The sequence below is a fragment of the Stieleria sedimenti genome, assembly GCF_025060895.1.
Lineage (GTDB): Bacteria > Planctomycetota > Planctomycetia > Pirellulales > Pirellulaceae > Stieleria > Stieleria sedimenti.
The window spans coordinates 1-42,743 of record NZ_JANZKV010000285.1 but is presented as its reverse complement, the minus strand read 5'-3'; the positions used below and the strand labels follow the sequence as shown (position 1 = coordinate 42,743).

Sequence of the window (42,743 nt, the reverse complement as noted above, 5' to 3'; positions counted from 1 at the left end):
GGGTGAGATACTAGGGCCGGTGGAGTGTCTGCCGGTGGCGTCAGCCACCGGTGCAGGGGTGTCAAAACGCAGAGGCCTGAAGGGCCGGCACAATCGGGCACGCAACCCTGGGGCATGAAACCCGGGTCATTGTGTCGGCCCGCTGGGCCTTGGACATTCCCCGGAATCATCTCCGGTGGCTGACACTCTGCCGGCCGTCCGGGCCTCGAAAATCTCGACTCTCCCCTCGTTCGACCCGATATGCATCAAGTTAAGAAGTCACCCTCCCGTGTGCGGGAGGGTGGAGCGTAGCGAGGGGAGGGCTTCCGACATTGATGCTCCATCGTTGTGAGCAACTTTGGCTTCGCAACAACCCTCCCCGCGTCGTCGTCAACTCCTCCGCGACCCTCGCCGAGGGAGGGTGACTTCGGTTGTGGATATCGATCTCGGCTGGCGGGCGTCTTGCTAGCAGTCACGCGGGCTTTCTGGGGGCGTTTTGGTTTCGCCGGTTGGTCGATTGGGCTTGGAGGGGTAAATTGCGGGTATGGAAGCCACCGCTAAAACATTGCCGACGATTCGCCAACTGCCCCCCAATTTGATCAACCAAATCGCCGCCGGGGAGGTGATCGAGCGTCCCGCGTCGGTGGTCAAGGAATTGCTGGAAAACAGCGTCGACGCCGGGGCGACTCGGATCGAGGTTTCGATCGTCGGAGGCGGGACCGAGATGATCCGCATCAGCGACAATGGTTGCGGGATGACGGCCGATCAATTGCCGCTGGCGTTGGCCAGTCACGCGACCAGTAAGTTGCCGACCGATGAGGACTTGTTCCACGTTTCCACGCTCGGTTTCCGTGGCGAAGCGTTGGCGTCGATCGGCAGCGTGTCACAACTGACCATCCGCAGCCGCACCGACAGCGACGACGCGGGAAACGAAATCCAGGTTCGCGGCGGCGTGATCGAGCCGCCACAGCCGTGTGGTTGCCCGGTCGGAACGGTGATGGAAGTCCGCAACCTGTTCTTCAATACGCCGGTCCGGCATCGATTTCTGAAAACCGCGCAGACCGAGAAAGGACACATCGTCGAAGCCTTCACGCGGATCGCGCTGGCCAATTCGCACATCCACTTTGTGCTCAACAACAACGACAAACCGCTGTACGATTTGCCCGTGACCGAGCGGTGGAGCGAGCGGATCGCGGCGTTCTTCGGCGGCGAAATCGCCGACGCGTTGATCCCGATCAACAGCGACGATTCCCAAATCCATGTCCAGGGTTATGTCTGTGATCCGTCGGTCAGCCGCGGCAATTCGCGGATGCAATATCTGTTCCTCAACAGCCGACACATCCGCGACCGTTCGCTGCAGCACGCCTTGGGCGAAGCCTATCGCGGGCTGTTAATGGTTGGCCGGCACCCGGTTTGTTTCTTGCGGATGTCGATGCCGCCGGAATTGATCGACGTCAACGTGCACCCGACCAAGTTGGAAGTCCGCTTCACCGATGGCGGCCGAGTTTACAGCCGATTGCTGCAGACGCTCAGGCACCACTTCTTGACCACCGACATGACACAGCGGGTCGGCCCCGCGCCGGTTGCCCCAGACGCGGACCTGACGCCGGCGCCGCGCAGTGAACTGGGCATGCCGGTTCGAGCGGAACAGGCGCATCGGCAATCGGTGATCGAATGGGCGCGGACGGGAAACAGCCCTGCCGAAGTGTTCGTCTCGCCGGCCCGCGGTGACGATTCCGGCGGTGGCGGCTCCGCGATGGCCCCCGCCCCAGACGCCGCGACTCGCTCGATCCCCTCGTTCGGTTCGGTCCCCGGTTTTCAGCCGTTCCCCGGCGGCGGCTCACCACCGATGCCCCACGAGGCGGCCCCGAAGCCGACGACCGACTCGGCGAGCGACGAAAACGTGGCCCCCTGGGACGGCCCGCCAGCCGCCTCGCCGGACGATTCCGTCATCGATCACCCCGCCGTTTGCCATCTCGGATTTCAAGTCCACAACCGTTACCTGGTCACGCAAGACGAAAAAGGCATGGTGGTGATCGACCAGCACGCCCTGCACGAACGCGTGTTGTACGAGCGGGTCAAAACCAAAGTCTTGGAGAGCGGTCAATCACTCGAGTCGCAAGGATTGCTGGTCCCCGAGCCGGTCTCGATGACGCCAGCCGAACGAACGGCGGTGTTGGACCACCAGGACACGTTGGCGCAGATCGGGATGGAAATCGCAGAGTTCGGCGGGGATACGATTGTGATTCGATCGTACCCGGCGATGCTCAAGAACAAGCCGCCGGCGGACATGCTGCGGACGCTGATGGAATCGGTGCTCGGGGGCGGCGAAAAACCGGAACCGATCGAATTGCTCAACCATTTGCTGTCGACGATTGCGTGCAAGGCGGCCGTGAAAGCCGGCGACCCGCTGCGGCCCGAAGAAATCCGCGCCCTGTTGGAACAACGTGACCTGTACAACGACACCCATCACTGTCCGCACGGCCGGCCCACGGCGTTGTTTTTCAGCCGTGACGAGCTGGATCGCATGTTTGGGCGACTGGGACCGCGGGCCAGAACGTCGAAGTGATGGGGGTCTCGGGAGACGGCAAACCGGCCGCATTTCTGCTGGGCTAACCGAGTCCCTCCGGGTGCGCTAGAATGGTGACGTCCATTATCTTCATTGGCGAGCGTGATGCAGAACGAACCGACCATCATCCTGTCTGGAACCGACCCCGACCTTCCACGCAAATTGCCGTCCGGAATACGCCGCTACTCGGGGCTTCGTGAAATCGCCCGGGGTGGCAACGGCGTCCTCAGTGCAGCTTTCGATCCCGTCACCGGTCGAACCGTGGCGATCAAGATGCTGCACAGCGACAACCGGAATGTGCCCAACGAAAAACGGCGGCTGCTTCGCGAGGCCCGTGTCACCGCCCAACTGCAGCACCCCAACACGATCCCGGTTTACGAAATCGGAAATGACTTGGTGCACGGCATCTACTTCACGATGAAGCTGATTTCGGGGGTCAATCTGTTCGAGATTCTCAAGCAGATTGCCCGCGGGGATGAAGAAATCGCCAAACGCTACCCCCAAGTTCGCCGGATCTCGGCACTCGCCGACGCTTGCTTGGCCTTGGCTTATGCCCACGCCCGTGGCGTGATTCATCGTGACGTCAAACCCGAGAATATCTGGCTGGGCAATTTCGGCGAAGTCTATCTGCTTGATTGGGGAACCGCGAAGGTTTGGGGATCGATGGATGACCAGACCGTCACGCGATACGACGCGTCCCAGCTGCAAAAAGAAGAAGACGAGCAGCAATTGCTGACGCTGACCGGCGGCGGCCAACGCCCCGGCACCCCGTTGTACATGTCACCGGAACAAATCCAGGGCACACGGACGATCGACGAACGCAGCGACATCTTCAACGTGGGCGTCTGCATGTATGAATTGCTGGCGATCCGCGAACCGTTTCGGGGCGCCAACATCGACCAGACGTTTCGCAACATCATCTCCGGCGAAGTGCCTCCGCCGAGCGAAAAGTCGCCGGAGCGAAAGATCCCCAAGGCGGCCGACGAAATCGTCATGCGAGCGATTCAAAAGAAGCCGCAACAACGATTTCAAACCATGCGTGAGATGGTCGATGCCATTGAAGCGGTGCTCCCCCAGTTGGACCAAGGCTGATCTGACTCAATGTGCGGAATCACCGGAGCGGTATGGCAAAGCGAATCACTTCGTGTCGATCGGTCACTGCTCAAGCAGATGACCGACGCGATCGCGCATCGCGGCCCGGACGACGACCGCGTTTGGATTGACAACGATCAACGCGACGGCCAGGGACGTCACTACGGCGTCGCACTCGGATTTCGCCGGCTGTCCATTATCGATGTCGAAGGCGCCCCGCAGCCGATGTCCAACGAGGACGGCGGCGTGCGAATGGTTTTCAACGGCGAGATCTACAACTTCAAAGCACTCCGCCAGCGGCTCGAAGGCAGCGGCCATCAATTTGCCACGCACGGTGACGGTGAATCGGTGCTGCACCTGTATGAAGACATCGGCACGGATTGCTTTGCCGAACTCAACGGCATGTTCGCGATCGCGATTTGGGACACACGCCGCAGCCGGCTGGTGCTGGCGCGGGATCGGATCGGACAAAAACCTCTCTACTACGCCCTGGTCGGCGATCGACTGGTCTTCGGCAGCGAACTAAAAAGCCTGGCGGCGGTCCCCGGTGTCTGCAATGAAATCGACCCCGCGGCGATCGATGAATTTTTGACGTATCAGTATGTTCCGCACCCGGGAACGATCTGGAAGGGCGTTCGAAAGCTGCCGCCGGGCCATCTCGCAATCTTTGAAAAAGGCAAACTGGTCGTTCAACCCTATTGGGATTTCGACCCGACCGTCGAAGTGCCCCGCAGCAAGGGCGAAGCGGTCGAGCGGCTGCGCGAGTTGCTGACCGATTCGGTCCGTCTGCGTCTGCAAAGCGATGTGCCCTTGGGATCGTTCTTGTCCGGTGGCATCGATTCGTCCTTGATCACCGCGCTCGCTCAGCGGCAACAAGCCGAGACGCCGATCCGTACCTTTAGCATCGGATTCCCGATCGCCGACTTCGACGAGACCGGCTACGCGGCCCAAGTCGCCGAGCACCTGGGGACCAACCACCAACGGTTCGAAGTCCAGCCCAACGGCCTGGACATCATCGACAAACTGGTTTGGCACTACGACGAACCGTTCGGCGACTCGTCCGCCGTGCCGACCTGGTACCTGTCCGAACTGACACGCCGCGAAGTCACGGTGGCGTTGTCCGGTGACGGGGGCGACGAACTGTTCGCCGGTTACGATCGCTACCGGGCGCTGTGGTTGAGCGTGCGATTGCGGAGGATGTTTCCGATTCACAAAATGCCGGGCATCGGGCTGATTCAGCGATTGCCCGACAACAACAAACAGTACTCGATCACGCGACGTGCCAAACGTTTTCTGGAAGCGCTCGACCAACCGGAAGCACGACGCTATTTGAATTGGCTGCAGATCTTTCCCGAACGCATGCGAGCCGAGTTGTACACCGACGAGTTTGTCGAGCGATTGCCGGGCGAAGACCCGTTCGAGTTCCTCGACGCGATTTGGAACCGCAGCGAGGGCCGCGACGTCGTCACCCGGGCGTCGATCACCGACATGTTGTCCTATCTGCCCTGCGACCTGTGCACCAAAGTCGACATCGCGTCGATGGCCCATTCACTGGAGGTGCGCCAGCCGATGTTGGACCATCGCGTCGTCGAATTCGCCGCGTCGCTGCCGGTGCAATTAAAGTTCCGCGGGCGGCGCGGAAAACTGCTGCTTCAAGACGCGTTCGGATCGATGATCCCCAAGTCGATCTTCACGCGAAAGAAGATGGGGTTTGGGATCCCGATCGCCGCCTGGTTCCGAAACGAGCTCAAGCCGATGGTCCACGACACGCTGCTGGCCGACGACGCGCGGATCGCACCGTACTTCCGCCGCGAAGTCGTGGAGCGACTGGTCGGACAACACGAGCGAATGGAAAACAACCACGGCTACCGATTGTGGAACCTGTTGATCCTGGAGAAATGGCTGCGGCAGTGGGCGGGGTGACCGGTAGGCAACCAAGTGAAACGAAAAGATTGGAACGAGAGCATGTCGAACGGAGCTCGGAAGGAAATCACTTCGTGACCTTGTGCCCGATTGGGAATGGCCAGTTGCTCCATGCGGAGATCATCCAGGTATTTTGCAGCATCGAATTGAACCGTGGACCCGGATCTGCGATCTACCACCAACCCATCGGGTAACGCTGTGAGGGGCTGTTCAGGATGCACCTAGCATGCCACCACCCGGTGTGAATCACCCTTCCGCTTCAAGCAAGAGTTTTTCGATCAATTCGTTGAGGACTTTTTCATCGGGGGTACCGCCGCTTTGCCATCGAACGATTCCCTGTGCGTCCACTAAGACGAGCGTGGGGAAGCCTTCCACGGGCCAACTGGTGGCGATCGGACCTTGCTCTCCGTCGGCCCAACTTCGCCAGGTGACCGTCTTGTTGTTGACCAGTTCTTGCAGCACCTTTTGACTTTCACAATGGACGCCCAAGAGCGCGAACGGTCGTTTCGAAAGCCGCTGGACCATTTCCCGTTCACTGGGATACATCTGTTTGCAATACGGACACCAGTCCGCGAAGAAATCCAGCAAGACAACCTTTCCCCGGTAGTCGCTCAATTTGAAGTTCTCGCCTTCCACATCGACACCCTGAATTTCCGGCGTCGGCGTCCCGACCTTGATCGCCTCAAGTTGTTGGCGCAACCTCGTGACCAGCATTCCGCCTTCTTGTTTGAGTGCTTCGTTGTCTGAATTGGCCATTGATTGCTCCAACTGGGTGGTCAGCGATTTGACTTCGTCACGCCGACGGCTGATCTCACCCAAGTCAATCGAATCGGGCTGATTCAGCCAACCGAGCAAGTTGACGACGAGTCCCAAGTTGGCCGCGACGCGAACCTTTTGGTGGGGACTCTTCTCCAGGACTTGGCGGCAAAACCCACGAGCGGTTTCGTTCGGTTGCATCACGATCATTTTCATGATCGCATGGAGATGTTTCTCGGTGAGATGATGTTCCAATGCCAGGTCGCAGACCAATCCCAACGTCTCTTCGCCCTCTTGTTGCTGGCACAATTGAGCCGCGTACGCCAAGGCTTGGACGGCTGGCCAGCTGTCCGGATTGTCTTTTGCCAGCACGAGCAGTTGGTCGCAGTACTTGGCTGACAATGTCGACAAGCGGGCAATCGTTTGGTCTTGTCCCAACGTGGGAGCAGCCTTCTCAAGTTCGGAATACTGCTCACTGTATTTCTTCAAGATGACCGCGACTTCTTTACTGAGCCACGCCAAAGCGTCTTCATTCTCGCCGGGAGCCACTGGCAGTGCCAAGGGTGTCCCTTCTCTCGCTTTCAAGTAGGCATCGCGGGCGTGGGTGATGTGCACCGCGAATCCAAGCTGAGGACTTAGCACGAACGTATTGATCCCGACCGCTTTCCCATCTTCGCTCAGCAGCGGCCCTCCGCTGCTTCCATGAGCCAGCACCGCGGTCGTCTGAAGCCACCGACTTTCCTCCGGTGACGCCAAAACCTGCCGCAGCTGGGCGGGCATCTCGTTCGTCCTTCGCACCGCACTGATCTGGCCCCAACCGGCCGTGTTGGTCAAGCCGTTGGGATGACCGAGTGTCCAGACGGACGTGCCGAGCGCCGGCAATTGGTTGCTCAAGATCTCGACGACGTGGACGCCTTGCGGAATGCCATCGACGCGAAGGAACGCGATATCATGCTCCCGATCGATGCTCATCACTGCCGCACTTCGCGCCTGGCTGTCGTCTCGAAATGTCACCTCCACCTCGCCGGCGCCTGCTATGACGTGATAGTTTGTTACCACCAGACCCGACGCGTGAATTAGAAACCCGCTACCGAACGCGGACGATTCTCCGTAAACATCTTTCGCACCGACCACGACGACCCCGCTGCCGACGCGATCGATCAATGCCGTCCTGCGGTCCTCCGGGGCCAATCGGTCGAGCGGCACCTCACGCTTGGATCCCTCGGCGTTCTCAAACGTGAGCACCCCCTCTTTCATCGCGACCAACTTGGCGTCCAACTTGGTGACGCCCGAGTCCGTGGAGATCTGCCAAGGACGCGTGTCTTGAACCAGAGGTTTGAATTCGTCTTGCCCCCACGCCGAGAGACCGACCGACACGGATACCAACAAGGATGTCAACCATGGCCTGAATCTCATCCGAATCCTCATGGGAACGACGTTTTCAAATCAAAGGAGATCAACGGGCGATCGCGCCGCCGATCGAGATTGCCAGTGTCCATGGCGGCCGGCACTTGGAGAGCCCTTTGAAAACGAAGCCCCCCTGAAAAGCACCCTCCCCAACGGGTGCACTCAGAACACCCTCCCTATGGTAGCGGTCGCTTCAGGTCGTTTCAACTGTTTTCTGGCCTTGGAGAAATGGCTGCGGAACGGCGCCAGCCGTCCGGTGGCGGCGGCGCGGGAAACCGGCGGGCTCGCGCCCTGCCGCTAACAAAGGAAGGAGTGCAGCTGGATGGTGGTTGCGGAACGGCGCGAGCGGGCTGTCGTTTTTGTGAGCCGCGACGCGTAGGCGGCCGGGCATTGCGACGCTGCCCGAGGCCTTACGGCCAGCGGCTCACCATTGACTCAGCAGATCCCGACTAAACCGACAGCCCGCGAGGAGTCCGGTGACGGCTGCCGGCAACGTTGCCAACAAAAAAACGCCGATGGCGGGGGGCGGCCATCGGCGTTGTGAAGGGGAAGTGATTCGCGATCAGGACGTCGCTCTGGAGGGTCGCCGTTAGGCGCTTTTGGTGGTCGGCATCTGGAACAGCTTTTGCTTTCCGGCCACCACGTCCTCGTCAATCGTGTACACCTTGCCTTCTTCTTGCTCGGGCAATTCGTACATGATGTCCAACATCACTTCCTCCAAAATCCCTCTCAATCCTCGGGCTCCGACGCCTTTGTTGAGGGCCTTGCGGGCGATCTGGTGCAGCGCTCCTTCGGTGAAGTTGAGTTCGCAGTTCTCCATTTTGAACAGCGCTTCGAACTGTTTGGTCAACGCGTTCTTGGGTTCACGCAGCACCTGGACCAAGCCTTCTTCATCGAGCTCTTGCAGGTAGCTGACGACCGGCAGCCGGCCGACCAATTCGGGGATCAATCCGAACTGCATCACGTCTTCGACTTGAATCTCGGCGACCAATTCGCTGTGCGTCTGTTCGTTCAGTCGTCCGGCGCCTTCGCCGAAGCCGAGGGTCTTGTGTCCCAGTCGGTTTCGAATGATGTCTTCGATGCCGACGAAGGTCCCGCCGACGATGAATAGGATGTTGCTGGTGTCCAGCTGGATGTACTGCTGCTCGGGGTGCTTTCGTCCGCCTTGGGGCGGCACGTTGGCGACGGTGCCTTCGAGCATCTTGAGCAGGCTTTGCTGGACGCCTTCGCCGGACACGTCGCGTGTGATCGAGACGTTGCCGCCGGTTTTTCCGATCTTGTCGACCTCGTCGATGTACAAGATGCCGCGCTGGGCGGCTTCGACGTCAAAGTCGGCCGCGTGCAGCAGTTTCAGCAACAGGTTTTCGACGTCTTCACCGACGTACCCGGCTTCGGTCAACGTCGTCGCGTCACCGATGGCGAAGGGCACATCCAACATCCGAGCGAGCGAGCGGGCCAGCAACGTTTTACCGCTGCCGGTCGGCCCGACCAACAAGATGTTACTCTTTTCGATTTCAACATCGCTGCTGCCTTCCCACTCACTGGTCAACCGCTTGTAGTGATTGTGAACGGCGACCGCCAAGACACGCTTGGCGGACGATTGTCCGATGACGTATTCGTCCAGGTGCTCGACGATCTTACGCGGCGATGGGATATCGCTGAACAATTGCTTGCTGGGACCACGACGACGCTCTTCCTGTTCCAGGATCGACTGGCACAGGTCAATGCATTCGGCGCAGATGTACACGTCGCCTGGCCCTTCGACCAATGGACCGACGTCACGATAGCTCTTTCGACAGAACGAACAGAAGGCGTTCTTTTTGTTCGACGAGCTACTGCGCGTGGTACTGTTGTTATCCTTGACGGGCATAAACGACTCCTTATGTGCTTTCACAAGCTCGTCCGAAGATCGACCACGCAGGGAGTGTTGCGATTGCCGGCCGAAGCCGGGTCACCGCAACGCTACGTATCCAGTCGACCCATCGGGACGCGCCGATTGAAAGCTTCAAACGGTTCGGCCCACAGCCCAAGCATCTCTTTTGCGTCATTGCTGGGAAGGAGATGAGTGATCAAGTGATCGGTCATCGACTTCCGAGCGGGAGGTGAGTTAAAAGAGTCGTCCGTAACGGATGCCTGAGCCCTGGTTGGTAAACTTAGTGGGTAAATGGTTTCCGAAGCCGATTGCCCAGGGAAAGATGGGAGGGCCAACTGCGGAAAAGGTGGCATCATGCACGTCAGAACAAATTGATTCGTCATTGAATCAATGGAAGGTTCACTCCGACGAAGCGGATCTCAATCGTTACGACCGGGCGCCGTCTCGGCGTCGGGTCGATTCTCAGGAGCGTCCCCTTCGTCGGTTCGGTGGGATGCTGCCTGTATTGTTCGGAATTCCTCCTCGCTGATGTCACCTTTCAAACGCATTTCTTCGAAGTTTAAAAGGCCACTGGAGGTCGAATCCCGGTCTCCATTGGTGTAGTCGCGCAACCTTGCCACGAGGAAAAATGCGGCGGCAGACACGATGATCAAAATCAGCAGTGCAAGACCAGCCTTTACGGCCGGATCACTCAATACGTCCATCACCATCGTCTTGTCTCTACCTGACCGCCCGCTCGCCCCGGCGTCGCCAGCCGGCGTCGCCTTTCAGGAGGCAAATTCATGATACGACTGTCCAACCAACGTGGTCCAGCAGATTCACCCTCGTGAAACACTTTTTTCGTGTTTCACGGGGTTTAAGTCAACATCGATTACGAAAGATCCAGCATCGACAACGCTTCACGCGCCGCGACCAACCCCAACCGTCCGTGCCCACAACAGCGAAAAACCGCCGGGCCGCCGTAGCCGCTTTCAGTCATCACCTCCCAGACCCGCCCCAAGTCGATGTCGCCGTGGCCGAACCGTTGATCACAGCCGCGTTCCAAGTCCGGTTCGCACATGTAGACACAGCTGAGCCGGTGCTGCAGCCGTGCCAATCGAGCCCCGATCGGAAACTCTCCCCCCAACAACATCTCGCCGACATCGGCCGCCAGCCCCAAGGGCGCCTCGGTTCCGATCCATTGCCCGAACCGTTCGAAATGGGCCACCGTCGCGATCGCGTGTTCTGACACCGGCCGCAACGCCAAGTTCACTCCCAGCGGGGAAGCCAGCTGGACCAAAGGGGCGATCGCACCGGCCAACCGCTCCAAAATCTGTTCGCCGTGATCTTCTGGCACCGGGGGACGGCCGCCGCGCGGGCACACGCGGCCTGCCGAAAACGTGATCGCGAGGGCCCCCATCTCCGACGTCCCTTCGATCCAGCGGCGGATGTTCGCGGCGGCCGAATCCCGGATCGCCGCATCCTGGCTGGCCAACGAAAACGCATCAAGGCATTCCGGGTCATCGTAAAACGGCGCATCGAGATCAATCACGATCGAAACGCCGTGCTGCTTGGCCGTCGCCGCAATCTCGGCCGAGACCGAGTCAAACCACGGAGTGTCTAGATCCCAACTGCCGCGACGCGGCCGAATCGCAACGGCGCCGAACCCCAGTTCCGCCAACTTCGGAATCAACGTCACCGGATGGTGAAACTCCAAACTGCTGCAATGGAACCCCGGCGTCATCTCAGGTCACCCGCAAACGTGTCGCGAGCAACAGCGCCGGCACCACGAGGGCAAACACGGCCACACCCCACGCGGGCCCGGCCCCCAAAAACGCAAACGCCGCCGACAGCGGAATGATCGTCAGGATACTGATGCGGATCAGATTTCCGATTACCGCCGGTTCGGGATGCAGTTGAGCACGAAACCCGCGCAGCGCGATCGGCAGGAAGATCAGCCCGATCAGCATCCCGAATTGGCTGGTCGAGGGGATCGCCCAACCGACCTGCGTCTGGGCGGTGGCCATCCCCGGCGCGAGCGCCAACATCACGCCGCCGACCATCATCACGACGAACCCGGTCCTCAGGTTGATCCGGTGGCCTCCGATCGCTTCGTCACGTGCCACCGTGGTGATCCCCATCACATACACACCGAACCCCAGCGCGATGGCCAGCACATAGCGTGGCACCACGGGCAAACCCTCATCCATCGCCAGCAGTGGAGAGGCACCCAGGAGAAAGCTGAGCACGCGGCAGCCGCCCATCGCCGCCGGCGCGATCGGCGTCGGTTTCAACGGCCCGTCATAGGCGACGATCAATCCGGCCAGGGCCAGCGCGATCGCCGCCGGCAACCAGGTCGTGGCGTGATCGGCTGACGGCACATATCCCGACGCCGCGGCCAGCAGCACGCCCAGGATCAAGAATCCCCAGCCGGCGGACTTGGCGGCACGGACCGAGATCGCACCGCTGGCGATCGGGCGCGTCTTCCGCTCCGCCTTGTCTTTCTCCAGATCAAACACATCATTGAGGATCATCCCGGCCCAATACAGGGCGACGCCGGCGGCCAGCACCAGGGCGAACCGGGCGGCCGGCAGCGGACCGCCACCGACGAGCAGGAACGCAGCCCCGACGTCGGCCAACACCGTGAACACGTTGGGCAGACGAACGAGCTGCATCCAGGCGACGAGCGGACGAGCTCGACCGGGCGTCGCGGCCGGATTTGGTTCAGGAGTCTCGGGCGTTGCTTGATCCGACCCCACACGCATGATGTTAAAAGATCTGTTCATGAACGATGTTGAAGTCACCCTCCCTGCCGAGGTCGTGCAGTTTTTAAATGGTTGATTTCAAAGGGTTTTCGTCACTCTCCCCCTGGGAGAGTCGAGCGTAGCGAGGAGAGGGGGCTCTTGGCTGCTTGGGACGCGACTCGGGCAGGTGAAATAAAACTTGCGATTCACCGTTCGACCTCTCCTCGCTTCGCTCGACCCTCCTGCCAGGAGGGTGACTTCCAAAACTGCACGACCTCCACACGGGAGGGCTATTCCTTCACTTGATGCGTAGGGACGCTGGCTGATCAAGCCCTTCGCCAGGCTCTGGAGTTTGATCACCGCTCAACGATTCACTCGTCCGTCGCGGGTTGGTCCGAATCGCCGTCTGAATCGCTGTCCGACTCCGGATTTGCGTTCGACTTCAAATCGTCCAACAACAAGGTCATCCGTTGCTTTTGGCTTCGGGAAACGCCATCGGCAAGCTCGACACCCTGCTCGGCGGCCTTGATCGCTTCGTCCCAACGTTGATCGACGGCATGCAGACGAGCGATCAATTCCAGGATCGCGACCTTGCCGTCATCCTCGACGTTTTCCATCTCCACGGTCAACGCTTCGACCACCTCAGCACCCAGCGGCCCAATCTTGCCACCGTTTTGGACGATGTTGTAAAGCGTCATCGCGTGGCGGAACAACGCTTGCGCGTTGCCCTGAGTCGCCTTTCGCTCTTCGCGATAGAATGCAAAGTCGGCTTCGGTCGCCTTGCCGGCCATGAAGTTGAACTGCGGCTGCACGACGCGTTGCACCGTGGTCAAACGTTCTTTCAGTTCCGCGTCGCTGGTTTGGGCGATTTGATCGGCGAGCATGGCGCTGGCGTCTTCAAAGCGTCCGCGTCCGGCGAGTTGGTCCAAGCCTTGCAGGATCTCCTGGAACTTCTGCTCACGCTCCATGTCTGCCTTGAACGCCTCGCGATCCCAGCTGCCGTCCAGGACGGCAGCCAACGGTTCGTCGAGCTCTCCCGGGTGACCGATCCACTCGATGACGCCGGTCTTGCCGACGATGAAGGAAGTGGGGATGCCGTTCTGGCCCGCCGCCTCCATGTAGTCGCGTTGGGTCGAACCGTCGGGATCGGTCGTCAGCGTGTAGGCTGCGGTGACCTCGGCGAAGGAAGCTTTTTGGCCCGGATAGGGTTTTGCCAGCAGGGCTTCGACTTCATCGACCGTCTCGTCCGAGACGCTGATGATCTGGACGCCGTCGTTGCGATGTTTGGTTTGCAGCTCCGCCAGGTGCGGCATGCTGGCGATACAGGGTCCACACCAGGTCGCCCAAAACTCGACCACGTAGACCTTTCCGTCTTCGAATTGAGTGACACGCGTGTCGTCTTCGTGGAAATAATGCTCGATATCCAATGCGGGAGCCTTCGACCCGATCCCCAGCGAGGGCTCGGCTTCGGCAGGTCGCAGCGTCAAAGCGGCGACGACTGCACAGCAAACGGCAAACAGGGCGATGCGTTTCATCAGTGATTTCTTGATGGAGGTGGGGGGAGTTGGGGTGGGGGACGACGCGTCGACGCCGCGGATCGGGGGTTGGGATTCCGGATTTTTCATTGCCCCGACATTCTACGAACCGCAGCGTCAGCGGCGGAGTGCAATTCATGATCCTTGAATGGTTTTTGATCGCCGATGGCCGACACATCGCTCCTTCGGCATGATAATCGGGCCGCACAGTTGCGTCCGACTGGCAATCAGCGAGCGACGACGGGGTGTGGTCTGTCCCCGGGGTTTGAGCGGCCGGGAGAAAACCCACGGATGGCAGGGCGAACCCACGGATTTCTTGCTGCTCCCCATCCGTGGGTTCGCGCTGCTATCGGTGGGCTTATTTAGACAGCATTTCCCCCGGGGTCTGTCCCTGGACGGGGTGGGGTCTGTCCCCGGGGTTTGAGCGGCCGGGAGAAAACCCACGGATGGCAGGGCGAACCCACGGATTTCTTGCTGCTCCCCATCCGTGGGTGCGCGCTGCTATCGGTGGGCTTATTTAGACAGCATTTCCCCCGGGGTCTGTCCCCGGGGGTTGGGAGGGTGACGCGGGACGAACGTCGTCAGATGGCACGCCGGCCCGAAACGGCCCCTCCGCCGAAAATGCGAAACTCCATCAGCTCGCCGGGGTTAGATGCGCAACCGCGCGCTGCGGCCTTCTCGTTTTCAGCCCTCGTCCCCCCGGAGCTTTCTCGTCATGACCGATCAACCCTGCCACCGACATGGGTGGACACTCCGGCAGCGTTTCCTTTCGGCCGCCGCTGTGACGGGAAGCCTGTTTGCCGCCGCGTCGGCGACGACCGCCGCGGATTGGCCCCGCTTCTTGGGGGCAGGGGGGAATTCAATCAGTTCCGATTCGGCGCAAATCCCCGAGACCTGGAACGACACCGAAAATGTCAAATGGAAAGTCAGCCTCCCGGGCCAAGGGGTATCCAGCCCGATCGTCGTCGCCGGTAAGGTCTTGGTGACCAGCTACTCGGGGTACGGAACCGGCGGCGAAAACGAACAGATCGAGGACTTGAAGCGACACCTGTCGTGCTACGACGCGGTGAGCGGCGAGGCACTGTGGAGCAAGGCGATTGACGCAGTCCAGCCCGAGGATCCGTACAGCGGGATGGGGGTGCCGGCTCACGGCTACGCCAGCCACACGCCGACCAGCGATGGCAAACACGTGTTCGTGTTCTTTGGAAAAACCGGGGTCATCGCGTTTGACCTGGAGGGCAACGAAATCTGGCGAAAGAGCGTCGGGACCGGCAGCGGCCAACAGCGCTGGGGTTCGGCGTCGAGCCCGATCGTGTATCGGTCGGATTCCCAGAACCTGGTGATCGTCAACGCGTCCGACGAAAGCGAAACCCTGTTCGCCTTTGACGCGGCGACCGGAGACGAGGTTTGGAAAACACCGGCGGGCGATTTGGCCAGCACCTGGAGCACTCCGAACCTGGTCAAAGCCGGCGACCAAACCGATCTGGTGATCACCGTGCCGGGAGAAGTCTGGGGGTTGAATCCAGAAACCGGCAAACTGCGTTGGTACTCGCGGGGCACGACCGATAACACCGCCTCGGCCAGCCCGATCGTGATCGACGACGTCGTGATCGCGGTGGGAGGTCGCAGCGGGGATGCGGTCGCCGTCAAAGCGGGCGGCAAGGGCGATGTGAATGCATCTCATGTCGTTTGGGATGCGAATATTCCCGGACGATTCGCCACGCCCATCGCCTACGACGGCCACCTGTACGTTTTTAACAGCGGCGTGCTGTCCTGCTACGACGCGAAGACGGGCGAGCGGGTGAACCAGCGACGACTGTCGGCCAGTCGCGGCGGCGGCGGGGGACGCCCCGGCGGCTTCGGCGGCGGTGATGATCGTGGCCCAGGCGGTGATCGCGGCGGTGATCGCGGCGGTGATCGAGCTCGCGGCGGATTCGGCGGCCGGCCCGGCGGCGGCGGCCGCGGCGGATTCGGCGACCGACGCAGCCAGGAGTACGCCACCCCGGTGTTGGCCGACGGCAAGATCTACGTCGTCGCTCCCGGCGGAGAGGTGCATGTCGTCAACGCCACGCCAGAGATGGAAGTGCGACACACCAACACGCTGAGCGACGATTCTGGCTTTTCCGGCTCACCGGCGATCAGCGAGGGCCGGCTCTATCTGCGTAGCGGGTCCGCCCTGTACTGCATCGCCCAATAGTTGGCCCAATAGTTGGCATCGGCCAACAGGGGAGTGCCTGGACGCGGGGTCGGTGCTGACGAAAGCGTCAAAACGTGGTGCCGGCGATTATCGTTTTCCGTTCGATGCGGTAGGATAGTCGCCCGGCCTGCCCATTCGCATCTATACTCTCCCCTTCGATCGTCATCTTGTTCGCTCGACTCTACGCTCGCACCGTTTTTTGGCCGACACTCGCCTGGAATCTGCTTCTTGCGCGGGTGTTGCATCGTCGTCACTGGTGGAGCCGAATCGATAGCCACGTGATCGTCGGGGCCTATCCATTCGCTGCCGATGTGGCGTCGTTGCGAGGTGAAGGCGTTCGCGCGGTGGTCAACACGTGCGAAGAGTACAAGGGGCCGATCATCCAGTACGAACAGCACGGCATTGAGCAGTTGCACATCCCCACGACCGACTTCACGCACCCTCGACTGTGCGACGTCGAAGCCGCCGTTGAATTCATCCAGAAGTACAAACTGCAAAACGATACCGTTTACATTCACTGCAAGGCAGGCCGGGCACGCAGCGCGACGATCGCCCTGTGCTGGTTGATCAAGTACCGTGGCATGACGGCCGAGCAGGCGCAAGCGCATTTGCTGGCTGCTCGCCCCCACATCAATCCCAGACTGACCAGCCGCCCGGTCGTCCAACAATTCCAGGCCTCACTCAAGGCCGCGGAAAGCGAAGCCGGTCTTTTCCCCGCAATTGAAGAGCCCCTGGGAACCGGCAGCCCCCCGGACATCGAAAAACCCGATATCCTGTTGTAGAGACCGCCCCGCCCGCAACCCGCTTCTCCACTCCCTCTACTGAGTCCACGCTGCCATGGACGGACCCGACACCACCTCGGCGGAGCAACGCGGGCTCGATGACGAAACGGCCAGCACGTTGCGACTGTCGATGCTGCCGGGAATCGGACCGCGAACCCTGACCACACTGCTGGACACCTTCGGCTCGCCACAGCGAGTGCTGGCCGCGGACACGAGTCAACTGGCGACGGTCCCGGGGGTGGGACCGAAATTGATCCACACGATCCGCACCGCTTCTGACCATGTCGACACGGACTCGATCCTGCAGTGGTGCCAGAGCCACGACTGCGATTTGCTCCGCAAGGGTCGCGGCGGCTACCCGCGGCCGCTGGAAGACCTGCATGACGCGCCACCGCTTCTGTTTGCCCGCGGCACGCTGACCCGAGCCGATGAACTGGCCGTCGCGATCGTGGGCACGCGGCACGCCACCGCCTACGGCACCCGCCAAGCCGATCGCATCGCCTATGGGCTTGCCAAAGCGGGGGTGACGGTGGTCAGCGGACTGGCTCGCGGGATCGATGCGGCGGCGCACGAAGGGGCGTTGTCGGCCGGCGGGCGGACGATCGCGGTGCTGGGCGGGGGCCTGGGGCAGCTCTACCCGCCCGAGCATGTCGGTTTGGCCGACGCGATCGCCGCCGACGGTGCCGTGATCAGCGAATACGCGCCGTACGCCAAACCACGCGGCGGCATGTTCCCCCAGCGCAACCGGATCATCGCCGCCCTGGCCCTGGCGACCCTGGTCATCGAAGCCCCCGATCGCAGCGGGTCGTTGATCACCGCGCGACAGGCCGGCGAATTGGGGCGGGACGTGTTGGCGCTGCCCGGCCCGGTCACCAGCCGTGCCTCCCGCGGGACCAACCAATTGATCCGCGACGGCGCGACGCTGGTCCAGACCGTCGACGACATCCTGGAATCCCTCGGCCCGATGGCTCGCAGCGTCAGCACCGCCGACGGCCACGAAGTGCGAAATCCGGCCGAATTGAAGCTCAACGAGGTCGAACGCACGGTGCTCGAATCCATCGACGCCTCCAGCACCCTGATCGACCAGGTCATCGCCCGCTGCGGATTACCGGCCCACCAGGTGATGGCAACGATCAGCGTGCTGGAAATCCGCCATCTGATCCGCCGCCAAAGCGGCCACTACGTCTGCCGAATCTAACGTGGCGTAAGCGTCCGGCTTGCGACTCCCGGCCACCTTGTGGTCGCAAGCTGAAGCTTGCGTGGACGCAAGCTGGAAGCTTACGCCACTTGGAGGCTTGCGCCACTGGCGCGAGTGGCTTTAAATTCGTAGACTTGGCGTGCCGCCGTCCGCGACCGATTGCCACCATCCTTGGAAACCCATGCCCGAGACGACCAACGCAACGCTCTCTGCCAATCAAATCCACCAAGGCGACTGCATCGAAAAACTGGCCCAGATCCAGCAGGGTACGATCGATCTTGTCTTCGCCGACCCGCCGTTCAACATCGGCTACTCCTACGACGTCTACGACGACCAGCAGTCACACACCGATTACTTGGATTTTTGCCGCGACTGGATCGGCGGGGTTCACCGGGCACTCCAACCGGACGGTTCGTTCTGGTTGGCGATCGGCGACGAATACGCCGCGGAGCTGAAGTTGCTGTCCCAGGAAATCGGGTTCTCGTGCCGCTCCTGGATCATCTGGTACTACACCTTCGGTGTGAATTGCGTCCGCGGATTCAGTCGTTCGCACACCCATTTGTTCCACTTCGTCAAAGACCCCGACCGGTTCACCTTCAACGGCCACAACCCGACGGTGCGAGTGCCTTCGGCGCGGCAACTGGTGTATGCCGACGCGCGGGCCAACACCCGGGGACGGCTGCCAGACAACACCTGGATCTTGCGTCCCCAAGATGCACCCCAGTTGGGATTCAGTCCTTCGCACGACACCTGGTACTTTGCCCGCGTCGCCGGGACCTTCAAAGAACGTGAAGGCTTCCATGGGTGCCAAATGCCCGAACAGTTGCTCGGCCGAATCATCCGCGTCTCCAGCAACCCGGGCGACCTCGTGCTAGACCCCTTCGGCGGCAGCGGCACGACGCTGGTGGTCGCCAAAAAATTGGGACGTCGGTTCATGGGAATCGAACTCTCCGAAGACTACGCTGCGCGGATCGAAGAACGATTGTCGGCCTGCAGCGCGGGCGATCCACTGGACGGTCCGGCCGACCCGACCAAGAGTGCACCGACGACGTCCAAGGGAAAACAACGCACGAAATTTCGCAACGGACGCCCGGTGATTCCACTGGACGAACAAAACCAACGCGTCATCCAAGCCGCGTTTGCCGACGTTTCGAAAAACCATAGCGCTGAGGAACTGCTGTTCGATCCGATCCGCAATGCACTGTTCGTTCGCTACTGCAAAGACGCCAAACTGCTCGGCGACGCACGCACCTGGAACGAGTTTCTGTTGCAGCTCTCGCGCGAGGAACGACTGGTCGGTGAAGGCAAACACAAGAAGGTTTCGCTGAAGACCATCCTGCCGTGCTGCGACGCCGCCGAAATTGCGTTTCAAATGCTTTCGGTCGACTACGCCATGGACTTGGAACAGATCCTTTGCACGCCCGATGCGGCCGCCGAGTTCGATCGTATCGCCCAAGCGTTCGGCGACGGCCATTCGGAAATCGACGCCCGCGCGGCGATCTGGCACTTCCGGCGCATCGCGACCAACGGCAAAATCACCCGTGCGGCCAAGAAACGTGCCGCGGAGTTTGCGAAGCAAGACGCCCCCGCCGCTCAAACCCTCGATGCCTCGCTGGACAGCTGTGGCGACGAACCGGTCGCCGGCGTGTACGCGATCTCCGACCCCGAATCCATTTTGTTTCTCGGCCAAACGACCGATATCGCGGCGCGACTGAAACAGATCCGCGGCAGTGAAGGATGGAACCGATTCGAACCGACTGAAGTCCAGGTTTGGCCGATTGAGGATGTCAAAGAAGCGTTCGTGTGTCGCTGTTTGTTGGTCACGCGGTACAAACCCTGGTTGAACGCCCATTTCTTGCATCAACCGATCGCGACTACACTCTTCTAGTGCTCCGTCGATTTGATTCTGGACAACAGCGCAGCAGCACCATCGCCCCCGTCGCGGGAGCAAGCCGACAGGCGCGAGGGTTCGCCGTGGGTTCGTGTTGATTATTTTTTCGGGACAAAAGTCGTTTCAGCCATGGCTTCTCAACGCGATCAGCAGATTCCTCTTGAGGCCACCCGCGGCATGCTGGTGGTGATGGTGGTGGTCATGGGTGTCGCCTGGTTCGGTGCCACCGGCGATCGGCGGGCCGGTCGCGACGGGCAGCGGCAAAGCGACGCCTTCGGATCCTGGACCACGCCCGACATCATGCCGTTCCACGGCAAGACGGTGGAGTCCCAAGCACTGGGGCTGCGGATCGAAGCGGCCGAAGGGTTTCTGTTTTTCCTGTTGGACCATCCCGATGACGGACAGGGCCCGTCGACGATTTCGTTTATCAATCGCAAAGCGTCGATCCTGGGGCAAATCAAAACCTTTGACCCCGCCGCGTCGACCTGGCCGCCCACCGCAGCGGATTTCCCACCCTCGGTCCACCTCGACCTGGGCGACGAAGACGCGACCGAACCGGCGGTCCTGCGGGTCGGGGCGAGCGACGATTTTCAGCTTCAGGTGCAAACGATTCTCTACGACAACGCCACGATCGACTGGGCGTCGCCGCGCAAAAGCTCCGCCTGGCCGCTGCGGGTCCACATCGGCAAATGCGCCTTAGGTCATCGGACCTTGCTCGTTTCGGTTTACGAAATGGACGCCCAAACCCCGTCACCGGACTACCAGCAGGGACCGATCGCCGTGCTCGCCGGGGCACTGGCTCCGCTGTAACGCGTTTTGCCGACGATCGGAGGGCGTTTTTTTGCCCAACTCGCCCAACTCCACCTGCAAATCCTTCGCCCTTTCACTATCTTCGCATCTGTATTGCACTTACCGACCGCCGGTCCACCGTCAACTTGGATGTATCATGACACGACCAAGCCTTCGCGTCCTTGCTTCGCTCGGCCTCTGGGTCGTCGCGCTGCTGAACGCCTCACCTGCTCAATCGCTCTCCGAACAGATTGCCGAAGCGGCACGGCAGTCGGCCGATCAGCTCGACCCGAGTCGAATCGCTAGCCCGGATTCCAGCGGTGCCGAATTCCAAGCGGCGATTGATCAGCTGCGGGCCCATCTCGCCAAAACCGCAACCGGCGGCAACGCCCAGGCCTGGATCGACTACCTGGAAATCGAACCGGCCCTGCAGGCGTTGCAGTCCGAGGCCAGCGATGTCGAACTGGCGAGCAAAGCAATCCGAATCTCGCAGAAAGCCACCGGAATCCATCCGGGGCTTGAGGTTCCCGCCGTCCGACGCTTGCGCAGCGCCGCCCAGCAATTCAGCAACGCGCTGCGGTTTCGCCGCAAAGAGAGAACGACGGCCTTGCTGGCACAACTGCTCAGCCGCATCGCCGACCAGTGGACCGAGATCAGTGGAAACCCGTCGCCGGACCAGATCGCAACGCTGCGGTTGTTGCTGGAACTGCTCGAGCGGACCGATCAATCGGTCGCCCTGGTCGACCGCACGCAAGACCTGTTCTCGTCGACCAACCTGCATCTGACGATCGATGAATCGTTAATCCAGCGGGCCGCCAATCGCAGCATCGACCAATCCTCGGCGGTGCAAGAATGCATTCTCGGCACGCGGATCGTCGGCAACGCGTTTTTGACCGGCGACGTGACGACCACGCTGTTGCCCTCGGTCGGCAGCATTCGCATGCAGATCGCGCTCAACGGAACCGTCACCACGGCCAACCGGGGATACAACGGCCCGGTTCGGTTGAGGACGTCGGGCTATGGACAAGTGTACGCATCACGACGGTTGCAAATCCGTGAATCGGGCATCCAGTTTGAACCGGTCGTCGTCTCGGGATCGATGAACAACCGTATCAATTCGATCGAGCATCCGCTGCGACTGGTCCGACGAATCGCGCAAAAAAAAGCCGCCCAGCAAAAGCCGCTCGCCGATCGAATCGCTCATCGCAAATTCATCTCGCGAATGACCGAAGAATTTACGAAAGAAACCGACGCCGCCGTTCCTCAGCCGACCGGCAATCTTGCCGCCGAGGTGGAAGCCTACCTGCAACGCTTAAACCTGGCCGAACCGACCCGCACGCTCGGCTCGACCGAACATTCGATCTACCTGTTCGCGACGATCCGCAAGAACAACCAGCTCGCCGCGCCGACGCCGCCGCCGGCGATCGCCGAGACCAACGACGCGACGGTACAAATCCACGAATCCCTGATCGACAACACCGTCGGCGCGCTGCTGGCCGGACGCACGATGACACGAAGCGAATTGCAGCAACTGGCCCGCAAAACAAAACGCGGCGCTGAAATCCAGGCCGCAGCAGAAGACGAAGAGGAAGAACCCGAGTTCGAAATCGATTTTCACGACAGCCGGCCGATCATCTTCGAAGCACGCGACGGCAAACTTCGCATCGGCATCCAGGGCACACGGTTCGCGCAAGGTTCTCGCGAGCTGAATCAGTTGCTCGAAATCATTGCCGAGTATGAACCCGCCATGGCCGAATCGGGTGAAGTGGTGTTGCAACGCGTCGGCGAAACCCAAATCAACTTTCCCGGCACGAAACGCTTGAGCGTCGGGCAAGCCGGTCTGCGGGGATCGATCAAGAAAGGCTTCGCCAAAGCCTTCCCGGAAACCTTGATGGATCGCCCCTGGATCATCCCGGCCGACGTCCAGGTCCCGGCGCTGCAGGGGCTCAATTTCCGGCCCCGCAGCTTCGACGCCCGGGACGGCTGGCTGACCCTCGGCGTCAGCTCCTGATCGCGAGTGCCGCCACCGACCGGCTCGCGGGCTGTTGATTGAGTGGGCTTGGTCGAGGCAATGGTGAGCCGCTGGCCGTAAGGCCTCGGGCGGGCGTCTGGATGCCCGGCCGCTTACGCGTCACGGCTCACCAAACCGACAGCCCGCTCGCGCCGTTCCGCGATTACCTTTCACTGATGGTTCGCGGCAGGGCGCGAGCCCTCCGTCGCAATGTGCTCCCAGGCCGAGCCCTACGCCGTGAACGACTTTTTAGCGGTAGGGCGCGAGCCCTCCGGTGTGTTGACAAAGATGCGCAAGCCGGAGGGCTTGCGCCCTGCCGCTAAAACCACGACAAACACAGGAAAAAAATCGTTCACGGCGTAGGATGGAGCCCGAGAACAAGGCGACAAGGTGTTTTTTAAATCTCTTCGTCCACGAAGATCACATGACGAAAGTAGTTTTGTGACTCGAAGCTTGCCCCGAGTGCGCCGATGAGCAACCCGACCGAGCCACTGAACACGGCCATTTGCACATAGTCCGAAAACTGCACGTCGCGCCGGCCAGCTGCGACGAAGCCGCCCAGCTGGCGATCAGGGCCGCGTCGAACAAAAACAGACCGACGATCGCCCCGAGCAAGAACAACGCGAGCCAGGTGACCGCCATTCCGATCAACACGATCCCGAACGCGGATGCGGCGGTGACGACCGATTGCTCGCTTCTGGTCTGGTTGCGACGAAGCAATAATTGTTGGCGTGTGATCACGTACGCGGTGGTCGCGAGCAACGCAAACAGTCCGAGGCCATACACGCGAGCCCATGATTGCGAGAGCGCCAAATCCCACGCCTCGGCGGTCATCAGCAGCACGGCGACGGTCGAGACCGAGGCCAAGGTGAGTCGGCTAAGTCGGCGGGGGAACTGCCAGGCTCGCGCGGCCCAGATCGCTTGGGCGATTTCGCGGCGGTTGATCCAGGTCGCCCGCGCGGCAAACATCGAATTGCTCATCGCTCGCCCAGAACCTTCTTCCAAGCGTTGGTCGGCAACCTCCGCCAACGCCTCAGCCTGTCGCGCCGCCTGGTCGTCGTCCACCATGCCCATCGCATCCAGGTCCTTCGCCGTGGCGGGATGATAGAGCAGGTGATCCGGGCGGTCGTCACGCGATAGACCGAGCAGGTGCGCCAGTGAGTGCTGCATCAAGCGAGACACACGCAAGGCGATCTGGTCGATCCGTGCCTGCGTCGAAAGGTCCACGCCGGCCGCTTGCGGATCGACCAACGACACCGAGATGACGGCCGCATCGAGCGGGCGGCTGAGCGCGGCAAAGCAGAAGGAAGAATAAATGCCGATCAACTCGGACGCCGTGATCACGAACACAAAATCCCAGTGCTTTGCATCACGGTCTTCGGTAGCTTGTTGAAGCAAGACACTCGGCTCGACCCGGCTTCCGGCGGACAGTTCGGGCCGCCGCACGGTGTAGAATTGAAACAGGAATGCCGGAAACCGTCGCTTCAGTTCCTCCTGGGTCGTGAAGACGGCTTGCCCCATCGCTTCACGGTCGATCTCGTCAAACGGTCCCGCGGCAACGACCCCGATTTCAATTTTCGTCGATGTGGCGGCGGGAAGCGGCTGTTGTGGCATCACCCAAACGGCTCCGAGTTGCGAACGTGGACGGCACGAACCGACGACTGTGAAAAAGCGGAAACGGACCCGGCTCCCGAAGCGGCGTCAGACCGCTTTGTCCTGCACCGCGTCCGGGGTGTCTCGGTTCACGGTTTCGGGGTACTTGCGGAACACGGCGATCGCCAACAAGAAGGCGACAAAAATCAAAATGCCGCCCAGCAAGAACGGGGCGCCGGCAAACTGGAACGGCGCACCTTCGCTGGTGAAATAGCCGAACAGTCCGCTGGTGAACACGATCGGCGCCGCGATGCTGGTCAATCCTTGCAGCGACGTCAGCGCCCCTTGGACTTCGCCCTGTTCGGTTTCATCGACCGTCTTGGTGATCAAGCTTTGAATGGTCGGCCCGGCCAATCCGCCCAGCGCGCCGACCGCCGCGATCACCGGCAGCATCCAAGCGGCACTGGCAAAGGCGTAGCCCAAGAACGAGACCGCGGAGATCACCGTCGCGATCAGCAAGACGTTGCGTTCGCCGAATCGTTTGACGATCGGACGCACCAATCCGCCCTGCACGATGATCGCCAAAATCCCCACCCAGCCCAAGAACACACCGACCGTCATCGCGGTCCAGTCGAAGCGAAATTCGGAAAACAGGACGAACACATTTTCCAACCCACGTTGGGCAAACGCCTTGAGCAAAAACACAACCGCCAACGCGGCGACCAGGGGATAGCGTCGCAGCGTTCCGACGGCACCCAGCGGACGCGCGTTCTTCAGTGAAAACGCCCTGCGTTTCTCCGGCGGCAACGACTCCGGCAAGATGAAGTATCCATACAGCCAGTTCACCAACGCCAGGCCCGCGGTGACAAAGAAGGGAACGCGAATGTCGATCGCGTCGCCGAGCACACCGCCGAGCGGTGGCCCAAACGTGAACCCCAGTCCGAACGCTGCACCGACGAGCCCAAAGTTGCGGGCCCGCGTGTCATCGTTGGAGATGTCGGCGATGTAGGCGTTGCCGACGGTGAAGCTGGCGCCGAAAACGCCCGAGATCAATCGGGCCAGAAACAACAGCCACAAACTGTTGGCGAAGCCTTGAATCATGAAGTCGACCCCCAGGCCGAACAGCGCCACCAACAGAATCGGCCGCCGTCCGAATCGATCCGAAAGACCGCCCAGGATCGGCGCGAAGAAAAACTGCATCGTTGCGTAGGAGGCCACAATCAGTCCGTAATACAGCGACGCGCCGGACTCATCTAATCCCGACAGCTCCTGGACCAGCGCGGGCAACACGGGGATCACGATTCCGATCCCCAAGATGTCGATGAACAACGTCACCCAGATGAACAGCATCCCGGGCTGGCGCCGTTTGGGCGGGTCAACCGATCCGCCGTCTTGGGGCGGGGGTGAAGATGGCGGGGTGGTGGCGGGGTCGGAAGCGATCGCATCGTCGCCGGACGTTTCGTTCGGCTCTGGCTGATTCATGGAGTTTTTAGGGGAGGATGGTCAGACTGTCGTCGCACGGCCGATCGGTCCGGCCGGCGGCGATCAACTCGGCCACGCATGCTAATTGCTGCGCCGCCGCTACGCGGCGAGATTCGTACCGACATCGGTCCGATAGGCACTCGCCGCGGGCAGGATCCCCGCCAGCGCGGCCAGAATCAGAACGAGCGGGAAAATGTACCACTCATAGGCGCTGGTCGTTAGTATCCCGACCTGAACCCCCGTCCGGTCCTCGATCAGGCCGCTAAACGCCCAGATCGAGGCGTGCGCCAAGAACCATCCGGTCGTCGCGCCGATCACCGCGACCAAAAAACTTTCCAACAAGATCACCCCGGTCACCGTCCCGCGACGTGCCCCCAAGGCCCGCATCACCGCGATGTCGCGGCGCCGATCGTTCATCGAGTTGTAGATCGCCACCAGGACGCCGACCGCCGCCACCACACAGGTGATCAGGGTGATCACCAACAGTGCCGTCAGCAGGGGGCCGATGATGGCGTTCATCAGCTTGGCGATTTCGCCGACCGGTGCGGCCGCCTGACTCCGCAGACTCTCGTTGACTTGATTCTCCAGCACCACGCCCATCATCGGCATCCCGGTGCGGACCAGAATCGAGGTGACTTCACGTTCCGGAATCGTCAACGGCATGAACCCGTCGGGATCCTCCGGCGCTTCGCTGGGCGGGACGATCGTCTCCTCCCCGGTCAGTGGCTTGGCGTGATTTTCTTGCAGATAGAACCCTTCCATGTTCACAAACGTCGCGCGATCGTTGGGCGTACCGGTCGGCGCCAACACTCCGACGACCGTGAACTTCTTGCCGTGCCCCTTGCCTTCGGGATCGCCATGCGTCGAACTGAACTGATCACCGACGGACAAGTTCAACTGCCCCGCGACGCGAGATCCGAGCACGGCTTCGAAGTACCCGTATTCCTCGGAGTGGGACACCAGCGCGCGACCCTCGCGCATCACAAAGGGTTCTTCCAGCGTCGGCCCGTGCCGCAGTTTTTCAAAGAAGTCCGGCGTGGTCCCGACGACACGAAAATCGCCCAGGTAATCGCCCAGCGCCAACGGGATGGCATAACCGCCACCGATCATCGGCACATAAACTCCGTCACGCTCACCGAGCGCCGGGTCGCCGCCGTACTTGCGAACCATTGCGGCCCGCGTGTCAGCGTCAAAGTACTCCATGTATTCGGTGTACGGCAGGTTTTCGATCGGCTGGCTCAGGTAGTAAACGCTGTTGAGCGTCAGCTGCAGCGCGCTGCCTTTGGGTCCGACGACCAGGTTGTATCCGACCTGTGCGTTGCGCGAAAACGCTTCGGTCACGATCCCAAACACCGCCAGCACCATCACCACCAACGCCACACCGAGGGCCAACGAGATCGTCGTCAAGACACTTGAAAGCGATCGATAGCAGAAGTTTCGCCAAGCAATTCGGAGCAGCCACATGGTCAAGTTCTATGGGGAATGGCAAAGTGTGATTCGGATGGATCAGCTGAGCGATGGAGGTGGGTCATTCAGCGGCAGCAATTAGATCGTTTCAAAAATGCGGTTGAGCTTGTCCAAGTGTTCCACTCGTTCAAACCGCTTGGTCACCTCCATCGAGTGCGTGACCATCATCAACGCGATGTTCTCATCACGACAGGAACCGATGATCAAGTCCAACACCGTGTCGCTGCTGGCCGGATCGACGTTGGCGGTCGGTTCGTCGGCCAACAACAACTTCGGTTTCCCGGCCAACGCCCGTGCAATCGCCACCCGCTGTTGCTGGCCGACGGAGAGTTGATTCGGGCGGTAGGTCGCTCGATCGGCCAAGCCGACTTTGCCTAACAAATCGTAGGCGCGATGGGTGTCGATCGCACGGTTGCCGAACGCCATTCCCAACTGAATGTTTTCGATCGCGGAGAAGGCGGGCAACAAATTGAAGGTCTGGAAGACATAGCCGACGGTCGCGGCCCGACATCGATCACGGCCCTGTTCGGACAGCTTGGTCAACTCGATGCCGGCAACGCGAATGCTGCCCGAATCGGGCGTCAGCAATCCGGCGATGAGATGCAACAGCGTGGTCTTGCCGCCGCCGCTCTGTCCGATCAGCGCCATTTGCTCGCCGGCACGAATCGTCAGATCAGGGATGTCCAGCACCGTCAGCTTGCCACCACCGGGCTGGTCAAACGTCTTGATCACATCGGAGATCTTCAGCACATCGGATGTGTTTGAAGTGGTTGGTTCAGTCACGGTCGGATCGGTGTCAGGAGGATCGAGTGATGCAGCAGTGGGGTAAGCTTCCAGCTTGCCATGCAGCAGTGGGGTAAGCTTCCAGCTTGCCATGCAGCAGCTGAATTGTCAGGCTGAAAGCCTCTCCCAGGGTGTCAAGCTGGAAGCTTACCCCACGGTCAGCCCCGTCCGCGCATCGCTCGCTGCAACCCGCGGTCGGAGTCTCGTTTTTTGAGTGTCTCTCGTTTGTCGTGAAGTTTCTTGCCCTTGACCAGCCCCATCACACATTTGGCCAAGCCCCGATCGTTGAAGTAAACGCGCAACGGGATCAACGTCAGACCCCGCTCGTGGGCCCGGCCGGCAAACTTGTCGAACTCGCGGGCGTGGATCAGCAATTTCCGGGGGCGGCGCGGGTCGTGGTTCCACATCCCGGCGTTGTTGTAATGGGCGATGTCCGCGCCGATCAGCCACAGTTCGCGATCTTTGACGCGGATGTGGGCTTCGTCGAGCGACAATTTGCCCTCCCGCATCGATTTGACTTCGCTGCCCATCAGCATCAATCCACACTCGATCGAGTCCAAAATCTCGTAGCGATGGCGGGCTTTGCGGTTTTCCGAGACCATCGTGAAGCCCGAGTCGGATTTCTTGTTTGCCGCTCCGCCTTTCTTTTTTGATTTTTTCTTGGCCATGGTGGGGGGATTGTATCCGGACTCGAGACGATAGCCATTGCCCTTCAGACAGACTCACTACAATACCAGCCCCGAAAGGGTTCACTTCGTCCACGCGTCTCTCCCCCCGTCCGTCCATGGCCTTTCGATTACCCGTCGTCGCAGATCCTGAAATTCCCGCCGGGACCGCACTCAGCGGCAGCGGCCGCTTGCCCCGTTGGCTCAAGCGTCCCATCCCCAAGAGCAACGCGAACCATCTGACCGAGGGGCTGTTGGAAGAGTTGAAGCTGGAAACGGTTTGCGACAACGCCAAATGCCCCAACCGGATGGAGTGTTACAGCCAACAAACCGCGACCTTCATGATCCTCGGCAACGTCTGCACGCGGCCGTGTGGATTTTGTGCGGTCCACCGGGGACGTCCGCCGGAATTGCCCGAATCGGACGAACCCGATCGCGTCGCCGAAGCCGCCGCCCGTCTGGGGCTGAAACATGTCGTCATCACCAGCGTCACGCGGGATGACCTCCCCGACGGAGGAGCCGACCACTTTTATCGCTGCGTCGTCGCCGTCCGCGAGCGATGTGGTGCGACGACCGAGGTCCTGACGCCGGACTTCGTCGCCTGCAAAGACGCCTTGGAACGCGTCATCCGAGCCAAGCCGACCGTGTTCAACCACAACATGGAAACGGTTCCGCGACTGTACCGCCGCGTGCGTGGCCCCAAGAGCGATTACCGCTGGACGCTGGGCATGATGCGGAAGGCCAAAGAATACGACGCCGATGTCAAAACCAAGAGCGGCTTGATGCTGGGACTGGGCGAAGAACGCGGCGAACTGTTAGACGCCCTGGCCGATCTGCGCGAATATGACGTCGACTTCTTGACGCTCGGTCAATACTTGCAACCCGGCGAAAAATACCTACCCGTGGTGCGTTACGTGCCGCCGGAGGAGTTCGAAGAACTGGGCGAGATCGCCAAGAGCATGGGATTCAAAAAGGTCGCCAGCGGCCCCTTCGTCCGCAGCAGCTATCACGCCCGTGACATGGCCGAAACGGACGTCTAGATTCAAACAGGTGCAGGGCTTCGGTGGGTAAGAATATTTTGGAGGTAAGAAGATTAGGGCTTGGCAGGTTCTTCATTTTCTTACCTCCGAAATTTTCTTACCCAATCTATTCTCCCAGCCGACCTCCGTCTCACTTCAGCGGGTTCTCGTACCAAACCACGTTGTTGCTGCCGCGTCCGGCGTTGAGCAGATCATCGTCGCCATCGCCGTCCATGTCGACCGATCGCAGGTCGTAACTCTGCTGGCCGGTGTCGACGGTGTGCTGGGCAAAATTTCCGAGTCCGTCGTTTTCATACCACATCACGCGCTCGCTGCCGTAGCCGCAGGTCGCGACGTCCGCGTCGCCGTCTTGATCGAAATCCGCGACCGTCAGACTGTGCGGAAACTCGATCTCGGTATCGATGTCGTGAATCTTCCAGCCGGGATTCTCAAACCACAGCACGCCCACTCCGTGTCCGCGTGACGCCACCCAATCGACTTTGCCATCGCCGTTGACATCAGCCGGCAGAATGTTGGTCGCGGCGGTTTGGTTTTCGGCCAACACGGTTTTCTCCCAAGGGGCATCGATCTGTTTACCGCCCGGGTGCTTCCAAAACGCAAACCAATTGCCGTCGGCGAACGGTTTGCCTTTCGCACCGACCGCGATTTCTTTCCAGCCGTCGCCATCGATGTCACCGGCACCCATGTAATGGCTGCCGCCGCGCGCGTCACCGTCGGCAAAGACATGCCGCACCCATGACGCTGCGGTCTTGGGGTTTTCGGGACGACTGAACCAGGCCATCGAATCAGCGAGTCCTTTTTCCGGTTCAAAGTTATTGATCACCAAGTCGTCACGACCGTCGTTGTCGATGTCCGATCGAAGCAGACAATGAATCCCGGTGATCGCGTTGTCGATCGGCCGGGCCGTCCATGGACCTCGTGTCGCCGTCGCTGGGCCGGGGTTTTCCAGCCAAAACGGATGGGCGTTGGCGAGCGTGCCCGCCCAGTCCAAGTCACCGTCCCCGTCGGCATCGATGGGAGCGGAGTGAATGCACGCGCCGCGACCGTCGAATCGATGAAGCACGATTTCTTGTTCCCATCCCGGCGCGATGAACAGACTGACCTTGCCGTTGGTACTGGCGATCACGTCCAGCAAACCGTCGCCGCTGACGTCGATCGCGATCGCGGTGTTGCAATGCCCCTGCTCGGTGACCACGTGCTTCTTCCAAGGGCCGAGATCCGCGGCGAACGAGAGCGTTGTCGTGGTGGTGACAAGTAAGGTCGCGAGAAGTGGCGGAATGAATGGGGGCATGGGTGTCATCTCGTGTGCGCTGTTGTGCAAGAAAAAGTTGGTCAACAAAGGGGTTGGTCAAAAAATGGAAGAGAGATGATTCAAGCGAACGTTTCGTGCGAATGGTTTGGCTGCACCCGGCATTTTAGGGCTTCCTTCCAGACTCGATCACGCTGGGCTTCGTTCTCGAGCATCACTCGTGTCGCAACGCTTCGATCGGGTTCATCATGGCGGCTCGGCGGGCGGGATAGAGCCCAAAAATCAGACCTGTTCCCAGCGAGATGAACAACGATAATCCGATCGACCAGGGGGCGATCCTTGGTTCGAGCGTATAAATGATCGGCGGCAAGGCATCGGGAGAAATCGCGGTCACCGCGGCGCGAATGCCGCGAAACAGCGGGCCGCACATCAGCCCGCACAAGACGCCCAACAATCCGCCGGTACCGGTCAGCACCAATGTCTCGGTCAAGAATTGTTGAATGATGTCCCGGCGTTTGGCGCCGATCGCGCGCCGAATTCCGATCTCGCGTGTCCGCTCGGTCACCGTGGCCAACATGATATTCATGATCCCGATGCCGCCGACCAGCAGCGAGATTCCGGCGATGATCACCAACAGGATATTGAACATCGCGCGGGTCCGTGCGGCTTGGGCCAGCAACTCTTTGGGGACGACCACCGCGTAGTCTTCGGTCTTGTGAAACTTCTTGAGCAGCGATTCGATGATCGCCGCCGTTTCGTCCACGTTGTCGACATCATCGACGCTGACCGTGATCTGACTCAGCTCGACGATCTCACCGGTAAACTGTTGTCCCGAGCTGCGGGTCAAGACCCGATCGCCGATGCGGTCGCGAAACGTCTGCAGCGGGATGTAGGCGTCCAAGTTGTAGTCGCGGGCATCCAAGCTTCCGCCGATTGCCGCCGAGGCCGTCCGCGGTTTGGTTTGGCCGATCACGATGTAAAACTCGCTGCCGACCCAAATCGATTTGCCCAGCGGGTTTTGGTGCCGAAACAAACGCGTCGCGGTCTGGTCGGCCAGCACGACGACTTTCTTGCCGCGATCACGCGGGGTCAGCCACCGTCCCCTGGCGATTTCCAGTTGGTTCATCTGCAGGTGTTCTTCGCTGCAGCCGACCAGTTTGCTGTCGGCCGAACGGTTTTCCACCCGCAGTTCCATTCTGGTTTCGCGCATCGGAATCGCGTCACGGATCCCTGGAATGGTGGCGACGATTCGCTCGTGGTCTTTTCTCAGCAGGCCAAATTTCTTGACCCGGCTGTTCGCGTTGTCTTGAGAAGAATTCGGTTCGACCGATCGGACGATGATGTTCTTGGCACCCAGTTCCAGGATTTGCTCTTGGGCGCGATGGCTGACCCCTTCGCCCATCGCGACCAACCAGATCACCGTGGTGGTTCCGATGAAGATCCCCAGCGCCGCCAAGGCGGCGCGCATTTTCTGCAGCAGCAGACTTTTGACGCCGGTCGTGATCGTGCGCAACAGGGCATTCATGGCTTCGTCTCGTCGATCGTGCGGAGTGCGGCCTGTTGAGCCTGGTCGACAAACGACAACGGATTGAGCACGACTTCCTCGCCTTCGCGGAGTCCGCCTTGGACGATGATGAAGACATCGTTGCTGTCGCCGAGCGTGATCTCGCGGCGCTGCGGTTCGCCGTTGACCATCACCCAGCACAGTGTTTCGGTTTCGGTCTCGAGAACGGCCGAGACGGGGACGGTCAGCACGTCTTGGTAGTCCGCCATCACGACTTCGACTTCCGCACTCATGCCCGGCTTCAGCCCTTCGATCGATGGCAACTGGATGATGCAGTCATACTTGACGATGTTGCCGGTCCACCAACCCGTCGGCTGCGCCACCGAAGCGATCGAATAAACGGTTGCGTCCATCGCCAGTTCGGGCAAACTCACCGTGGCGTGCATGCCGGGCTCGATGCGGTCGACGACAGATTCATGGATGCCGATTTTGACTTGCATCTTGGACAAGTTGGGCATCAGCATCAGGACTTGGTCTTTGTGCACCGTTGCGCCTTCGGCGATGTCAGGAGAATTTTTCCAAGCGGCCGCCGAGGGATAGATCACCAGACCATCTTTCTCCGCTTTGACGACGCAGTGCTCGAATTCTTCGAGTGCTTGATCGCGTCGGTTGGCATCCAGGACGGCACGTTCGACGTTGGCCGCGTGTGTCGCCTTGATCGATTTCAAATTGCCGTTGAGCGTTTCCAGTTCCATCTGTTTGGTATACGTTTTCAACACTTCGATGCGTGTCTTCGTGGCGTTTAAGTTCAACTCCGCTTGGGTCAATGAGAATTCTTTTTGTTCGACATCCAATTCGCTCACGTAGCCTCGTTCGGACATGCGTTTGGAGTGCGCCAACATGTTCTTCGCCGTCCGCAGATTGGACTCCGCGACGGCCAGGTCTTTCTCAAGCGTCAACAACTCCGAAACATAGCGTCCTTCGAGATACTCGTTGATCGCGAGAGTCGCGCGGGCCACCTCGGCTTTGGAGTATTCGGCACCGCTCTGGGACCAGTGGGCGTACTTGGTCCGTTCGTTGATGGCGTCTTCGATCTCCAGCGTGTCCAACCGCACCAGCACGTCGCCCTGTTTGACTTGCGTGCCGTTTTCGATCACCCAAATGACCGTGTTTTGGCCGCGGACTTTGCATTTGATTTCGGTGTTTTCGGAACTTTCCAGAACGCCTTGTTCGGTCACCGTGACCTGCATGTCCCCGCGGGACACGGTGTGTGTCAGCTTGGGGCCGCTGTCTTGGGTCGATGACGCCGAGATCATCAGGCTGCCGGCGGTGCCGAGAATCGCAAGAAACAGCACGGTAAAGATGCCGCGTGTGATCCACTTAGACATGCGGATCTCCTTGGACGGGCATCCGGTCTTCGCCGGGCTCCTTGTCGTCAAAGCTTTGCCGTGCCTCGCCCTCTGCTTCGTCGACGAATTGCAGCGGATTGAGCACCACCTCGTCGCCTTCGTTTAATCCCGACAGGACGATGATGAACACTTCATTGCTGTCGCCTAGCATCACGACACGACGCTGGAATCCGGTCGGAGTCTGAACCCAACACAGGGATTCGTCTTCGGTTTCGACCACCGAGGAAACGGGAACGGTCAGCACATCCTGGTGCGTTGCCATGATGACTTCGACTTCGGCCGTCATGCCCGGCTTGAGCCCCGCCACCGACGGCAGGTCAACGATCGTGTCGTACTTGACGACGTTGCCCGTCCACCACCCGGCGGGCGCGGCGACGGTGGCGACCGATTTGACGGTTCCTTCGACAGTCAGTTCGGGCAGACTGACCGTCGCCGACAACCCTTTCTCAATGCGATCGATCAGCGATTCGTGGATGGCCACCTTGACCTGCATTTGCGTCAGATCGGGCATCAACAACAACACCTGATCCTTGCGAACCGTCTTGCCTTCGGCGATGTCCGGTGTCTCTTTCCATTGTTCCGAGGGAGGGTAAATCACCAATCCCGTTCGCCCGGCGGTGATCACGCATTCGTCCAACTCTCGGATCGCCCGGTCGCGACGTCCTTCATCCATCGCCAACCCGGCTTCGTCGGCAAGCAACTTGGATTTTTGCGCCCGGAGTTGACCTTGGAGTGTTTCCAGTTGCATCTCCTTGGTGTACTTATCGAGCACCATGACCGCGGTTTCGCGAACCCCCAATTCCAACTCGGCCTGCTTGACCGTGAACCGGTTACCCTCCACTTCCAACTCGCTGACGTAACCGCGTCGAAACATGTCTTCGCTGTGGCCGAGCATTTTCTGCGCGGTTTCCAAGTTGGACTGCGCGATTTTTAATTGCTGCTGCAGCCCCTGGCGCTGCGTCTTGTAGGATCCTTCCAGATACGCATCGATCGCGATTTCGGCCTTGGCCACATCGGCCTTGGTCCGCTCATAGGTGGCTCGGGCCATGTGCGCGTCGGTCGTGTGTTTTCCGATCGCGTCCTCGATGCGTTTGGTGTCCAAACGCACCAGCTCGTCACCGGGCTGGACGACCGTGCCGCCTTCGACGACCCAAATGATCGTGCTGAAGCCCCGGATCTGGCATTTGATTTCCGTGTTGTTGCTGCTTTCGAGCGTGCCTTGCTCGGTGACCGAGACGACCAAGTCGCTGCGCGAGACGGTGTGGGTCAAGTGCGGGCCGTCGACCGGCGTGAGGGGCAGCCCCGGCAAGACAACCGTTCCACCGATCAGAATGCCCAGCAAGGAGAGGAGCAGAATGATCCGCAACATCCAGCGTTTTTGTCGCGTCGGCTCGGTTGCGGTGGTGAGCAACGATCCCGTCGCGTCGCCGTCAACCGGTTCGGGCGACGACGCGCGGCGGGCTGGAGGGGAGTCGAGCGACATCATCGGGAGGATTCTGGTGCCGGAGGGAGACAGGCCCCGTTCGGGTAACGCTGTGAAGCATTTTTTAGCGGTAGGGCGCGAGCCCTCCGGTGTTTTGGCAAAGAGGAAGAACCGGAGGGCTCGCGCCCTGCCGCTAAAACCTCAAGAAACACAGGGGGAAAATGCTTCACAGCGTCAGCCGTTCGGGTGGCGAGCGATGCGCGAAAGGGGTACCTATCGTAAACCGATTCGAGGCCTGATAAGACCATCAACCAAAAAGAAACGTGGACAAAAAGCCGCTGGGATTTGCAAAAACGCAAACGATCCCCCGGTTTCCTGCAGACGTGGGATGGGCATCTGGCCCGCCAGGTCGTGGCCCGGACGTCCATCGCCGCTGCACCGGGCTCACTCGACCGCTTCGATCAGACCTTCTGTGGGAAGCTGTGCCGCATCGATCAGCGCTTGACTGATCGGCGGTGGCAACGGTTCAAGTTCCGTCGTGTCGAATTCCAACCGGGGGACTTCGCCGGGCAGCGGCGATGCGACTCTGCGGCCTTCCAGATCCAGTTCCATCACGCCCAATTCCCGCGCCAGGCGTAGCTTCGCCGCGTAGTAGCTCAGCCACGCCGTCAAGAACGAATTCTGGGTATCGCGCAGCGCCGACTGGGCCGACAACAGGTTGATCGCCGCGGTGGGTCCGAACGGCGCCGAACGCTGGCCGGGTTGCGGTGGCGGGACCGGAGCGTAAAGCGCCGATCCGGTCACGTCGACGCGGCGAATGGCGATCGCAACGGCGCGACGCTGGATTTCCAGGTTGGTCCGCAACTGCTCGATCTCGCGGAGCAGAACACGTAGCCCTAAATGCAACGAGTCGTGCGATTGAATCAACGCGCGGCGGCTGCGCTGGTAGTTGATCAGCGATTCACGATACTGATTGCGTTCCAACAGACGCGTCAGTGGCGCGTCGAAACGCAGGCCGACCGCGGCGCTGCCGGTCGAACCACGAAAGCTGAGCGGATTGTTGCGATCGGTCCGGACCGATCCGCTGGCGCTGAAATCCAACACCGACTGTAACGCGTCGGCGGCAATTTGAATCTGCCGCCAGTCGTCGACCAAGGCCGCCCGCCCGTTCATGAAGTCCAAACGATTTTGAAGCGCGATCTGAAACGCTTGCTCGGTCTCCAAGGCGATCGTGTCGACGCTGACCGCTTCCAATCGGGCCCGTGCTTGGACGAGGATGGAGCCTTGGATCAGCCGCAGCATCTTGCGAAGCAGGATCACGGTGCGGTCGATCTCGCTGGTCGCGTCCGCTGACGAATCGACCAACTCGGCGATCGTTGCATCGCTGTCGGGTGAGTCGCTGTCGGGTGAGTCGCTGTCGGGCCCATCCGCGACGGACGCTGCGTCATCTTCCTCATCATCCAGGCGGAGCGAGAGTTCGTCCGGATCGGGCAGCCGCGGCAAGCCTGCTTTCATCCGTTCCACTTCGACTTCGATGCGTTCCAGCTGGACCAGCAAGTCGGCGTAGCCGGTGTCCAGTTCGGCGATCTCGCGGTCGAAAGCTTCCTTGGCCGCCTCATCCATGGCGCGGCGGCGAAGCGGGATCGAATCCTTGGTCAACGTTAAATCGTCGGCCACGTTGCCCAGGTTTTGGCGAAGCGGTTGGACGAGTTCATAGACGTCACCACGGAGCGATTCGATGGCTGCCGGATCGGGGTTCTGGCCCAGTTCGCTCGGCCGCGTTTGAAGTTCGGCGATGGTGTCTTGAATGGCGGTCGCCGCGCGATCGACCAGTTGAAATTGGTGGATCAGATCGTCATTCAAATCGACCGGCAAGTCGGGTGGCAATCCGAGCGTGAAGGCTTTGTATTGGTCAAGTGATCTCAGAAAATCGTTTCGGCTTTGCAGCAAACTGGCCCGATCGCGTTCGACGTTCTGACGGAATTGGTCGACTTGGACCAGATCGATCAGCCCCGCGACGAGCAACGCTTCCAACTGGGCGAGCGTTCGGATTTGCAAATTCAAGTTGTCTTCGGCGTTGCGGATTTGTTGCAACTGTCGCAACAAACCGACGTAACCACCGAGCTGTGCCTGGCCGCCGAACACCTGCAGGCTGGTGCCGCGCCCGTTTCGCTGCGGACCGACGACGCCCAATTCACCGATGGCAACTTGCGTGTAAAAGCCCTGGCGAAATTGCGCATAGGATCGCAGATTGGCCAACAACGTCCGCTCGACTTGCGTCAGGCCTTCGAGCCCGATGTCGCGGCCGGCACCGCGCAACAGGGGCTGCAGAAACGTGAAGTTCAACAGCGAGGCGGAAAGCCCGGCGTCCGGCCCGGTGAATTCAAAAACGAAGGAGTTGGCAAAACCGGTCAGCAGGGTTCCCGCGGTCGCGAATTGCCGGCGGGTTTCCAACGCACGCCGCTGTCCGGTCGTGCCGATCGCCAGCACGTTGCTTTGCACGCCTGCCTGGGGTGGAGCAATCACCCAGCGGCTCCCGTCGTGCGCCAGTCGCGCAGGAGTGATCACACCGTTGTGGCTGTAGCCGATGTCATATCCGCCAAAGAATTGGGTGTCCAATTCGAATCGCTCGCGGGTGACGTCCAACGACGACAAGTAGAGTGTCTCGAGCTGCGATTGATGATTCGGCGAATGGACGTAGGCCAGACGCAGTGCGGAATCGATGTCCAGCATGACCGCGCCGTCGTCAGCGAGTTCGACGTACTCGCCCAGCAACGCCAGCCAAGCGGGATTCTCCAGCCCGGCGCGGATCCCGCCGTCGTGCCAATGCTGCCAACCTTTTTTGCCGTCGACGCATCGCATGTACTGCTGCGAGGCTGGATCGTCGATCGGGATCGGTGGACAGTCCGGATCGTAGACGTCGGCGTAGCGGCTCCGCGGATCCGGCTCGATGTCGTACTTCACCGTGCTCCAACGCGGGTCGCCGTTGCGCTGGGCGATCGCGTTGTACGCTTCCTGGTCAGCCGCCAAACGGTACTTGGAGCGGCTGCAACCGACGCTGAGATTGCCGAACGTGACGATGCACGCTAGCAATAAGATCGGGGCTCGATTCGCGTGTTTGCAAGTGGGATCTCGCATTGTCCCCGACCGTGTGACTCGTCCGGAGGCACATCGCTGGAGTCCGATTCAGCACCACCCGGGTCCACCTGGAGCCTCCTAACTGGCATATCGAAGCCCCGGTGCGATCATCTTGAGCGGGTTTATCGTCAAAGCCGTTAATCCTGAGGAATTTCCGTGCGTCTCCTGCAGTTGCAGAGCAGGACTTTCCCGGGCAGGATCGGATCGTGCATCGCGACGCGGCTTATTGGATCGGCGAGTAATCCGTCGACTTCATGTAGATCGATTCGGGCTTTTTGGCCAAGCCACCGACACCGGATTCGCGGGCGGCTTTTTTCCACGCCGGGTCCGATCCGAAGGCCTTCCAGGATTGCTTGGCCGCGTCCGCGCTCTCGTGCTCGATGATGTAGATCAACGTGTCGTTCGAATCGGGCTCGTCGGTCGGATGCCAATAGGCGACGGATTTGATGCCATGCTTGGCAAACAGGTCGATGGTGTGATCTCGGAACCGTGCATCGAGTTTGCCGAGGGTGCCCTCGCGGGCTTTGTAGATCCGCAACTCGAAGACGTCGTCTTCATCGCCTTGGGCGTTTTCATATTCGGGCGAGTAGTCCGTTGCCTCCATGTAGATCGATTCCGGCGGCTTGGCCAATCGTCCGACGCCGGATTCCGCAGCGGCTTTCTTCCACTCCGGATCGGCGATGAACGCTTGCCAAGACTCGGCGGCGGCTTCACGACTGGCGTGCTTGATCACGTAGATCAGCGTGTCCTTGGAGGCCTCTTCGTCGGTGGGAACCCAGTAACCGATCGATTCGATACCGTGCTTCTTGAACAGCCGCATCGTGTGGTCGCGGAAGCGAGCGTTGAGCGCATCGAGCTTGCCTTCGGCTGTCTTATAAATCCGCAGTTCATAAACGTCGGCGTGTGCGTCGGGTGTCACGATCAGTGCGGCGGCAAGCCAACCGAACGCGAGGGCAAACATCATCAATCGAGAGAACATCATGGTGTGATCCAGGAGGGGGAAACGGACAGGACGGGGGACCAAGAATACCAGATCAATCGCTGCCGGTCGCCGACGCCCCTGCCGGACCGCTGCCGCTGCGGGGTCTGTCCCCATCAGAGCCCCCCCGAGCAACGTAGCCGGGTCCGTGCCGCTGCAGGGTCTGTCCCCATCAGAGCCCGCATCCCGAATGGGATGCTAGCAACGTAGCCGGCGGTCGAGCGAAGCGAACACCGCCGGACCCGAGAAATGCCACACCACACGACCCCGAACGGGGTCGCACCGCCGTCAGCACCCCTCGACGGCGCTGCCCCCCATTTCGGTCCCGTCTTCATTCACCCCGTATTCACCCCGGGGTCTCTCCCCATTCACCTTCCCCATTCACCCCGGGGTCTGGCCCCGGGGAGATGTCCCCGGGGAGACGTTTGCATGCAAACGCACCACCGTTGCCCGTTCGGTCTCTAGAACCCGTCGTGATCGGCGCGATCGCGTTCGGCGATCGTCAACTTGTACATGTCATGAATCAGCTGGATATCGCATTCCCGCTGTTCGACATTTCGACGCGAGAACATGCGCTGCTGGGTGTTGACCATGACCTCGGCCGGCAGCAACGATTGCTGCCCGAACAGTCGGGCATAGTTGACAAAGCTGGGAACGTTTGACGTCGCGAACCCGTACAGCATGCTGCACACGCCGATGACCTTTCCGGTAAAGATGCTGGTATTGATCGCGGTCTTGCTGTAGTCGCCCATGATGCAGCCGAGGAACTGCATGCCGGAGGGGATCTTTTCGTTCCCGTACTCGATATTAATTTTGCCGTACGTGTTTTTGAGGTCACTGTTGCACGTCCCGGCGCCCAGGTTGATCCAGCTTCCTAAATAGCTGTGACCGAGAAACCCGTGGTGCTGCTTGTTCGTGTATGGCTCGATGACCGAGGCTTCCACTTCACCACCGATTTTCACGGTGTGACCGAGGGCAACACCATCCTTGAGCGCCGCGTGTTCGATGATACGTGTCCCGGGTCCGGCATAAACCGGTCCGGACAACAAACAAAAGGGACCGACTTTGACGTTCTCGTCCAACAGGATCGGCCCGTCGCTGGTATCGACGGCGGCATACTGTCCGATCGAGACACCGTCGGCGACGAACACACCGTCTGCCGTTTCGGTGTATCCACCGCGTGCCAGTCGCCATTGCATGGCCGTCGGCATCTCCGTCATGTGCCAGGCGACGACTTCGTGGGGCCAACCGAATGCCGGCAGGTCGTCCGGGCTGATCGGAAGTGAATCGGTGGGCAGATCAGCGGCGAGTTCCAACAACGGCTTGACCACGCCGCTATCACTACGGTTCTCCAGGTCTCCGACGGCTTTGCGAGCCGCTTTCTGAAACGGCGAAGCAGGCTCCTCCACCTTGTCGGCCGGGTTCGGCGGCAGCGAATCGAGCATCGACGATTCCTTCGCCGTCAGACGGGCGGCCAAGATCGCGCCGGTCCGATCGCAGCGGACCACACCGGCAACGGTGGCCGCACAGAGTGACTTGAGGGCCGTCAGGGTGTCGACGCGCGGGACCAATCGCGCGTTGACCAGCAGAATCTCTTCGCCCCGGACCGTGTCCCACGAGGGAGCGGAAAGATTCGATTCCAACAATTGAATCGGCGCCAAGTAGTTGCGAATCGAAACCGTCAGTTCGCCGGGCAACAGCTTCAACCAATCCACCAACTGATAGCTCGCACACGTGATCGCATAAGCGGGCCGCGCGAGGGTGATCGGCTGCAGCCGGTTGACAGATTCGTCTTCGAAACAGATCAGTTTCATGGTGCGGTGAATTGGCAATCGAGTTAGTCGATAGGACGTTCGGGTTGTAGCGGTCGCGCAGTGTACCCGAACCCGTGCCGTCTTCCGATGAGGAATTGAGCCAATGATCCAGCTGCAAGATCAGAATCGCCATCGGGACGGGCTAAGGTTTCTTACCTTGCAAACAACCAACTGTTTTCATGATCGCCGATGTGCCGACCCGATGTCCGTTTCTTTTGGCTCTTCGCCTTCACGTTCTCGGCGTTGATCGGCGATCGGGTTCATTCGCAAGTGCCGGCGTCGCCGCTGGCAGAACCATCGGGATCAGCCGCCCGGGTCATCGCACTGGTTGAATTAGAAGCACTGGTCGCGGGGTTGGCCGCCGATTCATTTTCCACGCGTAGGCGATCGGAGACGCGACTGATCGAGATGGCGGTTCACAGCGAGGCCTTGGCAGAACAAATCAAAGCCCTGCTTCGCGCCAATCCGTTCCCGCCCCCGGACTTGGAGCTTTATCTTTCCAAGCAGCGTTTGTTGAGTCGTCTGGAAATGCGGGAGCGAGAGATCCTGCTGGAGCGTTTTCTCTACGACGCTTCGTTCGACGGTCGCGAGCTGACCGGATGGGAACAGTTTCGTGATTCCGCCGGTGGCGGTCACGACGCCCGATTGATTTTCGCCGCGGCCGTCCAAGATCGCCCCGAGATCGGGCGTTTGCTGGCGGGAGTAGCGATCGATGCGAATCGCTACGCAGAGATCGAGACGCTCGACCGACACGACATTGCGTCGTGGTCGGTCGTGCTTTCGTTGGCTTCGGGCCGCAACCTGAAGCCGGCCGACGGGGCGACGCTACGACTGGTCGCACACTTGAGCAATCCCGGCAGCGGCCCCGAGGCTCTGCGTGATCACGAGCGCCGCGTTCTGTCGCGACTCGTCGGCAGTTTTTTGGCCGACGCGCCGATCGATTTGCGTGACCGGTTGGTGATCGGCTTGCGTTACGATTGCGATCAGGCGGTCGAATCGGATTGCCGGCGGGTGTTAAACGATCCGACCGAATCGCCGTCGCGGATCGTGACGGCACTGTTGGCCGCGTCGAAGCTAAACTTTGCGGCAGCGGAAATTGACAGCTGGATCGCGAGCTTTTCAGTCGACACGCGGGTCAGTCACGTTTGGCGATCGATGGTGCCGCCCAAGACGACTCACCGAACCCAGGTGCGTGACGTCGCGCTGGCCCTGGCGTTGCATCGCGAGGGGATCGATCCTCGCACGCGAGGTTTCGGGGCATTGGTCGCCGATCCGATCCTGGTCTATCGCCCCTACAGCTTGGGGTTCGAATCGGAAACCGCGCGGCGGCGGGCACACGCCAATCGCTAGCGCTTCGTCAACTTTTTCTACTCAGGGCGCCGCGGAAAAGGGTTCAGCAACCGTTGGTGTTTAGCCTTGAGGCGATTCCCGGTCGCTGCGACGCAGCGACAGCAGGCGGCTAAAGCCCAATA

General features: G+C 60.6%; 29 protein-coding genes. 11 read left to right on the top strand and 18 right to left on the bottom strand.

From position 1 onward, the window contains the following. Positions 1–523 precede the first annotated feature (523 nt). The 3 genes from mutL to asnB all read left to right on the top strand — a co-directional run bounded on the left by mutL (position 524) and on the right by asnB (position 5,563). A complete protein-coding gene (gene mutL, locus NZK35_RS30365; protein WP_259636289.1) occupies positions 524–2,548 on the top strand; it encodes a DNA mismatch repair endonuclease MutL in 2,025 nt (674 codons plus the stop codon). Positions 2,549–2,653: 105 nt separating this feature from the next. Beyond that, positions 2,654–3,640, top strand: a complete 987-nt coding sequence (locus NZK35_RS30360; protein ID WP_145220973.1) for a serine/threonine protein kinase — start codon at positions 2,654–2,656, stop codon at positions 3,638–3,640. A gap of 9 nt (positions 3,641–3,649) precedes the next feature. Next, positions 3,650–5,563: an asparagine synthase (glutamine-hydrolyzing) gene (asnB, locus tag NZK35_RS30355; RefSeq protein WP_259636288.1), complete on the top strand. Its 1,914-nt coding sequence runs from the start codon at positions 3,650–3,652 to the stop codon at positions 5,561–5,563. A gap of 246 nt (positions 5,564–5,809) precedes the next feature. On the opposite strand, the gene NZK35_RS30350 is transcribed toward asnB, so the two are convergent. The 6 genes from NZK35_RS30350 to NZK35_RS30325 all read right to left on the bottom strand — a co-directional run bounded on the left by NZK35_RS30350 (position 5,810) and on the right by NZK35_RS30325 (position 13,857). Then, a complete protein-coding gene (locus NZK35_RS30350) occupies positions 5,810–7,735 on the bottom strand; it encodes a trypsin-like peptidase domain-containing protein (RefSeq protein ID WP_259636287.1) in 1,926 nt (641 codons plus the stop codon). A 580-nt stretch (positions 7,736–8,315) separates the two neighbouring features. Beyond that, complete coding sequence (gene clpX / locus NZK35_RS30345; RefSeq protein ID WP_259636286.1) at positions 8,316–9,596, bottom strand: ATP-dependent Clp protease ATP-binding subunit ClpX; 1,281 nt, start codon at positions 9,594–9,596, stop codon at positions 8,316–8,318. 422 nt (positions 9,597–10,018) lie between these two features. Then, complete coding sequence (locus NZK35_RS30340) at positions 10,019–10,309, bottom strand: hypothetical protein (protein WP_259636285.1); 291 nt, start codon at positions 10,307–10,309, stop codon at positions 10,019–10,021. 161 nt (positions 10,310–10,470) lie between these two features. Next, positions 10,471–11,322, bottom strand: a complete 852-nt coding sequence (locus NZK35_RS30335) for a sugar phosphate isomerase/epimerase family protein (RefSeq protein ID WP_259636284.1) — start codon at positions 11,320–11,322, stop codon at positions 10,471–10,473. Between the two features lies 1 nt (position 11,323). After that, positions 11,324–12,364, bottom strand: a complete 1,041-nt coding sequence (locus NZK35_RS30330; protein WP_259636283.1) for a UbiA family prenyltransferase — start codon at positions 12,362–12,364, stop codon at positions 11,324–11,326. A 329-nt stretch (positions 12,365–12,693) separates the two neighbouring features. Next, positions 12,694–13,857, bottom strand: a complete 1,164-nt coding sequence (locus NZK35_RS30325; protein ID WP_259636282.1) for a TlpA family protein disulfide reductase — start codon at positions 13,855–13,857, stop codon at positions 12,694–12,696. Between the two features lie 715 nt (positions 13,858–14,572). Between NZK35_RS30325 and NZK35_RS30320 the strand changes: the two genes are divergently transcribed. The 6 genes from NZK35_RS30320 (at position 14,573) to NZK35_RS30295 (ending at position 22,725) form a co-directional block, all read left to right on the top strand. After that, positions 14,573–16,054 (top strand): outer membrane protein assembly factor BamB family protein, encoded by a 1,482-nt coding sequence (locus tag NZK35_RS30320; RefSeq protein WP_259636281.1) that lies wholly within the window; start codon positions 14,573–14,575, stop codon positions 16,052–16,054. A gap of 167 nt (positions 16,055–16,221) precedes the next feature. Continuing rightward, entirely contained in the window at positions 16,222–16,836 is a 615-nt protein-coding gene (locus NZK35_RS30315) for a phosphatidylglycerophosphatase and protein-tyrosine phosphatase 1 family protein (protein ID WP_259636280.1), read from the top strand. Between the two features lie 55 nt (positions 16,837–16,891). Further along, positions 16,892–18,034 (top strand): DNA-processing protein DprA, encoded by a 1,143-nt coding sequence (dprA, locus tag NZK35_RS30310; RefSeq protein WP_259636279.1) that lies wholly within the window; start codon positions 16,892–16,894, stop codon positions 18,032–18,034. A 181-nt stretch (positions 18,035–18,215) separates the two neighbouring features. Continuing rightward, positions 18,216–19,922, top strand: coding sequence for a DNA-methyltransferase (locus tag NZK35_RS30305; protein WP_259636278.1), 1,707 nt, complete (start codon positions 18,216–18,218; stop codon positions 19,920–19,922). Between the two features lie 132 nt (positions 19,923–20,054). After that, positions 20,055–20,735 carry a hypothetical protein gene (locus NZK35_RS30300; RefSeq protein WP_259636277.1) on the top strand — a complete coding sequence of 227 codons (681 nt, stop codon included), beginning with the start codon at positions 20,055–20,057 and terminating at the stop codon, positions 20,733–20,735. A gap of 136 nt (positions 20,736–20,871) precedes the next feature. After that, positions 20,872–22,725, top strand: coding sequence for a hypothetical protein (locus NZK35_RS30295; RefSeq protein ID WP_259636276.1), 1,854 nt, complete (start codon positions 20,872–20,874; stop codon positions 22,723–22,725). 420 nt (positions 22,726–23,145) lie between these two features. Here NZK35_RS30295 and NZK35_RS30290 read toward each other — a convergent pair whose 3' ends face one another. The 5 genes from NZK35_RS30290 to smpB form a co-directional block, all read right to left on the bottom strand. Then, entirely contained in the window at positions 23,146–24,339 is a 1,194-nt protein-coding gene (locus NZK35_RS30290) for a hypothetical protein (protein ID WP_259636275.1), read from the bottom strand. An 87-nt stretch (positions 24,340–24,426) separates the two neighbouring features. After that, a complete protein-coding gene (locus tag NZK35_RS30285; protein WP_259636274.1) occupies positions 24,427–25,800 on the bottom strand; it encodes a TCR/Tet family MFS transporter in 1,374 nt (457 codons plus the stop codon). 99 nt (positions 25,801–25,899) lie between these two features. After that, positions 25,900–27,264, bottom strand: a complete 1,365-nt coding sequence (locus tag NZK35_RS30280; protein WP_259636273.1) for an ABC transporter permease — start codon at positions 27,262–27,264, stop codon at positions 25,900–25,902. Between the two features lie 81 nt (positions 27,265–27,345). Further along, positions 27,346–28,050, bottom strand: coding sequence for an ABC transporter ATP-binding protein (locus NZK35_RS30275; RefSeq protein ID WP_259636272.1), 705 nt, complete (start codon positions 28,048–28,050; stop codon positions 27,346–27,348). Between the two features lie 158 nt (positions 28,051–28,208). Next, positions 28,209–28,718, bottom strand: a complete 510-nt coding sequence (gene smpB / locus NZK35_RS30270; RefSeq protein WP_259636271.1) for an SsrA-binding protein SmpB — start codon at positions 28,716–28,718, stop codon at positions 28,209–28,211. 116 nt (positions 28,719–28,834) lie between these two features. Here smpB and lipA point away from each other — a divergent pair, with 116 nt between their 5' ends. Then, positions 28,835–29,755 (top strand): lipoyl synthase, encoded by a 921-nt coding sequence (gene lipA / locus NZK35_RS30265; protein WP_259636270.1) that lies wholly within the window; start codon positions 28,835–28,837, stop codon positions 29,753–29,755. Positions 29,756–29,885: 130 nt separating this feature from the next. Here lipA and NZK35_RS30260 read toward each other — a convergent pair whose 3' ends face one another. From NZK35_RS30260 to NZK35_RS30230, 7 genes are all read right to left on the bottom strand, one after another. After that, entirely contained in the window at positions 29,886–31,046 is a 1,161-nt protein-coding gene (locus NZK35_RS30260; RefSeq protein WP_259636269.1) for an FG-GAP repeat domain-containing protein, read from the bottom strand. A 172-nt stretch (positions 31,047–31,218) separates the two neighbouring features. Further along, the gene (locus NZK35_RS30255; protein WP_259636268.1) at positions 31,219–32,529 is read right to left on the bottom strand and encodes an ABC transporter permease; all 1,311 of its coding nucleotides are present in this window, start codon (positions 32,527–32,529) and stop codon (positions 31,219–31,221) included. Continuing rightward, a complete protein-coding gene (locus tag NZK35_RS30250; RefSeq protein ID WP_259636267.1) occupies positions 32,526–33,896 on the bottom strand; it encodes an efflux RND transporter periplasmic adaptor subunit in 1,371 nt (456 codons plus the stop codon). Before NZK35_RS30250 ends, NZK35_RS30255 begins: the two co-directional genes overlap by 4 nt. Further along, on the bottom strand, positions 33,889–35,403 hold the full coding sequence (locus tag NZK35_RS30245) for an efflux RND transporter periplasmic adaptor subunit (protein WP_259636266.1): 1,515 nt from the start codon (positions 35,401–35,403) through the stop codon (positions 33,889–33,891). The genes NZK35_RS30250 and NZK35_RS30245 overlap by 8 nt, the downstream gene beginning before the upstream one ends. A 381-nt stretch (positions 35,404–35,784) precedes the next feature. Further along, positions 35,785–38,478 (bottom strand): TolC family protein, encoded by a 2,694-nt coding sequence (locus NZK35_RS30240; RefSeq protein ID WP_259636265.1) that lies wholly within the window; start codon positions 38,476–38,478, stop codon positions 35,785–35,787. A 223-nt stretch (positions 38,479–38,701) separates the two neighbouring features. Continuing rightward, the gene (locus NZK35_RS30235) at positions 38,702–39,460 is read right to left on the bottom strand and encodes an NIPSNAP family protein (protein ID WP_259636264.1); all 759 of its coding nucleotides are present in this window, start codon (positions 39,458–39,460) and stop codon (positions 38,702–38,704) included. A gap of 458 nt (positions 39,461–39,918) precedes the next feature. Continuing rightward, complete coding sequence (locus NZK35_RS30230) at positions 39,919–41,271, bottom strand: putative sugar nucleotidyl transferase (RefSeq protein ID WP_259636263.1); 1,353 nt, start codon at positions 41,269–41,271, stop codon at positions 39,919–39,921. Between the two features lie 189 nt (positions 41,272–41,460). On the opposite strand from NZK35_RS30230, the gene NZK35_RS30225 reads away from it, so the two are divergent. Next, the gene (locus NZK35_RS30225) at positions 41,461–42,621 is read left to right on the top strand and encodes a hypothetical protein (RefSeq protein WP_259636262.1); all 1,161 of its coding nucleotides are present in this window, start codon (positions 41,461–41,463) and stop codon (positions 42,619–42,621) included. Positions 42,622–42,743: the final 122 nt, after the last annotated feature.

Coding starts and splice junctions, on each gene's coding strand:
- mutL (WP_259636289.1), top strand. CDS start 524: ATGGAAGCCACCGCTAAAACATTGCCGACGATTCGCCAACTGCCCCCC.
- NZK35_RS30360 (WP_145220973.1), top strand. CDS start 2,654: ATGCAGAACGAACCGACCATCATCCTGTCTGGAACCGACCCCGACCTT.
- asnB (WP_259636288.1), top strand. CDS start 3,650: ATGTGCGGAATCACCGGAGCGGTATGGCAAAGCGAATCACTTCGTGTC.
- NZK35_RS30350 (WP_259636287.1), bottom strand. CDS start 7,735: ATGAGATTCAGGCCATGGTTGACATCCTTGTTGGTATCCGTGTCGGTC.
- clpX (WP_259636286.1), bottom strand. CDS start 9,596: ATGCCCGTCAAGGATAACAACAGTACCACGCGCAGTAGCTCGTCGAAC.
- NZK35_RS30340 (WP_259636285.1), bottom strand. CDS start 10,309: ATGGTGATGGACGTATTGAGTGATCCGGCCGTAAAGGCTGGTCTTGCA.
- NZK35_RS30335 (WP_259636284.1), bottom strand. CDS start 11,322: ATGACGCCGGGGTTCCATTGCAGCAGTTTGGAGTTTCACCATCCGGTG.
- NZK35_RS30330 (WP_259636283.1), bottom strand. CDS start 12,364: ATGAACAGATCTTTTAACATCATGCGTGTGGGGTCGGATCAAGCAACG.
- NZK35_RS30325 (WP_259636282.1), bottom strand. CDS start 13,857: ATGAAACGCATCGCCCTGTTTGCCGTTTGCTGTGCAGTCGTCGCCGCT.
- NZK35_RS30320 (WP_259636281.1), top strand. CDS start 14,573: ATGACCGATCAACCCTGCCACCGACATGGGTGGACACTCCGGCAGCGT.
- dprA (WP_259636279.1), top strand. CDS start 16,892: ATGGACGGACCCGACACCACCTCGGCGGAGCAACGCGGGCTCGATGAC.
- NZK35_RS30305 (WP_259636278.1), top strand. CDS start 18,216: ATGCCCGAGACGACCAACGCAACGCTCTCTGCCAATCAAATCCACCAA.
- NZK35_RS30300 (WP_259636277.1), top strand. CDS start 20,055: ATGGCTTCTCAACGCGATCAGCAGATTCCTCTTGAGGCCACCCGCGGC.
- NZK35_RS30295 (WP_259636276.1), top strand. CDS start 20,872: ATGACACGACCAAGCCTTCGCGTCCTTGCTTCGCTCGGCCTCTGGGTC.
- NZK35_RS30290 (WP_259636275.1), bottom strand. CDS start 24,339: ATGCCACAACAGCCGCTTCCCGCCGCCACATCGACGAAAATTGAAATC.
- NZK35_RS30285 (WP_259636274.1), bottom strand. CDS start 25,800: ATGAATCAGCCAGAGCCGAACGAAACGTCCGGCGACGATGCGATCGCT.
- NZK35_RS30280 (WP_259636273.1), bottom strand. CDS start 27,264: ATGTGGCTGCTCCGAATTGCTTGGCGAAACTTCTGCTATCGATCGCTT.
- smpB (WP_259636271.1), bottom strand. CDS start 28,718: ATGGCCAAGAAAAAATCAAAAAAGAAAGGCGGAGCGGCAAACAAGAAA.
- lipA (WP_259636270.1), top strand. CDS start 28,835: ATGGCCTTTCGATTACCCGTCGTCGCAGATCCTGAAATTCCCGCCGGG.
- NZK35_RS30260 (WP_259636269.1), bottom strand. CDS start 31,046: ATGCCCCCATTCATTCCGCCACTTCTCGCGACCTTACTTGTCACCACC.
- NZK35_RS30255 (WP_259636268.1), bottom strand. CDS start 32,529: ATGAATGCCCTGTTGCGCACGATCACGACCGGCGTCAAAAGTCTGCTG.
- NZK35_RS30250 (WP_259636267.1), bottom strand. CDS start 33,896: ATGTCTAAGTGGATCACACGCGGCATCTTTACCGTGCTGTTTCTTGCG.
- NZK35_RS30245 (WP_259636266.1), bottom strand. CDS start 35,403: ATGATGTCGCTCGACTCCCCTCCAGCCCGCCGCGCGTCGTCGCCCGAA.
- NZK35_RS30240 (WP_259636265.1), bottom strand. CDS start 38,478: ATGCGAGATCCCACTTGCAAACACGCGAATCGAGCCCCGATCTTATTG.
- NZK35_RS30235 (WP_259636264.1), bottom strand. CDS start 39,460: ATGATGTTCTCTCGATTGATGATGTTTGCCCTCGCGTTCGGTTGGCTT.
- NZK35_RS30230 (WP_259636263.1), bottom strand. CDS start 41,271: ATGAAACTGATCTGTTTCGAAGACGAATCTGTCAACCGGCTGCAGCCG.
- NZK35_RS30225 (WP_259636262.1), top strand. CDS start 41,461: ATGTGCCGACCCGATGTCCGTTTCTTTTGGCTCTTCGCCTTCACGTTC.